Here is a 57671-nt window from a genome sequence, read left to right on the forward strand (position 1 = left end):
AAGGAAATTCGTAACCTTGATAGCTTCCGAAGGACATTCCTTTTCACATTTCTTACAGCCGATACAGCCGACCTCACAGGACACCTTGACCTGCTTACCCTTGTCGTGGGAACGACAGAGGACGTGGACCTTCTCGGATGCCTTTGCAAAGGTAAGGACTCCATTCGGACAGGCCGCGATACAGTTTCCACAGCTCGTACAGAGGTTCTTGTTAACCACCGGGAAGCCGTTTTCTCCCATGGAAAGGGCATCGAACTGGCAGGCCCGGACACAGGTCCCAAGACCCATACAGCCGTAAGTACAGCCCTTTCTGGAATCACAGAGCATAAGGGCAGCCTTGCAGCCTTCCACTCCCTCATAATCATAAAGGGTGGTGCAGCGGTCGTTTCCGCCCTGGCAGAGGACAAAGGGGTACTCCGGTTCGGACTCGGAAACTTCCTGGCCGAGCAGAGCCCCGATTTGCTTTGCGGTTTCAAAACCGCCAACAGGGCAACTATTAATCGGAGCACCACTTTCTACAATGGCTTCGGCGCAGGAAGCACATCCCGCAAACCCACAGCCACCACAGTTTGCTCCGGGCAGGAGTTCGGCAACCTCATCAATCAGAGGATTGGAATCGACCTTGAAGACCTTGGACGCGGTGATAAGCATCACACCCACAGCCAGCCCGAGGCCCGCAAGAACAGCTATCGAGTTTATGAGTACAGCATCAGTCAAGCGGGATCACCCCGAAGAAGTTCACGAAAGACATGGACATGATCGTTGCCACGAATAATGCATACGTGATCCCTCTGCCCACAGCTTTCGGGACTCTCAAGATATTGCTCTTTTCCCTGATTGCAGACATCATGATCATGGCAATGGTGTACCCGAGCCCGGCTGCAATTCCGAAGACAACGCTCTGGATGAAATTGTAATCATTCATCACGTTAATGAGCACCGCCCCAAGCACCGCACAGTTGGTGGTGATCAGAGGCAGGTAAATCCCGAGGGAACGGTAAAGTGCAGGCACATGTTTCCTGAGAATGAATTCCACGAGCTGCACAAGCGCTGCAATCACAACAATAAATACGATTGTTCTCAAGAATTCCAGTTTCAGGGGAACCAGCACGAAGTTATACAGCGCATAGGATGCGGTTGCCGCAAGCGCCATGACGAAAACCACAGCTCCCGACATACCACTTGCGCTTTTCACATCCTTGGTCACACCCACGAAGGAACAGAGCCCCAGGAACTGGATGAGCAGGAAGTTCTTTACAAAAAGACCTTCCAGCAGGATTGTAAATAAGGCTTTTTCGACCATTTTAACCACCCTTTGCGGCTTTCTGCTGTTTGCTATAGTTCACGATAGTCATCAGCACCGCAATTGTAAGGAAGGCTCCGGGGGACATGACCATGTACATCGCCGGGTTCATGTACGCACTTGCGTCGATCACGGTAAATCCGAAGGGATCGATTATGGCGGTTCCGAGGAACTCCCGAATTCCACCGATAAGTATCAGCACAAGCAGGAAACCCGTACCTTCACCAAAAGCGTCGATGATGGAATAAAATACCCCGTTTTTAAGGGCATAGGCCTCAGCCCTTCCGATAACAATACAGTTGACCACAATCAAAGGAATGAACACACCTAACTGGGTGTACAAATCCGGCGTAAACGCTTCCATCGCCATATCAACGATCGTAACGAAAGTCGCAATGACAATGATTTCAATAGGAAGCCGGACTGAAGCCGGGATCTGTTTCCTGATTGCTGATACCATCATGTTTGACCCGACCAGCACGAACAGGGTCCCAAGAGCCATGCCTATCCCGTTTTCCACAGAGGACGTGACAGCAAGGGTTGGACATAACCCAAGCACAAGCCCAAAGGTCGGGTTGTCTTTGGTAATTCCGCGTATAAATTCACTTAATGGATTCATAATCAGGCCTCCTGTGCGGCTACAATGTCCACTGCCCCGTGGAGTGCATCCACCACTGCCTGGGAAGAAATCGTGGCCCCGGTAATGGCATCGACCTGTCCGCCTTTGCTTTTCAGGCTCACATCAGCTACCGGCATGTTCGTGAACTGGCCTTTGAACCATTCTTCCACTATAAGGGCTCCAAGTCCAGGAGTTTCGGAATGTTTCATTACCTGCATTCCGGTAATCGAACTGTAATCCGCCGAAACTCCGGCGAGCAATTCAATTGTGCCCTGGGCTCCGACCTCTTGCTTCTTCACCGCGTATCCCACAGTATTTCCGGAGGCATCCACCCCACGGTAATAGAGGACTATGGGTTCGCCTGCGTCGTCCACTCCGTCGCTTACTTCTTCAAAATCCGAAGCTGCAGGAAGAATCACTTTTAGAGCATCTATCTGCTGCTGGGCCTGTAATTCATGTAACGCATCCTGGGTGGGCCCATAGGTCAGCCCCAGCAGGGCCGCCGCAACCGCAGAAATGACGACCATTTTCACAATAACATCTATTACTTCCTTATTATCACTCATTTACCACACCTCCCAGGGGTTTTGGAAGGGTCTTCATTTCAATGAACGGACCTACCGCATTGGAGAGCAGGATTGCGTAGAGAGTACCCCATACATAGTTCCCTGAGAAGTAACCGTAAAGCACTGTCAGGAGCCCACAGAGGATTCCATAGACAATTCTTCCGTTCTTTGTAACCGGACTGGTGGCAGTCTCGGTGGCGATGAAAAACACTCCGAGGAGGAAAGTTCCCTGCACGATGTAGGACAGCGGGTCTCCAAGGACGAGGCCCAGGACCACCGTTGTCAGGAAATAGCTGAGAGGGATTCTCCATTCAATGTATTTCCTGGCTATCAGCACAAGCCCCGTTAGGATTATAAGAATCGGGGACACGTCCGTCAGGAAACCGGCTCCATTTTCATAGAGCAGGTCTGAAAACCCGCTGGCAATCGGAACAGATCCGGGGAGCATGTCCTGAGTCCAGGCGAGATTGAGGAATACCCAGGCAGCAAGAGTCGGGTGGAAAATATAGGACCCAAGTCCTCCAAAAGCGTGTTTTCCAACCCCTACGGCAAACGCCCCACCGACAAAGATCATCCAGGCAGGAAGGGACGGAGGACAGATCAGGGCAAGTAAAAGCCCGAGATATGCAGCATTTCCGTCTGCGATCGTTAATTTCTGCTTAAGCACCGTCTGAATCACAAATTCAATTCCAACCGCCCCTAAGATGGCCGCGAGAATATTCACAATGGCCAGCGCGCCGAATAAGGTAAGTGATGCAGCACCTACAATGAGAAGGGCTACAATCCTTCCATACATGAGGCTCTTTACCGAAACCTTTGATCTCCTGTGGGGCGGGGGGGATATAGTAAACTGTGTCATTCTATCACCTCCGCATTTTTAGCTTCATTCATCTTCTGAAGCTGGAGTTTCGAATAGCGGATAAGCTGAACAAGATGCCTCTTTGCCGGACAGACCGCGGCACATTGTCCGCATTCAATGCAGCTTAAGGCGTAGTATTCCCCGCATTTTTCGTACATCCCACAGTCCGCCATAACCGCAATCCTGCCGGGTAGCAGGTTTATGGGACAGACGTCCACACAGCGGGCACAGTGGATGCATTCCGTTGCTTCGTCTCTGAGGACCTCGTCTTTGGTCTGGACAACAATACCTGTTGTATTCTTGGCAACAGGCACTTCGTCCGTATAAACGGCCACTCCACCCATGGACCCGTTGATAATGATCTTTCCGGGTTCACCCTTGTAGCCACCGCAGGCCTCGATAACTTCCTTTACAGGAGTCCCGAACCTGACAATGACGCTCTTTGGAGCATTTACAGCTCCGGTTACCGTAACAGCGTTTTCAAGGTAAGGTTTGCCTTCGTTAACGGCGTCATATACGGCTTTTGCTGACTTTACTCCACAAACGGTCAGATGCGCGTCCGCAGGGGTATACCCGAGGGGGATGCGCCTGCCCATAACTTCGGCGGCCAGGAGGTTCATCATTGTGGGCGTGTAGGTCTTTTTGCCTGCAACAAGCACGATGATGTCTTCGTCCGCGTCTTCAAAGTAATAATCCGCGTGGCGTTTTCCTACGAGTGGAGCAACTGTCAGAGGCTTTCCATCAAATTTTGCGCTCTTGAAAGCCTTGATGGATTCCTTGTCATCCGCCCTGAGCACAATGACCCCTTTCGAAATACCTCCTGCCTCCAGCATGAGCCTAAAGCCTTCCAGGACTTTGTCAAGAGAAGGAAGGTAAGCCCTGGTAATCAGGGAGAAGGTAGCATTCAGGATCAGAGTGTCGATTCGGCCCCCGGGTTTTAAGGCAATATATGTCGGTTTTTCGTAATATTCGACAATTCCCGCTTCCCTGATAATTTCTATTAACCTTGAGGGGGGAGCGTTCTTTTCAGGCACGAATTCAACGGATTCCGTGCATTCCGTGGGTGCGAGCACCACACTGAAGACCTTTTTCCCACCGGGTCCTGGCATATCTGCAATGGATGACACTGTCCCGCAATAAGGGGAATGGACGTAGGCGAGGTCGCTTCCCTCGCAGTCCCCTATCTTCTGGCCGATTATGACTTCTTCGCCTTTCTTGACCAGAGGAGCACAGGCAATCCCATCATGTTGTTTTAAGGGTAAAATTACCTTTTCAGGTAGTTTGTCCAGTTTGATTACATCACTCAAGTGAGACACCTCCCTATTATTCCTTATCGACCTCTTCGGGTCTCGGTTTATTCGGGTAGCTCACACCGATGCTCTTCACGGCAGCCGAATCTCCAGCCGGGTCCTCGATATAACCGATGGACCCCCAGTCGATCACGGCTTCACTGCCATGGCAGTCCTTACAGGTCATGGGGTCAGCCATTCCTACGTCACTGCTCACGATGTTGTGGGACACCTGATAGTAGAGTTCAACGGTTCTCAGTACCGCGTTCGGGTAATCAGCTGTTCCGTCTTCGTCGGCATCGTAGGCCTGCATTTCCTCAACCGTGACCTCACCGTTCTCATCAGCGTCCGCGGCTTTCACGTACTGTACGGGAATTGCGTCGCCTGTTGAGGGACTGGTGTTCGGGTTTGCAAGGACAGCAGCATCAGTACCTGCGTCCCACCAGGTCCCGGTAATTTTGTTGAAGGGAGTCAGCATTACGTCGCTGTCATTCCTTGTGTCAACACCCGGAAGGACATCGCCATAGTTACCGTTGGTCCAGGCAAGGGTGGGCTGGAAGTCTTCTTCCCAGTACTCATCTACCCTTTCCCCACTCTGCCAGCTGAAGGCCTTGATGGGCTTTCCACCAGGGAGTTCTCCGCCCGGAAGGACCGGGATATGGCAGGAGGTACAGTCAAGGAATTCCATGTGTGAGTCCGCAAACGGCCCGTGAGAAATTCCTGCGTGACAGGCTTCGTCGTCACAGCTCCTCATGGTATCGTCAAAGTGGCTCTCCGGCATGTCAGGGGTATCGGAGACATTCCCTCTCCCAAACTGGTGGTCCGAGGTTATGAGATAAGCTTCCGTGTGGTGACATTCCGCACATTCCACACCTTCTTCAGCATGGGCATCGTGTTCGGCATAGAACTCTTCTTCACCCCAGGCAACTGCCCTGGTGGACACGTCCTGGATGTGACACTGCTCGGAACAGGAGGTATCACTTGGTACACCGTTTACCGCACCGTGGAAAACGATCAGCAGAGGATAGGGGGTTAAGAAATCGGCATTGTAGATGGAGAGGCGAAGCCCATCTTTCTGAGCAGCTTCAAGTGCATTTTCCATTCCAGCCTTATTTGCGTTTTCGTAATCCCCGCTTGCGATTTTCTCCGCTCTTGCATCGAAATCATAGAGGCCGGAACCTTCATGACACATCATGCAATCGACTTTAACGCCGTATTCATCAAGTGGACCCCCGCCAGGGTGATACTTTCCAAATTCAGCAACCCAGGCGTCCTTTCCGGACGTTTCAAGATCAAAATTCGTGAGGGGAGACCAGCGGTCCATATCAACCTGTACATGATAAGAACTATTCACTCTCTCATAGACACCGTAGTGACAAACTCCGCAGACCTCGTCAGACCATTCCCCCTTTGTCATATAGTGGGTTGAAATAGCATCATTCCCACTATAGCCAAGAGAGGTATATCCGACTGCGGTCATGAGGAGCAGTACCGCGACTCCCGACACCATCAGATTTAACCTATTCATAATGACCACATTCTTTCTTTTTTATTATCCATGTTGCCTGATGGGCAAAAGCTATAATTTTCAACAACTCGTCCGGATTTCAACAAATCACCCGGATTCCAACAAATCACCCGGATTTCAACAAATTACCCGGATTTGAAAAACTTATTCAGATTTTAGTAATATGTAGGCATTGATAATAAATTCATAATATAATTGTTAAGGATGTCAAGGATGTAAAAGACTAATATTATAAGGGGCAGGGCGGGCAAACTACCGTATCATTCCACCTTTTGTAAAAGGCATATCCCGGAGTTAGGAATTAACGGAAAGCTATCGAACAAGGAACTGGCATAACGGCTAGCTCGGCCTTTCTGGCACCCCAGACATTCCTTAGTTTTTTGATCACCAGCTTTTGATTTTCTTGTTTGATACGCTTCATTTGTTTTTAAAAAACAAAGATGAATTCCACTTCAAGGGAAAATGTTTACCCGAGGTAATACTTATTTCTTTCGAAATAAGTTTTAAGGTTATTTTACCTATAATATAATAAAGATGCAAATATAACTTATTAAAATAGATAGGAATAAATAATTTATAAAAAAATATAAAATACTTGATGTAAGAAAATGATATCCAGTATTAATATATATAACTTCCCTATAAAAAATAACATGATTATCCATTATAAATGGAATCGGAGGGCTTTGTAAGAATAGAAGTCCCGGGGAATAACAGAAAAGAAAAAAAAGAAATAAACGGGAGATATGCTGGAAATATTATGAGGAATATTATATAATTATTTATATGTTGAAACCCGGGCATTAAAAGATATAATAATAGAAAGATAAAAAAGAACTCCGAAAAGAATAACGAATAACGAAAGAAGTATGGAAGCCCAAAATAGCAAAAACAGTCAGAGGTCTGGTAAAAAACAGACAAATAAAAAGAGGAAAGAGAAAAACTTAAAAGGGAGCAGAACTCGCAAAATTAAATACGTATAAGCAAAATCTAAAAAAGCATAGAAAGCAATATAAAAATCATGAAAGCCAGATATACAGCATTTTTTGTACTGATAATCACAGTAGCGGTCCTTATCGCAGGCTGCATTCAACCGGAAACTGTGGAAACGACAGACACACCGGAAGGGACAAACCTTAGCCCTGAAGGGACCGAGCTACAGCCTTTCCAGCAGACGCGGAGCATAATGGATACCGAAATCACCGTTAAGGTCTTTGCTCCAAATGAAAGTGAAGGCTTCAGGGTTATCAATGAGGCGTTTGAAGAAGTGGAAAAGATCGATTCTCTTATGAGCCCCTCAAAAGCAGAGAGCCAGCTTAATCTCCTTAACACCGAAGGAATAGGGGAGGAAGCAGACCCTGCTTTTCTTTATGTCCTGGAACGTTCCCGCTATTATTCGGAGCTTAGCGGAGGGGCCTTTGATATCACCGTAAAACCCGTACTTGACCTCTGGGCAGAGAAATACGGCCCCACAGGCCCGCACACCCCCCCCACCCCTGAGGAATTAAACGCAACCCTTGAGCTGGTCAATTATTCTAAAGTAAGAATAGAGGGACGGCAGGTAAGCCTTTCTCCGGGTATGGGAATTGCCCTAGGAGGGATTGCAAAAGGGTACGCCGTTGATAAGGCGCTTGAGTCCCTGCAGGCAAACGGCATTGAAAACGCCTTTGTAAACGCAGGCGGAGACGGGAAGTACATAGGGGAAAAGCCGGATGTATCGGGGGAAAAAGAACTCTGGGTTACCGGCCTCCAGAACCCCGAGAAAGGAGAAGATTTCATAACCCGAATAAATGTCAGAGACGTGGCCGTGGCGACCAGCGGAAATTATGAACGTTATTTTAATGAATCCGCCAGGGGCTCCCATATCTCCGATCCGAGGACCGGCTACCCTTCGGAGGGGCTTATGGGCTGCACCGTGATTGCCCCAAGTGCAATCGATGCCGATGCCCTTGCGACCGCCGCCTTCGTGCTGGGGGAAGAAGAGGGCCTTGAGTTGATCGAAAGCCTCGAAGGCGTAGAGTGCCTGCTCATAACGAATGACCGCCGCCTTGTCTATTCCGGCGGGTTTCAAGAATACGAGCTTGCTTGAGGAATACGAGCTTGCCTGAGGAAAAGGCTCCTTTCTTCATGAGGATTATTTCTTCTACTAAAAGGGGTTGGCTTAGGGTAAGGACCCTTTCCTTCCCCTCTACATCCTTTTTAACTCAACCGAGATAGAACGTGTGCAGGGTCTCATAGATGGGGCCTTCCGGAGTCAGTGTACTTTTTTTGAGCTCGACCCGGTCCACTTTCATGCTCCCTATTTTCACGTCCTTTAACTCATCAAAAACGTCCAGGAAAGCTTTTTTCCGGCCCATTTTAAGGAACTTTATCCTGGCGAGGGTGGCGTGGGGAGCAAATTTCCTCCTGTCCTTTTCAAACCCGAGAGGCTCCAGCAGCCTTTCCACCTGTGTATGGAGGGCCTCAAAATTCCCGACACCTCCAAGCCAGAGAACCCTCGGGTTTCCGGGTTTCGGAAATGCGCCCAAGCCTTCGACTCTGGCCTCAAAAGGCTCACATACGAGGGAATCAAGGGCCGCCAAAATTTCAGGAACGGATGCTTCTTCCACATCTCCTAGAAACTTTAATGTGATGTGGATAAGCTCGGGGTCAACCAGTTTCAAGTTCAGGTCCGCAAACCGGGCCTGAATTTCCGCAATCTGTTCCCTGAAAGCAGGGTCAAATTCCACTGCAATGAATGTGCGTATCAAGAGTTACCACCTGATTTTATGTATGAAGGCGGCCCTCAAAAATATTTCCGTGGAAAAAAAATGCCGGAAGAACAGAAAAGAAAAAATATAAAAAGTACAAAAAGGAAAAAGTAAACGGAAAAAGGGGAAAAAACGGAAAAAATAAATGGACAAAAAGAGATTTGCGGAATATGTATAAGGGACAATCATAATGTATTTATGTATAATATTATAGTGATGGCTGGATAATATTTCGCACAACGTTAAACTCCGGCCTATTAACCCGAAAAAGGACGCGGAGAAGAAGCGAAAAAAACCTGGAATAACCTGAAAAATTCAGAAAGAACCTGGATGACTTCATCCTGATAAAAAACAAGAGGAAAAAGACCTGATGGATAGAGCACGTATCATTGCAGAAAACGCGACCCGAATAGCCGAAGAGTTAGGGGCAAGCGCGATAATGGTAGCAGGGGACCTTAATTTTGAGGGGATCCAGACAGAGGTCCCCATATTTTATACATCCACCCGTCCGAAGAGCCTTATAGACCACCTGGTCTCAGCGGCAAAGGAAGGAAAAGGAAGTGTAAAAGAACTTATGAGCCAGCTCAGTCAGGAGGCCTCCGGAAATGTCGAACATCTGCAAAATGCCACTGCCATTGAATATGTGCTCGGGGAATTTAATTCGGGGGTGGTTGTGGGAATTATCGAGGCAAAAGACTCGAGTTCCATCATCGTGCACTCCCTTGAAGAAAACCCCATGATCAAAGCCATAAAGGAATGTGAAGAAAGGGTCCGGCCCGAGGTCGTAAAAGCAGTTCTGAAAATAGCCTTTGATATCGCAATTGCCGGCAGGGAAGGAAAAAAAGTCGGGTCCGCCTTTGTAATAGGGGATTCCGAAGAGGTCCTAAAACGTTCCCACCAGATGATCCTCAACCCCTATGCGGGCCAGGCCGAAGCCGACCGGAACATCCTGGATAGGAAAAACTGGGAATCAGTAAAGGAGTTTGCCCAACTCGACGGGATTTTCCTGCTGGACGAAGAGGGCATGATCCACGCAGCCGGACGCTATCTGGACGTGGACGCAAAAAGTGTGGAAATCGAAAAAGGCCTTGGAGGAAGGCATGTCTCCGCCGCCGCGATCACAAGGGACACCGTGGCAATCGCAGTTACGGTCTCGGAGTCCGGAGGAGTCCTCAGGGTATATAAGGACGGAAAGGAAAGTATCTGTATAGAGTCTGTCCAGCTCTGTACGAGATACATTTGAGCCAAGCCATGAAAAGGATTTTTTACATCCCCTTTACCTTGAAATTCCTGCTCCTCCTTATAATAGTCCTGACCTTCGGGCTCGGTTCCCTCTTTCTGGGGACCGTCATCTCCACCTTCGTCAACTACCCCTCCCTAAAACTTTCGCCTAACGGCTCAGGTTTTTGAGGAAGGGGCTTGTTTCGGCAAGTCCCTGGTTGACCAGATCGCCAGTAAGGAGCTTTGTAATACTGGCAGCCGATACGAAAGAATATTATAGTTACCCTGGAATGCCGCCTCAGTTTCAGGCTCTAAGGATGCTGGTTAAACAGTCCTGAGAGGTAGGGACAGTGCTTGCATCATACAAACCTTTCAGTATCAGATCGAGAAGAAGCCGGATTTGGTGGGTTGACTCCACAGCCCCCAATATGCATAACTCCAAAAAATGGAGGTGAACTCTATATTAGTTTACGTAAAAAACCAGAACGGAAAACCACTAATGCCCTGTAAACCATCGAAAGCCAGAAAACTTTTGAGGGAAGGTAAGGCAAAGGTTTTGAGAACTACACCATTTACGATTAAACTGCTTTTCGGAAGTAGTGGGTACACTCAGCCCGTGATAGCAGGCATAGACTCAGGCTCGAAAGTTGTTGGCTGTACGGCTATTGCTAACGGAAAGGTAGTTTATCAGTCAGAAGTTCAGTTAAGGCAGGATGTTTCTAAAAAGATGGATCAACGGAGGATGTACCGGAGGACCAGGAGAGCCCGAAAAACAAGGTACAGACCTGCAAGGTTCAATAATAGGGCAGCTTCAAGGAAAGAAGGAAGGCTGGCCCCTTCAATCAGGAGTAAGCTAGAGTCCCATATCAGAGAAAAGAACTTTGTGGAATCCATCTTACCGGTTACAAAGTGGAAGGTCGAAACGGCTTCCTTTGATATTCACAAAATAACGAATCCGGAAGTTTCAGGTATTGAGTATCAGGAAGGTCCACTGAAGGATTTCTACAACGCCAGGGCTTTCGTACTGGACCGGGACGGGTACACATGCCAGCACTGCAAAGGTAAATCAAAGGATAAGCATTTGCAGTGTCACCACATCATTTTCAGATCAGATGGTGGACCCGATACCCCGGAAAACCTGATTACCTTATGCAAAACCTGCCACCAGGCCCTCCATGCCGGAGAGTTTGAGTTAAAGAAAAAGCAATCAAAAACCAAACATGCAACCGACATGGGAATTATCAAAAGCCAGCTTAAAAAGTCAGACTGGGAGTTTGAGGAAACTTTTGGTTTTGAGACCAAGTTCAAAAGAGAACAGTTTTTAAAGCTCCCTAAAACTCACTATAATGATGCTGTTGCCATCTGCTGCGAGGACGGACAAACGGTAAAGCTGGATAATACGGTTTACCATAAAAAACACGTTTCAGCCGGGGACTACAAGCAGACAAAAGGTGCTAGATCAGAAAAGAAGATTCCAACCGGTAAAATATACGGTATTAGAAAATTTGACCATGTAAAAACAGTTAAAAGGGAAGGGTTTGTGAAGGGAAAAAGAGCCACCGGCTTCTTTGCCATTCAAGATATATTTGGCAATGTGATATCAAACAGTGTCAACGTAAAGAAAAACTGTATTCGCCTCTGTGCGAGAACTACAACTTTAATCCAGGCGGTGAATGTTTGAACGCATTCCTCCCCCACCTGCCAGTTCCGGCAAAGCCGGAACTGTCGAGGAAGGGGTCTCCTGCTGAGGTAAGATGAAAAGGATTTTTTACATCCCTTTTACCTTGAAATTCCTGCTCCTCCTTATAATAGTCCTGACCTTCGGGCTCGGTTCCCTCTTTCTGGGGACCGTCATCTCTACCTTTATGAAAATCGGCTTTTCCGCGACAGACGCTCTTTTAATCCTGCTTGCCTCCCTGCTGGGAAGCGGGATGAATATCCCGGTCGCAATCCTCAGGTCCGAAATCCCCGTTGTCAGGGATAGTTACGTGAAAGGTTTTGGAGTATCCTACCGGATCCCAATCCGGAAAGTCATAAAAAACGAAACCCTGCTTGCCGTAAATGTGGGAGGGGCAATAATTCCGGTCCTGATTTCCGTCTACCTCCTCACAAAGTTCCCCCTTTCCCTGCCCATAGCAGCCCTGGGAGTCATTATCGTGTCAGCCGTGACCCATGCGGTCGCAAGACCCATCAAAGGCGTGGGGATAGCAACCCCCGCACTCCTCCCACCCCTCACCGCGGCCCTTTCCGCAATTATCCTGACCTCTCTTTTCGAAATCCCGGCGGGCTGCGGGGCTGAACAGTGCCTCTTTGTCACGGCCTACACCGGAGGGGTGCTCGGGACTCTTATAGGGGCCGACCTCCTGAACCTGCACAAGATCAAAAACCTGGGGGCCCCGATTGCAAGTATAGGAGGGGCCGGGACCTTCGACGGGATTTTCTTAAGCGGGTTTATTGCCCTGCTTTTGATCTAAAGCCGAAGAGGGGTCTATATGAATAGAAAAATGGCTTTTTTGGCCGTATGCTTCCTTTAACCTCTGTTCCACATTTTTCGAGATTTCATGGGCATCCACTATGTTCAACCGGCTGTCCACCACTATATGGACATCCAAGGCCGCGGCGTTTCCGATTTTCCGGGTTTTCAGGGCATGGAAACTCAGCACACCCTGCGTGGACCGTATAAGTTCCCCAATTTTTGCGCAGACCTCGGGGGGCAGGGATGCTTCGAGCAGTTCGTTTACGTTTTTATAGAAGATCTCGGCCGCGACCTTGAGGATAAAGAAGCTCAGGAGGACGGCAGCCAGGGGGTCGAGCACGGCCCACCTGCCCCCGAGCAGGATTGCTCCTCCGGTCCCGAGCATGGTCCCGACTGAAGAAAAAGCGTCCGAACGCTGGTGCCAGGCGTTTGCGGTCAGGGCGTCACTCTCAAGTTCCCGGGCAGTTTTTATGGTGTAGCGGTACATGCCTTCCTTTGCACCCACCGAGAGCACGGCTGCTGCAAAAGCAATCCAGCCCGGGACTGCCAGGACCTGGCCCCCCAAAACCGCAAGCACCTGATATAGCCCTGAGCGAAATATTCCACAGCCGACAACGAAAAGCGTCACCCCCACAAAAACCGCAGCCAGGGTCTCAACTTTCCCGTGCCCGTAATTGTGGGTGCTGTCCTCAGGTTTTTCCGAGACCCGGAAGCCGACAATTACCGCAATGTCGGTCATCAGGTCCGAAAGGGAGTGGACCGCATCGGCAACCATTGCGGAACTGCTGCCCAGGATTCCTGCCGTAAACTTGAAAATAGTCAGAAAAATGTTCACAAGCATTGCCAGCTTTGTTACCCGGACAGCCCGGCTAAACCTGGAATTGTCAACAACGTCTGAAGAATTCGAATCGATAGATACATTCTGAATAACACTTTTCATAATTTCTCAGTAAAAACGCATTTTAATTAATTGATAAAACTTGATTTTGAGGAAGTGAGGCGTAGGCTCACAAGGCATATATGTTTTATCCCGGAGCAGGATTCGCATATCCAAAAAGGTATTGGGAACGAAGGAATGTGTAAAATATATTGAAAGAGAAAAGGAAGAGAAAAGGAAGAAAGGAAAAAATAAGGCACGACAGAAAAATCATTTTCTGCCAGCAAGGACCCCGACAACCAGGAGGCCTAAAACTGCGGTCAGGAGTTCAAAGCCGGGGGCCTTCTTTCCACCCGCAGCTTCGGAGTCTCCGCTTTTTTCCCCGCCTGTTTCCCCCCCTTCAGGACCAGCTTTTGGTTGAGCAGCCAGGATTGCTCCATCACCTTCAGACTCGCTTTCAGAATCGTCCCCCTCAGATTTCAGATATATTACTTCTACCTGCTCGGACTCGTTCTGCAAGCTATCAGTTTCGGAAACCCCGGAATCGGAAGCTGTCTTTTCTTCAATTATCACATCCATTACCGGATAGAGCACATAGCCCTCTTTGGAAGTGCTGCCCTTGCCCTTGTCCGAGGTCTGGAAATACCAGGAGTCCGTAAAGTAGTTTTTCCTGTCCTTGTCAAGATTGAGGGTTATGGAGTTTTTGTTAAAGAGGGTAAGGCCTTCCTTCTCGGCCACATCAACTTCAAAGCCCTGGTACTCATCTCCGGCCTCGATAAGCATCACGTTGTCTTTGTCAATGAGCCAGGTATATTTGAAAACTGCAAAAGAGTCTACAGGCCCCATGAAAACGGAGTCCACGTAAGTGAGGAAGTAGAGCTGATCGTTTCCGTCTCCAAAATCAGCCGTTGCGGTAAAGGTCTGGCCTTCCACCGTCCCGTCCGTCTCAATGATTGCAGACTCGATTTCCTCCCCGTCTTTTTCAAGAGAGAACCAGACCTTGTTCCCTTCAACATCGACCTGCTGCACGGTTATTGAGTAAGCTTTTCCCAGGTCCCAGCTCTCCCCGGCTTTCAGCGTCTTTCTGTCGCTTCCGCTCTGGGAACAGACGACAGCTGTAAGTTGGGTTGCATCATTTTCAACGGCCACATAGGGTTTTCCGAACCAGGGTAGCTTGTAGAAGAAAAGGGAGTCTCCGAGTTCCTCCGGAACGGTGCCGGGGTTCAGGCCCAAACCGGTGACCAGTTCATACTTGCACGGGAATTGCTTCGTGCTGTAGACCAGTTCCTCCTCATCAATAATGTGGTTTCCGGGGTTGTTTTTTCCAAGAGGGTTGTTCCCTTCCTTTTCAACATATTGGAGCCTTTCTCCCCAGCCATCGGAAATAAAGTGAGCATGTTTGTTCACGGGGTAGCAAAAGCCACCGAAATTCATAGCGTCCCAGGAAAATTCGTCGGCTGAGGTCTCGTTCGTGTCGAAGGGACTGCCTCTTAACTTATAGGTACCGGGGTTGTCGAGAACCTTTGCCGGATACAGCACATACCCTTCGGGTAAGCTACTGCCCTTGCCTTCGTCTGAGGTCTGGAAGTACCAGGAATCCGTAAAGTAGTTTTTCCTGTCCTTGTCAAGGTTCAGGGTTATGGAATTTTTGTTAAAGAGAGTCAGGCCTTCCTTCTCGGCCACATCGACTTCAAAGCCCTGATATTCGTCTCCGGCCTCGATAAGCATAACGTTGTCTCTGTCGATAAGCCAGGTATATTTGAAGACCGCAAAAGAGTCTACAGGCCCCATGAAAACAGAGTCCACGTAAGTGAGGAAGTAGAGCTGGTCGTTTCCGTCCCCGAAGTCGGCCGTTGCGGTAAAGGTCTGGCCTTCCACCGTCCCGTCCGTCTCAATGATTGCAGACTCGATTTCCTCCCCGTCTTTTTCAAGAGAGAACCAGACCTTGTTCCCTTCAACATCGACCTGCTGCACGGTAATTGAGTAAGCTTTTCCAAGGTCCCAGCTCTCCCCGGCTTTCAGCGTCTTTCTGTCGCTTCCGCTCTGGGAACAGACGACAGCTGTAAGCTGGGTTGCATCATTTTCAACGGCCACATAGGGTTTTCCGAACCAGGGCAGCTTGTAGTAGAAAAGAGAGTTCCCGAGTTCCTCCGGAACGGTGCCGGGGTTCAGGCCCAGGCCAGTGACCAGTTCATACTTGCACGGGAATTGTACAGTTGTATAAACCAGTTCTTCCTCGTCAATAACGTGGTTTTCGGGGTTGTTTTTTCCAAGAGGATTGTTCCCTTCCTTTTCAACATATTGGAGCCTTTCTCCCCAGCCATCGGAAATAAAGTGAGCATGTTTGTTCACGGGGTAGCAAAAGCCACCGAAATTCATAGCGTCCCAGCAAAACTCCCCGGCTGCGGTCTCGTTCGTGTCGAAGGGATTACCCCTAATGACGGGGGCCGCCAGACTTCCCGGATTAAGGAGTAAAAAAATAGCCAGAGAAGCAAATATCGTATATAAAAATTTTACCAATTTTTGTTTCAAAGAAACCAGCCTCATTTTACTGATAATAATAACAAGTCAGATAATCGGAGGTATTCATGTGAAAGTATGCAATAATAATATTAAATAATTTAAACGTAACACTTGATAGTAAATAAAAGTAAATAAACTTTACTAAATGGCACGAAAAATAAGATTAATCAAAAGAAAGAAATTTATATAAATATTTTTGAAAAGTTGTGTTGTTCTTAATAAATTATATAAATGCGGATGAAAAAAAAGGTGAAGGAAAAAGGGAGAAGGAAAAAAGGAGAAGGAAAAAGGTGAAGGAAAAAAGGAGAAGTAAAAAGGTGAAATAAAAAAGGAGAAGTAAAAAGGTGAAGGAAAAAAGGAGAAGGAAAAAAGGAGAAGGAAAAAGGTGAAGGAAAAAAGTGAAGGAAAAAAGGAAGGGGACCTTCCAAATTAACCCTGCACCCGGAACCTGAGCAGGGCCGCAATTCCCCCGAGTTTGTGGAGCTGCTCTCCGGGTTCGAACTCGGTGCTGAAGACCACGACCTTTCCCTGGGCTTTTTCTACTTCCCGGAGCAGGTGGTCGATATTCCCCTGCTCTCTCCCCTCGCGAAGGGTCTCGTCTGCAATCAGCAAAGTCTCCACGGCCCCGAATTCAAGCGCATTTTTAACGTCCGCAAAGCCGTATGCAACTTTTCCGCCCACAGCGATTTCCTTGAGCAGGGCTTCCATGAGGGTCGCCTCCCGGGCAATCCTGGACTCCTGCATGATCCGGTCCACGGCTCCCCGCTTGAGTACTTCCTGAAATCCGGCCCTCCCGATCATGGAGGTGTCCTCGGTCAGGGCCCTTGAAGCCAGATCAGGCTCCACTTCCCGGAAGTGTTTCATGAAATCGTCCTTGGTAAACCCGGGGCCTGAAACTACGATGGAGGCGTCTTCCGGGACCGCGTGCCTGAGCTGCTCTACGATTTCCTTAAAGAACTCGCCCCTGAGCCCGGTCTCGCGTTTTCCCGAAGACTGCTGGATATGAGAGTAGATCTCGATCCCGTAGTGGTGCACGAAACCAATATCAGCGTCTCCTTCCTCGACTCCCACCAGGACGACCTTCGGCCTTTTTGAACTCGCTTCGGCCTCATTGATCCTTTCGAACTGGTCATTTTTCCACCTGTCCTTGGTCACAGAGAGGTTCGTCCCGATCTCGACGTTGAGGGTATGGAAGGCCCCTGCGTCCATTCCTTGTTCTATCGGACCATGGATTCGCAGGCGGTTGGCGAACTTATGAAACTCCATGTCCTCGACCCTGATCCCCAGGCGGACCGTCTTTTTCTCAACCTTTTCAGGCCGGAGTTTGTCGCTTGACCCTTCGGCCTTTCGTTTGGTAAGGGCAAAGACCAGGTCCCCTTTTTCAACAATGTACTTCAGGTGCCAGAGGTCATCCAGGGTCTCGGCTGTGACTGCGATTTCCCCTGACCTGCCTCTCAGGAAACGCTTTGTGACTCTCATCTGTTTTCTTCTCCTCTTTTCTCCTTTAGGAATGATAAAGATATAACTTCAGATTTTATTTTGGGAATTGCTTCATACTCATACATGTTGTGTTTTTGTGTGAGGAGGTGTTTGGTGTAGGCATTCAAACCACGGAATACACGGAAAACACGGAAGAAAGAATTTTTGCTGATAGCAGTACTCTGTTTAATTTTTGCTGTGCTTTTTGTGTGAGGAGGTGTTTGGTGTAGGCATTCAAACCACGGAATACACGGAAAACACGGAAGAAAGAATGATCGGAAGACGATATTTAAGGTTGTTCTGGCATTTTTTAGTCCTCTTTCAAGAATTCAGGAGCGTTTTTGGATCGATTATATAAAGACCGACTTACTCACCGGCCGAAGGCCGGTTTCCGTGTCCTTCCGTGTGTTCCGTGGTTAAAAGCTCTCTTGCTAGTGATTTTTAATCGAAAACTTCAAAATTCTAATTTTTAAAGCTGGGTGAGTATTTCTTTCATCCCTCTCTTCCTATCCTTATTTTTTGTCAGGTTTTATCACTTAAGATTCTTCTTCCAAGGAAGGTTTTTCCGTTTCTGGCTGTTCTTCCTCAGATTCTTCTTCCTCAGACTCTGCTTCTTCAGATTCTTCTTCCTCAGACTCTGCTTCTGCCGGCTGATTTTTGGCCCATTTTCCGGCCACTACCTGTCTTTCGGACTTCTCGCTCTTAATGTCCGATTCCCCGGGGGGCATCATCATGGCGACCCGGTCCGGTGAAGCTATCTGTTTTACGAAGCGGGGGTCTTTTAGCTCATCCGCATAGACCCGGTAGATTTTTTTGGAAGTATCGTTCAGGTTGAACTTTCCGGGTAAGACCTCAAGGATGTAGTCCCCGTGTTTCCTGATGGCCGATGCCGGCCCCCCGATCACCCGGGTTTCGCCTTTAAGCTCAAGACCGATTGCGATTCCCAGGGGCACGTCCCTGTAGTAATTGCGCTCACCCCGGATTACAAAGGCGCCTTTTTTCAGGTACTCCCCCGATTCCGGGGTCTTTGTGACCTGCTCGGGCTTAATACTGTAGCAGTCCCCGCTGAAGTGCCCGGATTTCCAGAGGCTTGAGTAGGAGACCGCAAACTGGGCGGCTTCCTGCAATGTGTTTTCGGGAACTTCTTTTCCCCCGGTTTTGATGACCGTTAGAGGAGCTCCCGGGGTCTGGGTATGGAAAACAAGGTCCCGCTTTTCCATATACTTTTTGAATATCTCTTCGTTCGTATCCGAGTCCCGGCCACCCACGACAAAGAAGCCGTCCGAGGACACAAACCATCTGAATTTGTCGAACCAGTGCTTTTTCCTGCGGGCCAGGAGTCTTCTCCCCGATTTTGCCTTTGCAGGCAGTTTTTTCTCAAGGGCCTTTTTAGTGACTTCGATTGCTCGGAGGGCCCCGACTTTCTTTTTGCTGAGTTTTTTGACCTTCTCATAGTAGACCTGGGCGTTCTGAGGCACGGTCTTTCTTATATCAAGGTTAGCCGTCAGCCCGTCAAGATCCGCCTGGATGGAGGCAGTTTTAGGGTCAAGGTTCACGATCTTTTTGGCCGCAGGCAGGGTCTTTCTGGCCTGCTTGAGTATTGAACGGATCTCGTCCCAGGAGTAACCCTTATCCCGGGCCCCGTTCAGTATGGTAAAAAGCTCTTCTATCTCCTGATAGTTAGAATAGATGCTTTCCGCAAGGGCCGTGCTTTTCACTATTTCCTTTTCGAATTTTTCGATGGCCTGTTCCTGCTGGAGCAACCTGCGCTCATAGACGTTGAGGGTCTTTTCCTTCTTTACGGCCTGCTTTTCATCCTCGACCTGCTCCAGGCCCTTTTTCCCGAAGAATTCGTCAAGAGCCCTGTTAAAGGAGTCGAAGTATTCCTTTTCAAATTCGGAGTAACGGATAAGGTCAAAGGGCACTACATCGAAGGCCTCGACCTTTCCATTGATCTCTTTTTTGATGTGCTGGGCCCTCAGGCCCGAAACCGGAGCCTGAATCGGAGTTTCAGCTTCAACTGCTTCGACTTCAACCGCTTCGGCTTCAACTGCTTCAACTTCAACTGCTTCGACTTCAATTGCTTCAACTTCAACTGCTTCAGCTTCAACTGCTTCAGCTTCAACTGCTTCAGCTTCAACTGCTTCAGCTTTTTCCCTGGATCTTTCTCTGGCTTCTTCCAGGGCCTTTTCCTTCATTGCCATAAGCGGAGAAAACAGATCCCGCATGGCGGCCGAGAGCAGGACAGCGTCCTCTTCGGTGGCCTCCTTCGCGGGTTTTGCCTTATCGATTCCCGCCCTTGAACAGGTCTCTTCCGCAAGCACCCCTCCGAGGCTGAAACCTGTCGCAATGGTCCTGACAATATCGGCCGTGGACTTTCCCAGAGCCTCCATCAACTCCGGGACCCCGGCGTCCACGGGGCTTAGCTGGGCCTCGGGAAGCTCATAGATTTCCCCGCTCCGAATCCTCCGGCCCTTCAGGGTCACGGGCTTCATGGGGAGGATGATTTTATTATCGGAGTCCACGAGCACTATGTTTCCCCTGGCAAAAAGCTCGATTATGAGTGTGCTCCGAACATCCGCCCGCAAAATCCCAATTTTAACAATCCTGTCAAAGTCGTGCTGCTCAAAAGAGGTGATCCGGCCCCCGAACAGGTATTTCCGGAGGAGCATTGGAAAGGCCTGAGGGAGAGTTGGGCTCGGCTTGAGGTGTTCACTCATGTGAAGACGTTTTCCGGCCTCAATCACCAGGTTGTCCCGGCCTTTTTTGAAGATATATAGGTTGATCCTGATTTCCTCATCGTCGGGCTGGTAAATCTTCCCGATTTTTGAGTCGATGATGGACTTCGGACCGGCCGCAAGTTCCGCAACGACGGCGGCAACGTCGGCACTTGACATATCCTGTTTCATAAGGAGCAGTATAAGATATGACTCCTGTATAAGGCTTATGTACCCCCCGAGTTCACTGGCCCCGTGTAAAGGAGTGATGAAAAGAGAATTGAAAAATCGGGCCGCCGGAAATGGTGTATTTTCTGGCTGTCTTGCCCCGCAGCTGCGCTTCCCGAATTGCGCTTCGGGATCACAGGAAATCGAAGATTTCCTGGGAGTTGCGATGAAATCGCAATATCACGCGGTCCGTTTCGCTCGCTTCGCAAGCTCAAGCGGACTATTAGGTTGCTTTGGATATTTGGAACGTGAACCTATCAGACTGCTTGTGATTCTCTGGAAATTTCAGGAAATTATTCCGGAGCCGGAAAGGAGTGATGAAAAGAAAATTGAAAAAACGGGCCGCCGGAAATGGCGTATTTTCTGGCTGTTTTGTCCCGCAGCTGCGCTGCGGCCTTTTCGTGACATGAGCACAAAATACTAGATGAAAAAAACACCGGCAACCTGAGTGAAATATGGTTTTTAGAACCGCTACCACCTTTGAAGTGTTTCGAAGCATTTACAAAAACAACGGCTTGAAGCTTGAACCTGCTTGACTTCCAGGAACAAATATGATTTCAGAAAATCTTTAACCCACACAACCTATTTTCAACTATGGAAGAGACCTACAAGTTTTCAGCCGTGATTCACAAAGAAGGAAAATGGTACGTCTCCTAGTGTCCGGAACTTGACGTGGCAAGCCAGAGGGAAACCATCGAGGAAGCCCTTATATTCAATAGCAAAAACTTCATTTCTTAAAAATCAAATTGATTTATGAAAACATCATTGAGTAAAATAGAGATGAGGCGATACTTTGAGATCTGTCATTCATATATTGTTTTGTTTAGCTAATAACGAAACAATATATGCGATGCAGATTACAATCATGGTCGTATCGCTTATAGTTATACCTCCGCATTTTGTAATAGGTCTATGCCTTTTTAATAACCCACAAGGGATTACCCCTCAATGGTTGGATTAGATCTCTATCAATACATTCTATCTCAAGGATAGAACGCTGATATTAGACATGGCATATGTCCTACTATGCAGATATACCTTAAAGCAAAGCCTCATCTCATAAAAATAATACAGTATTCATAATATAAATCAGTAATCATCGAGAACCTAAAAGAGGCTGCGGAACTCTACCTCGAAGATGAGGACGTTCAGATTCCGGCTGCAAGCTCCATCCTGATCACGACAATTGAGGTTTCTCATGCCAGAACTTCCCATCCCCTCAGCAAGTGAAGTTGTAGAGAAATATCACTATTATATTGATTGGCTTTGAGAAAACATCAAACTTCCTGCAAAAATATTATTGAATACACTCTTTTTAGAAAAAAAATCCATATGTTGTAAACCGCTACCGCCTTCGAAACTTCAGCATTCATTGGCATTTAGCCCTACCAGAGGCAGCGGTTCCGGATTGTCTTCGTCCGGTAAACACCGGCACAGGACTGCGGTCTGGTCACCATCGACGCACGGGTGCAGCTTCTGGCATGACGGTGAACTCAGCAAGCGAAAGCCAACGAAGTTGTAGCGGATGCAGGGGGCGTGCCCGCTGCGGATTGCCGACCGGCTGTCCTTGGCGTTATCGTTCCAGCTACCTCCCCGAAGAACACGGTCAGAGCTACTACCATTTTCCCAAGCACTACCATCAGAAGGAGCACCATTATAATCAAAATGCCATTTGTCCTGAACCCATTCCCAGACATTACCATGCATGTCGTAAAGATCCCAAGGATTATGCTTCTTATGACCAAGTGGATGAGTCTGACCACCGGAATTGTCTGCATACCAAGCATAATCTCCAAGTTTCGACTCGTCATCACCAAAATAAAATCTAGTGGTTGCACCAACCCTGCAGGCATATTCCCACTCAGCTTCAGAGGGAAGACGATATTTATCATTCTTCTCCTTCTCATTCAACTTTTTAATAAATTCTAGAGCGTCGTCCCATGATGTCTGTTCAACAGGCAGATCATCACCTTTGAAATTGGAAGGATTGTCGCCCATTACTGCCACCCATTGTTTTTGAGTAACTGGATACTTGCCCATGTAGAAAGGATTCTTAAATTGTACATTATGGGCCGGACTTTCATCGTCATACCTGCCCTTTTCATCAAGAGGAGAACCCATCTCAAACTCGCCTGCCGGGATTAATATAAATTCCATCCCAGTGGAAGGGCTGATGAAAATTTTAGGAACTTCTTGTTCCCGATACTTTTCCAGAACATATGATTTTTCAATATCCTCATTTTCTAAGTAGCATCGAACAGTATGAATATATGTCCTAACACTCATTCTGTCAGCCAGAAGATCCTCCAGAGAACTCCTTATTTCTTCGTCATTTTCTGTTAATTCTTTTGGTCTTTCATAGGCATCAACAAGAGCATTCATAGATTTATCATATACACCAATAGGGAGTTCTCTTCTGATTTTTTTAACCAATTTGTTCTTCTTCCGAATGAACTCCTTCTCTTTAGCCTTCAAGGGGTTCTTCCCAATAATGATCTTGCCTTCACCTTCCACTTTTAGATAAGGAATTTGGGAGTGGCTAGCTGTAGTTTTTTCATGAGCATAAGTGTACAAATCGACAAGATCTATGTCCCCGTTCATATCGCCTGCAACTGCCCCACTCCTCAGTCCTTCGACCAGATAATGTGTAAAAACACCATGTTCGAGTTTTTCATCCTCTTTGGCTACATCAAATTCACTGGATGCAGATAGTATAACCGTACCTGAACCTGAAGGCTTGGCAAAGATTTCTTGTAACTATTCAGCCATACTTTGAACAAAGGCAATTTTTCCTCGTTTCGAGGAAAAATTGCATATAAAATAACTCTATCTCTTCAGTATCATGCTTACACGTGAAGAGATTCTTGAAATCTATGAAGAAGGCCCTGAAGCAGTCGTTGCTGTAATTCAGAGACTTGAGACTATCATAGAGAAACAGGCTTCTCAAATTGCTGAACTTGAGGAACGTGTAAGGGTTTTAGAGGCTCGTCTAAATCAAAACAGCCAAAACAGCAGTAAACCTCCTTCTACTGACGTTTTTGTGAATGAAAAACCTAAACCTAAGAGTAGCCGCACAAGAAGTGGGAAAAAACCTGGTGGTCAAAAAGGTCATTCTGGAAGTACTTTCGAAATGGTTGGGGATCCTGACCATATAATATTTCATTCCCCTCACTGCTGTGAAAATTGTGGTCATGATCTTGAAGATACTGAAGTTCGGGACTGTGAACGCAGGCAAGAAGCTGATATTCCTCCTGTGAACATCATATTTACCGAACATCGTGCTGAGTCCAAGAAATGCCCTCACTGTGGGAAAATAAACAAAGGTACTTTTCCAGACTCTATAAAATTCCCTATTCAATATGGACCTCGCCTTTTATCCTCTCTTGTATATTTAAGGAACTTTCAATTGATTCCTTATAAACGGATTTGTGATTTGTCAGAGGACTTTTATGGAATACGTATCAGCCCTGCTACCATAAAAAGAGCTGAAAAGGAATTATTCCAGAAATTGGAACCTTTCGAAAAAGCTGTTTTCGAACATCTACGGGTAGCCTATTCTGTACATTGTGATGAAACAGGAATGAGGGTTTTAGGGACAAAATGGTGGCTCCATGTTGTTTCAAACAGTCTGTGGACATACTATTTTGTACATCCAAAAAGAGGATCAGAGGCAATGAATGCTTTGGGTTTTCTTCCAGAATACAAGGGGGTAGTAGTTCATGATGGTTGGGCATCATACAACAAATATGGATGTGAACATGCTCTCTGCAATGCTCATCTTAAGAGGGACCTCACTGGAGTTGAAGAGAATTTTGAGCAGCAATGGGCTAAAAAAGTAAATGAACTTCTGAGTGAAGTAAAAAAATATACCGACGAATGCAGAGAAATGGAAATTCCAATAGATCCAATAAAAGTCAGGGCATTCGAGGAAATATACGATAAAATAATTAAAGAGGGAATTGAAGAAAATCCACCTCCTGACCTCTCAAAACAGGTTAAAAAAAGAGGAAGACCAGCACAAACAAAAGCAAAGAATCTCCTTGATAGGTTCATAAAATACAAGGATAGGATTCTGAAATTCCTCAATGACCTGAGAGTTCCATTTGATAATAATCAAGCAGAGCGAGACATCAGAATGATGAAGCTACAACAGAAGATTTCGGGAACTTTCCGAAGCATCGAAGGAGCGGTAGCTTTCTGCAGAATTCGGGGATACATATCCACTATTAGAAAGAATAGCTTGAATGTCATGGATGCTATTCGAGCGGCGCTCAATGGAGCGCCGCTATTATCCGATAGTTGCAACATTAGCTGAAACTATGCTTTTTTTATCAGTAGGCTGAATAGTTACGATTTCTTTTAAATTATTACCTTTTATGCCTGCAGCCCCGCTGTAACAGCAATCAAGAATTACAATAATAGTCTCGCATTTTGAAGCATCGATACATTTCCTGATCATTGAGTAGTTTAACGAAGTAGCAAGCAGCCGATCTATTCTAGTGTTGTTAAACAACAAACAGAGATCATGCTGCGAGTCAGGCTCACCATGCCCTGAAAAATAAATAAGGAGTGAATCATCGTACTTCGCTTTTTTAAACAATCCCTCAATTTCACAAAAAGTCTGCGTGCTGGTTTTGTCTATGGATCCCACAATTTCATCAAATTCACAGATATCAGAGTCAAGAAGAATATTTTTAATTTCTTTTGCATCTTTTTCTGCAAAACGTAAATTGGGAATTTTGCTGTCAGAATACTCATTTGTACCTATGACAATCCCAAGTTTTCTTCCGGCCATAATGCTTACTCATTGAGTCTTTGCTGATGGTTTTTTATCAATTCAAAAGCTTCAGACTTTGGCAGATCTGTTATTTCAAGTGTACTTCCATCTTCGTATTTCAGGATAACTTTTGCTGAATTTCGATATTTCAACCAGACTTTTGTCACATCAAACATTCTATCGAATGCTTTCAACGTTATACCGCTGGCTACAAGAATATTAAATAAGGTATCTATGCCTGATTTATCTCCCACCTTACACTCACAGGTGAGTGGCTCTATCGAACCTTCAAATACATTTTTGTGAAGTTGTTTATAGAGTAAGAAATACTGTTTTTGCCAGTAGTCAGGAGATTTTTCAAATTCCTCGGATTCCAAAACTATTTGGAAGTCGAATATATCAAAGGATTCTTGCATTTTGCCACCAACTATTCCACAATCAATACCTTAAATTTTCTTTGACTGGTATATAGTTTACTATTTAAATTCCGGCCGGTTGATCTGCAAAGTCAGATACGTTTAAACTATTCAGTTTTAGATTCATTTAGGATTTCAAAAACAACATGGCAACAAAAAGGACACACTGGAGGAGCGGGGACGGGACAGACTAAAGACGCTATTTCCACCCCCCAGATCCGGACCATCGACACCCGCTCGAAAGGGTCCAGCCTGTAGAAAAGTATAATATAATACATACCCTCTTCAAAAAGCCGGGCTACAATCAAAAACTACCGGACTATTTTTCAGAAATTATCAAATAGCCAAAAGTAAAATATCATCTGCACTATTATAAGAAACTCCTGGAATCAAAAAGCCCCAAAAAACCCAACCGACTAAAAAACCATGAACGACCGAACCATACGCTTTATAAAATCCCGTTTTCAGGATTATTATAAAACCGCCCCCATAGCCCTTCCGGACCACCTCCCGCACCGGGAATGGGCCTTTATTCTCTATGATGATATGCCAGAGAAGTTTATGCGGAGGCACAAGTCCTTCGGCTCTCCGGGTGAAGCCCTCGATTACCTGAGGGCAATGGCCCCAGCTCACGTTTATAACTCGACGGCTTACTACGAGTACCCCAGCGCTAGGAAGATGATAGATAAAAACTGGCTCGGGGCCGAGCTTATTTTTGACCTGGACGCAGACCACCTGCCGGGGGCCCCCAATAGTTATGCCGATATGCTCGAGCATGTCAGGAAGGAGACACTCAAGCTGCTCGACTTTTTGCTTGACGACTTCGGGTTTTCGGAGGACGAGCTCGAACTTGTGTTTTCGGGGGGGAGAGGTTACCACTTCCATGTCCGGAGCCCGAAGGTCCTGGGGCTGGACAGTTCGGAGCGGAGAGAGATTGTAAACTACATCAGCGGGCGAGACCTGGATTTCAGGTACTTTTTCAAAGACGTTGCCATGGACGGGGACTTCGGGTCCGGGTCGAAGAGTTATATGGGGCAAAAGAACGTGCCTCTGAAGTGTACGCTTGTGGGGTACGAAGCGGGCTGGGGGAAGAGGATTGCCCGGTATCTTACGGACTATATGAGAGGGGAAACTGAGAAGAGATACAAAAAAGACATGTTCCCCGAACTCCGGAAAAACGAGGATATAGGGGAGAGCAAGGTCAAGAAAATAATCAAGATCGCACAGAACGAAGGGGCCCTTGAAGACATCCTGGAGCAGGGCAGGCTGGACTTTGACGTGCGAAACTTTAAGGAAATTGCGGAATATTTTATGCAGGAATCAAAGGAAGATTTTAGGACCAGTTTCGGGGCAAGCGTTGATGAACCCGTAACCGGAGACATTAAACGCCTGATAAGAGTGCCCGGGTCCCTGCATGGGGGATCGGGGATGCAGGTGAAAAAACTTGAGCTGTCAGAGCTTGAAGGGTTCCGGCCCCTGGAAGATGCCGTTGTGTTTGGAGGGGAAGCTGTGAAGGTTACGGTTTCAAAGCCATTTACCGTGCAGTTGAAGGGCGAGGATTTAAGAGTGGAAGAAGGAATACAGGAAGTTCCGGAGTATGCAGCCGTGTATCTGATGTGCCGAGGTGTGGCCGAATATGGACAGTGACGATATCAGCAAAATTCTAGCCAGGGAAAACAGCCAGAGTCTTAACTCTATCCCGGCGGATTTTTACCAGGATGCTGCAAATTATGTCCGGAAACTCGAAGCAGAAATCCTGGAAATCAACAACCGCCGTTCCCCCGAATCAAAATTGCTTGAAGACGAGACCGAAAGAGCGGTTTCCGACCTGGAGACTCTCTTCATGAATCGGATCAAAAAGGTCATCACCCGGGCAAAGAACCAGGGTCAGGCCCGTTCGGAAAGGCCGATTGCAAAGGACCTGGAAAAAATGCTCCCCGTGGAAAAGCGGCTCTATGACCTGGTGCTTGAGGGAATCGCGGCCGCGAAACACGAGATGCTCGGGCCTGTCCTGAACCCTGAAAACGCAGGGAAGCCGGTTTCCTGGCCTCAGTCTGCGGGAGATGGGAAAGAAACCGGAGCGGGGCGAAAACAAAGTCAGAGCCCTTCCCGGAATCCGGAGCTGTTTCAGGGTAAGAATATATTCAAGAATCAGGACATCTCCCAGAATAAGACCCGGAGCCCACAACCTGTGAAGACAGGGACCAGAGGAGCCGGAAGAAAGGAAGAAGCTGGAAAAACCAACGGAGCTGGAAAAACCAACGGAGCCGGAAAAACCGGAAGAGCGACGGAAGCAACAGGAACCGGAAGACCCAGAACTATAAAGGCCGGAAATAAAGCAGGGGCCGAATCTGGCAAAAATGATATAAACAAAGACTTCGTACTCGTTCGAATATTGAAAGACCTGCCCACCTTCACGGGAGCAGACGGTCGGAATTACACGGTAAAAACCGAAGACGTTATAGCCCTGCCGCAGATGAACGCTAACGTACTCCTGAAGCGAAAAGCGGCAAAATTAATATCCGGATCCGGGCAGGCCTGAAAACCAGTCATAAAGACTGCCGGAAGGCTGTCCGAAAGCTCCGGGCCTGCGGGCGGACAGGGGTTTCGCAATATATTAGTTATATATATGGGTAGCTCTATCTGTGTAGCTGAATCAGCGTATCCGCTTATTCCGGAGATTGCCACTGCCGGAGAACGGATTTTCGACGGAAAGGTTCGAAATATACTAATCAGATTCATCAAATTAAGGGCTTCCCTATCAGGTCTTCCCAGGATTTTAAGAAAGCTGTAGATTCGCCATCTATTAGCGTATTAATAACAGAATAGAATTAGTATATAATAACAGTATATAATAAAATTATACTGGATATCGAAGGCTTTGCCTGAAGATATCGGGGCCAGAAACCGAGCCTGCGGGATGCGGAACCTGTGGGGTGTCGGCCAGGCACATTCACAATCAAAAAGATAATAAAAGGTGTAGAATATGAAGATTCCAAAAAAATTCAGGACTTATTGCCCCTTCTGCAAGACCCACACCGAGCATGTGGCAGAAAGGGTTAAGAAAGGCAAAGCTTCCTCCCTGACTCGCATTGCAAGACAGAAGAAGAGACAGTCCGGTATAGGGAACAGCGGAAAATTCTCCAAGGTACCTGGTGGAGACAAGCCTACGAAGCGTGTCGCACTCAGATACCGCTGCACCGTATGCAAGAAAGCACATCAGAGACCCTGTTTCCGGGCAAAGAAATTCGAATTCAAGGAGTGATAAAACGTGAACAAGTATATCCAGAGACCAAAGAGCAGGTTCCTGCGCGTAAAGTGCAACGACTGTGAAAACGAGCAGATCATCTTCGGAAGCGCAAGCCGCAAGGTCACCTGTGTCGTGTGCGGAAGAACCCTTGCAGAGTCTACCGGCGGAAAATCTACGATTACCACCCACATTCTTGAAGTACTTGAATAAGTACTTCCTGCAAAGTGGAACGGACTTATAAACATCAGAAAGAGGAAGTGGTACGAATGGGAAACGATTACTGGCCCGAAATCGGGGAATTCGTAGTATGCTCGGTAAAGAACGTAACTGATTTCGGAGCCTACGTCGAGCTTGAAGAGTTCGGAGCAAAGGAAGGTTTCATCCACATCTCCGAAATCAAAGCAGGCTGGGTGAAATACGTCAGGGACTATGTAAGGGAGGGACAGAAAGTCGTCTGTAAGGTCCTGAACGTGGACATCTCCCGCGGCCACATAGATATTTCCTTAAAAGACGTAAACGAGCACCAGCGACGCGCCAAAATCCAGGAATGGAAGAACGAACAGAAAGCCGACAAATGGCTCCAGTTCGTGGCTGAAGAAACCGGAACTGACAACGATACCATGGTGGCCCTCCGGGACAGGCTCTATGACGAGTTCGGGAGTGGTTTCGCAGCTTTTGAAGAAGCCGCAATCGAAGGGGAAAGGGCCTTTAAGGCTCTGGAAATCAACGCGGATGTAATCGAGAGCATCATAAAGATTGCGACCGTGAACATCAAGCTGCCCTTCGTGGACATCGCAGGCTACGTGGACCTGACAAGCAGCCTGCCTAACGGCATCGAGACCATAAAGGAAGCCCTGACCGCCGCAGACAGCATTGAGGACGTTGACGGAAAGGACGTCAGGCTCGAGGTAAGCTACACCGGAGCCCCGAGGTACCGGATAAAGGTTATTGCCCCGGATTACAAGAAGGCAGAAGCCGTACTCAGGAAATCCGCCCAGGCGGCAATTGACACCATATCGGCTCTTGGAGGAGACGGGATCTTCAAGAGGCACATCGAATCCGAAAAGGCGTGATGCCCTTTGGGATTTAAAATCCAAAGATGCAAGGAATGCGGCAGTTATACCCTCAAGGAAATTTGTCCAGCCTGTGGGGGAACAATTATTCCTGCCCACCCCGCTCGTTTTTCCCCTGCTGACCCATACGGCAGGTATCGCAGACTGGCAAAAAAAGGGAAGGCAAATAAAACTTAATAGTCTGAAAGTGCAATGTGTACTTCCATTTACATGAAAGTGCAATGCATACTTCCATTTTTTTTGCCCATTATTCAAAGAATATCATACTCATTTTTGCAGGGAATTTCCAAGCAGGGGAGAACCATGCAGAGAAAAGGAAAAAGGGATACTGATGCAGGAAAGTACGCTTATCCGTATGAAAGAAGAAGTCGAACTTGAAAATCCGATCATGATTGTCGGGCTTCCAGGTGTGGGCCTCGTAGGTAAACTGGTGACGGAACATCTGGTAGATGAACTGGGTGCTGAAAAGATTTTTGAAATATATTCACCTCATTTCCCGCCCCAGGTCCTGGTAAACGAGGACTGTACGGTCAGGCCGGTCAGCAATTCCATTTACCTGGGAAAAGCAAACGAAAATGACGTGCTTTTCCTTGTGGGGGACCATCAAAGTACGACCTCTCAGGGCCATTACGAACTCTGCACCCTTTACCTTAAACTCGCAGCCGACCTCAAGGTCTCCAGGATCTATACCCTCGGCGGTTACCCGACCGGCAAACTGGTCCATGAGGAAGTTGTTCTCGGTGTGGCCAATAGCCTTGACCTGATCGAAGAGATGAAGAACTACGGCGTCGAGTTCCGGGAATCCGAGCCAAGCGGCGGGATTGTAGGGGCATCAGGCCTGCTTGTGGCCTTCAGCCGTTTTAATGATATCGACGCAGCCTGTTTGATGGGCATGACTCCAGGCTACTTGATGGACCCAAAAAGCGCCCAAAACCTCCTGAAATTGGTCTGCCGGATCCTTGAGATCAATGTTGACACGACCTCCCTTGAGAAAAAGGTAGAAGAGATGGAAAGCATCATGGAAAAGTTGAAGGAAAAGGAAGAGATGCAAAAGCCAACAGTCGAAATTCCTTCGGAAGAAGACCTGCGTTACATTGGCTGAAACAGGATTTTCTGAAAAATACTTTCTGAGAATAATTCATAAAAATACTTTCTGAGAATAATTCATAAAAATACTTTCTGAGAATACATCCTGAAAATGACCAGGGATAATAACTTCGGATAACATCCTGAAAAAAGCTCCTGGAAACAGTTCCTGAAAAAGGGCCCAGCTCGTCAACTACCCCCACCTAAAACCTTCGCCTAACGGCTCAGGTTTTTGAGGACGGGGCTTGTTTCGGCAAGTCCCTGGTTGACCAGATCGCCAGTAAGGAGCTTTGTAATACTGGCAGCCGATACGAAATAATATTATAGTTACCCTGGAATGCCGCCTCAGTTTCAGGCTCTAAGGATGCTGGTTAAACAGTCCTGAGAGGTAGGGACAGTGCTTGCATCATACAAACCTTTCAGTATCAGATCGAGAGGAAGTCGGATGTGGTGGGTTGACTCCACAGCCCCCAATACGCATAACTCCAAAAAATGGAGGTAAACTCTATGTTAGTTTACATAAAAAACCAGAACGGAAAACCACTAATGCCCTGTAAACCTTCAAAAGCCAGAAAGCTTTTGAGGGAAGGCAAGGCCAAGGTTTTGAGAACTACACCCTTTACTAAAAACTGCTTTTCGGAAGCAGTGGGTACACTCAGCCCGTGATAGCAGGCATAGACTCAGGCTCGAAAGTTGTTGGCTGTGCTGCTATTGCTAACGGAAAGGTAGTTTATCAGTCAGAAATTCAATTAAGGCAAGATGTTTCTAAAAAGATGGATCAACGGAGGATGTACCGAAGAAACCGGAGAGGCCGGAAAACAAGGTACAGGCCTGCAAGGTTCAATAATAGGGCAGCTTCGAGGAAAGAAGGAAGGCTAGCCCCTTCAATCAGGAGTAAGTTGGAATCTCACATCAGAGAAAAGAACTTTGTGGAATCCATCTTACCGGTTACGAAGTGGAAGGTCGAAACGGCTTCCTTTGACATTCACAAAATAACGAATCCGGAAGTTTCAGGTATTGAGTATCAGGAAGGTCCACTGAAGGATGCCTACAACGCCAGGGCTTTCGTACTGGACCGGGATGGGTAACACATGCCAGCACTGCAAAGGTAAATCAAAGGATAAGCATTTGCAGTGTCACCACATCATTTTCAGATCTGATGGAGGCCCCGATACTCCAGAGAACCTTATTACTTTATGCCGAACCTGCCATCAGGCCCTCCATGCCGGAGAGTTTGAGTTAAAGAAAAAGCAATCAAAAACCAAACATGCAACTGACATGGGAATTATCAAAAGCCAGCTTAAAAAGTCAGATTGGGAGTTTGAGGAAAATTTTGGTTTTGAGACCAAGTTCAAAAGAGAACAGTTTTTAAAGCTCTCTAAAACTCACTATAATGATGCTGTTGCCATCTGCTGCGAGGACGGACAAACGGTAAAGCTGGATAATACGGTTTACCATAAAAAACACGTTTCTGCCGGGGACTTCCAGCAGACAAAAGGTGCTAGATCAGAAAAGAAGATTCCAACCGGTAAAATATACGGAATTCGAAAATTTGATCGTGTAAAAACAGTTAAATGCACTGGATTTGTGAAGAGAAAAAGAGCCACAGGCTTCTTTGCCATTCAAGATATATTTGGCAATGTGATATCAAACAGTGTCAACGTAAAGAAAAACTGTATTCGCCTCTGTGCGAGAACTACAACTTTAATCCAAGCGGTGAATGTTTGAACGCATTCCTCTCCCACCTGCCAGTTCCGGCAAAGCCGGAACTGTCGAGGAAGGGGTATCCTGCTGAGGTAAGATGAAAGTCAATACAGATCTCCACCTCCACTCAAAGTATTCCATGGCCTGTTCCGATAAAATGGAACTTCCCACCATTGCCCGGGAAGCCGCGAAAAAAGGAATTGGCCTGGTAGGCACCGGAGACTGCGTCCACCCAAAGTGGCTTGCCAATATAAAGGCGGCCTCCCAATCCGATGAAGAAATCCAGATCGGGAACACTTTTTTTATACCCACCACGGAAATAGAGGACAGGAAACGTGTCCACCACCTCCTGATTCTCCCTTCGATTTCAAAAGCCGAGGAGCTGGCCGAGCGCCTGGACAGATTCGGAGACCTGGCCGCCGACGGCCGCCCTACCGTGGCACTTGACGGCTGTGAACTTGCGGAAATCGCAAAGGATCTCGGAGCTTTGATCGGCCCCTGCCACGCTTTTACCCCCTGGACGGCCCTTTACGCCTATCACAATTCTCTTAAAAGCTGCTACGGGGACATGACTGATTATATCTCTTTTCTGGAACTCGGCCTGAGTGCTGACAGCGATTACGCTGACCGCATAGGGGAACTCCACCGCCTGACTTTTTTATCCAACTCCGACGCCCATTCCCCCTGGACCAACAAACTGGCCCGGGAGTTTACCTGCTTCGAGCTGCCGGAAATCAGTTTCGAGGGCCTTGAAAAGGCCATCCTCCGGAAAGAGGGATTTGGCCCGACCCTGAATGTCGGTTTTTTCCCGCAGGAGGGAAAGTACAACAAATCGGCCTGTATCAAGTGTTTTGCCCATTATACCCAGAAGGAAGCAGAGGGCCACCGCTGGCGCTGTCCGGAATGCAGGGGCCTGATTAAGAAAGGGGTGGCTGATCGGGTGGCCGAACTTGCGGATTTTGAGGAGCCCAGGCATCCGGAATACCGGCCCCCCTATCTGCACCTGATCCCTCTGGCGGAAATCATCCAGATGGCCCTCGGACACGCAAGCATCCGAACAAAGGGGGTGCAGACGGCCTGGAACACTCTTGCCGAGCATTTCGGAAACGAGGTCGAGGCCCTGGTTTACGCTGAACCTGAAAAACTCGAAATCGTGGACGAGCGGATTGTCCAAGCGGTTCTGGCCTTCCGGGTAGGGGACGTCAATATACACGCCGGCGGAGGCGGACAGTACGGCCGGGTCGAACTGCCGGAACACCTGAAACCGGGGCCTGAAAAAGCGAAGAAAGGAAACGGGCCGAAAAAGGGTGCAAAGAAAGAAAAAACCGGGGCCGAAAATGCCGGGAAGCCCACGGACCAGAAGTCCCTGTTTGATTTCTGACTTTTTTTGACTTTTGATTTTCGGGGGGCGGTTTTTGATTTCCGGTTTTTGGAATCCGGGGCCGGACTTTCGAGAATAAGCTATATAAAAGATTAAGTTTATTCAATCAATCCAGTTTCGGAATGATTTATTTTCGGATAGAGGGCATTGTAAGACATTCGCATATTCCGGGCCCAGATAGCCGAGCGGTAAGGCGGTGGTCTCGAAAACCACTTCTTCCTGGAAGAGCGCAGGTTCAAATCCTGCTCTGGGCGCTTTTTACCTTTTTTAGTTATGTTTTTGCAGAGGCTGAGCTTTGCTTTTGGTATTTCAGCGCAGTTAAGTTGATTCCTGAAATTTCGAATGGGACCGAGTTTTCTGAAATATCGTTTTTAATCTGGTGTTTATTCAGAGAAATAAGAGGTATGAAATTTACTGTAAAGTGCCATAAAAGGGATTATTTTACAGTAAATGGGAAATGGGGATTTACTGTAAAATAATTCCCTTTACAGTATTTTACAGTAAATCCACACTTACTGGTTTTAACGGATCCGAGCTTTTGAAAAAAGGAAAGTATTTTTAGGCCCCCGGCATATGAAATACAACTTATACGAAATTAACCCGGCCCAGAATCTCGGAACTAAAAAAGAACATGGAGGGAAACAACCATTGGTATCCAGAAAAGACCAAATATTGCTAAAATACTTTGACCGCAGCGGGAAAGGTGATATAAAAACATCCGATTTCGTGATCCGATTGCTTGGCTTTATCTCCTTCACAGTTGCAATTCTTGCAATTCTCGTATTCATTTACTTCCGGCTTTTTATCTGATTTTAGGAAAAAGAACCTCAAGCAGCCTCAATCCCCATTTAGTACATTCATCGACCCTGTTTTTCAAAACAGGAAACCTTACAAAAAACCGGTTGTCCGGCAAAGAAAAAGGATTGAAGAAACACATACCCATATTTTATGGGGCCAGGAAGCAAAAAATCATGCGTTAACTACTCCTTCCAACACCCCCTTCGAATAGAAGAAGAGATCCCCTTTCTTCCGAAGATAGATACATATTTCATTCAGAATGATTAATTACATTAAATAGATCTCATTCTAAATAAGGTATTTATTAAACAATATCTCATTCTAAATGAGATATTTTCTGAAAGAATCCGGAAGAATATATTTTCAGAGAAAAGGGGCCCTCGATAAAATGGATGCACAGCAGTTAAAAGAAATACTTGACGAGCAAAAAGCCGATTTTGAAGCTTTCCGGCCTGAAAAGATTGTGGAGCGGGATATCCTCGCAAAGGTTTCAGAACTGTTGAAACTTCCCCATGCCCTCGTAATCTCGGGTATGAGACGCTCTGGAAAGAGCACTCTTTTGAGGCAAATCCGCATGGAATTTTACAGGGATGAGCCTATTTATTACCTCAATTTTGAAGATGAGCGCCTGATTGATTTTGAGGTAGGGGACTTTAACTTTCTTTATGAGACTTTTATATCCCTTTTCGGGAAGAGTAGGGTCTTCTTTTTTGATGAAATTCAGAACGTTGAGGGCTGGGAGCGCTTCGTCCGGCGGATGTATGACAGGGGTTTCAAGTTCATCATTACAGGCTCAAATTCCTCTCTCCTGAGCCGGGAACTTGGTACCAGACTGACCGGCCGCTACGTCGGCCTGGAACTGTTTCCATTTTCATTCCGGGAGTTTCTGGAATTTAAAGATATGGAGATTCCGGAAGACCCGGAAGAAACTCTAACTGAGGCCAGGGGACTTATAAAGGGGGCCTTCAATGAATTTATGGAAAAGGGAGGCATCCCTGAGTACCTGCGTTTTGAAAATGCGGACATACTAAAAACCCTCTATGACAACATCCTCTACAGAGACATCCTGGTCCGCTACGGGCTCGGGGAAGAAAAGGCCCTCAGAGAACTTTCGCTCTATATTTTTTCCAATTACACTTCCAAAATAAGCTACAGTAAGCTGCAAAAAATGCTGGGACTGGGAAGCGCAAATACGGTCAAAAATTATATCGGATACCTTGAAAACTCCTATATGGTCTTCACCATCCCAAAATATGCCTATTCCCTGAAAAAGCAGATATATTCCCCAAAAAAAGTGTATGTAATCGATTCGGCCTTCATAAAGCTTATCTCCTTCAGCTTTTCCCGGAACCGGGGAAAACTCCTGGAAAACCTGGTATTTCTCGAACTTATGAGGAGAAACCTGGAAATTTATTACCACCGAGATAAGCAGGAATGTGATTTCATAGTTTGTGAGAATAAAAGACCAATAGAAGCAATCCAAGTAACCGTTACCCTGCATAACACGAAGGAAAGAGAGTATGGTGGCCTCCTTGAAGCTCTCGAAGCTTACGGCCTGGAATCCGGCCTGATTCTCACGGAAAACGATGAATTCGAAGAAACTGTCCGGGGAAAAAAGATAAAAGTCAGGCCTGTCTGGAAGTGGCTTTTAAAAAAATAATTTTTGGAAGGGCCTTTTCATACCATTTTTTCGCACTCTTATTCCTTTTCGTCTCCCACACAGCCGCAGGAAATGTTGCCTTTGAGGATTTCCCGCCAGTCCCCGATCACGTCATGGGTCCAGCAGTCGTCAGCACCTGCGGCTTCCCGCATGACAAGGGCGAAGATATAAGAAAGTTCCTTAACCGTGGCCCCGGCTTCGAGAGCTCCTTTGAAATGCTTCAGGACGCAGGGTTTTGACCTGCCCTTGATCGAAAGGGCAAAGCAGATGAACTGATAGGTCTTTTCATCTTACCTCAGCAGGGGGGTCCCCATCCTCGACAGTTCCGGCTTTGGCGGAACTGGCAGGTGGGGGAGGAATGCGTTCAAACATTCACTGCCTGGATTAAAGTTGTAGTTCTCGCACATAGGCGAGTACAGTTTTTCTTTACATTGACACTGTTTGATATTACATTACCAAATATATCTTGAATCGCAAAGAAGCCGCTTGCTCGTTTGCCTTTTACAAATCCTTCCACCTTAACTGTTTTTACATGATCAAATTTTCGAATCCCGTATATTTTACCGGTTGGAATCTTCTTTTCTGATCTTGCACCATTTGTCTGCTTGTAGTCTCCAGCTGAAACGTGTTTTTTGTAGTAAACCGTATTATCCAACTTTACCGTTTGCCCGTCCTCGCAGCAGATAGCAACAGCATCATTATAGTGGGTTTTTGGAAGTTTTAAAAACTGTTCTCTCTTAAACTTGGTCTCAAAACCAAAATATTCCTCAAACTCCCAATCTGACTTTTTAAGCTGGCTTTTGATAATACCCATGTGGGTTGCATGTTTGGTTTTCGATCTTCTTTTCTTTAACTCAAACTCTCCTGCATGGAGGGCCTGGTGACAGGTTTTGCATAAAGTAATAAGGTTCTCTGGAGTATCGGGGCCTCCATTTGTCCTGAAAATTATGTGGTGACACTGCAAATGCTTATCCTTTGATTTACCTTTGCAGTGCTGGCATGTGTACCCGTCCCGATCCAGTACGAAAGCCCTGGCGTTGTAGGCATCCTTCAGTGGACCTTCCTGATACTCAATACCTGAAACTTCCGGATTCGTTATTTTGTGAATGTCAAAGGAAGCCGTTTCGACCTTCCACTTTGTAACCGGTAAGATGGATTCCACAAAGTTTTTTTCTCTTATATGGGACTCCAGCTTACTCCTGATTGAAGGGGCTAGCCTTCCTTCTTTCCTCGAAGCTGCCCTATTATTGAACCTTGCGGGCCTGTACCTTGTTTTCCGGCCTCTCCGGTTTCTTCGGTACATCCTCCGTTGATCCATCTTTTTAGAAACATCCTGTCTTAACTGAACTTCTGACTGATAGAGCACTTTTCCGTTAGCAATAGCAGCACAGCCAACAACTTTCGAGCCTGAGTCTATGCCTGCTATTACGGGTTGAGTGTACCCACTGCTTCCGAAAAGCAGTTTAATAGTAAAGGGGATGGTTCTCAAAACCCTTGCCTTGCCTTCGCTCAAAAGTTTTCTTGCCTTTGAGGGTTTACAGGGCATTAGTGGTTTTCCGGTATGGTTTTTGACGTAAACTAGCATAGAGTTTACCTCCTTTTTTGGAGTTATGCGTATTGGGGGCTGTGGAGTCAACCCACCAAATCCGGCTTCCTCTCGATCTGATACTGAAAGGTTTGTATGATGCAAGCACTGTCCCTACCTCTCAGGATTGTTTAACCAGCATCTTTAGAGCCTGAAACTGAGGCGGCATTCCAGGGTAACTATAATATTCTTTCGTATCGGCTGCCAGTATTACAAAGCTCCTTACTGGCGATCTGGTCAACCAGGGACTTGCCGAAACAAGCCCCTTCCTCTAAAACCTGAGCCGTTAGGCGAAGGTTTTAGGTGGGGGTAGTTGACCGATTGTTCGCTTTTCGGCATAGAGCTGGTCGATTTCGTCCAGCTTTTCGGTGAACTCAGGGAAAAATCCTTCAAGCATTCTCATGTTGCCCATTCCTTTTTATATACTTTTATTTTGAGTGTTAATGGGGTTAACCTGTATGATATTATAGGGATTTTTTGGTATATAAAAATAGTTCAAATTATTTTGAAATAGCTTCCGGATATTTGTGGGGCTCCGGTTTAAATCTGAAAAGATGAGTGTAGTTATCCATCTTAGAAAAGGGAACCAAATGCTTTTTTCAAAGAGTGAAAAAGGATAAAAAGCGACACATAGTTCAGTATATTAAGACCCCAATCAAATATATAATAACCATTCAATAGATGGTTGAATTAAGCCGGGCCCCAAAACCCGGAAAGGGGAAAAAGGAGGTGGAAAGCTTATGGTAAAGTGCGGAATTTGCGGGGGAGAAGCTCCCAAGCAGCCCAGCATCACCGAAGACGGAAAATGCGACCTCTGCGGCAAAAAAGTAAAGCTTGCAGAAGAAGAAGAGAAAAAAAAAAAAAAAATTTCAGGGTAAAATAAGTATCGAAAAGCAGGAGGAAGTCTCTCTGCTTTTCCCGCTTTTTCTTTATATCTGTGAACGGTTGTTTCCCGTTTCCTTGAAACGGAAAACGCTATGAGAGACGAAATTAAAAATAACTCGACATCTTGATTTTGAACTTTTTTACATTAAATCATTTAGATTTTTTACCCCCTGTGTGCTTCAAGACTGAACGACCCATGTTCTTAATCCAATTTTGAAACTCAGGGAACTATATAAATAATAAAGCATTCATGCAATCATCAAGTTTCAAATCTTTAAAGGTGGACCTGCTGGCTTTCCCCAGGGAGGTCACCTTCTATCAATGGTGCCAGCAATGGTGCTGGCTTCTAATTTCTATAATTATACATTCTCCTTAGTGCAGCTACCTTTCCGCAGTGGAGCTGCCTTTTCATAACAGCGTTTTCTTCTAAATGGTGATTACCAATGTCACAGGTTAAAGATCTAAGATGGAAAAATGGAATACGTGTTTCCGAACTTGTCGATTTTTACGAACATATCGGGTTTCAGAGCGTCGAACTTCAAAGGGCCTCTGAAGTTATCGTGAAGATGAAAAAGGATTCTGCAAAGGTTTTTTTGACCTTTACCTCTAATATGGTCACATCAGGCCTCAGGGGTTTTTTCGCCCAGCTCATTGAGCTCGGGGTTGCCGACATCATCGTAACGACCGTTGGAGGGCTTGAGGAAGACATCATGAAGGCTACCGGGGAGGTCTTCCAGATCGGGAACTTCCAGGCAGACGATGTCGAACTGCACGAGCAGGGCATCAACCGAGTCGGAAACCTGCTCATCAGAAACGAGAGCTACATGAACTTCGAAGACCTCATGTCCGACATCCTGAAGAAGCTCTATGAAAAGAAGCCCCGCTGGGCCGTCTCGGACCTCCTGCGGGAAATCGGATTCATGCTAAACGACCCGGCCTCCATCCTCTACCAGGCCGCAAGAAACAACGTGCCCATCTTCTGTCCCGCAATAACAGACGGGGCCTTTGGCTTTCACCTCTACCTCTTCCAGCAGGACCACCCCGACTTTGTCGTTGATGTCGTAAAGGACTTCGGAAACATCCTCCTTGTAACCAGCCAGGACGACAGGAAAGGCGTAATCGCCCTTGGGGGCTCCATCTCAAAGCACCACGCCATCCTTGCAACCCTCCTCAACGGAGGTGCGGAATACGCCGTCTACATGACAACCGCCCATCGGACCTCAGGGAGCATGTCCGGCGCAAACACAAACGAGGCAAAGTCCTGGGGCAAGGTAAAGGACGAAAGCGACGTTGCAACCGTAATCGGAGACGTAACCATAACCTTCCCGCTTGCCATGATGCGGGCCCTGGATGAACTTCAGGAAGAAGGACTTCTTAAACCGACCACGGATCAATAAAGATCAAAAATCAAAGCTAAGATCAAAGCTGAAGATCAAAAGGCCAGCGCGGCAAAGCTCAATCACGGAGGTCATCAATATGAGTATCCCATCCCCTAAATTCACCTTATCGAAAAAAGTCTTAATCGATCAATACCGGCAGGCCGCAGAGCTTGCGGATGTCGTATCCTACAGTTCCAAGACAAACCCGACAGTAACCCCAATCCTCGAAGAGCATACCGATGCTCTTTTCAGCGTCCACATGCCAAACGAACTCAAACACATCCGGGACAAATCCCGGGTCGTTTTCCTGGCTCAGGGCTGGAGCGAAGCGCAGATTGCCGAACTTTACGGACAGGGAATCCGGCATTTTGTCGTGGACAATGAGTTTGATCTGGACATTTTACTCTCGGCCCTGAAAAACAAACCCTGGAAAATAACCCTATCCCTCCGGCTCAAACTCAAGGAAAACTCCATCCGTACCGAACGCTACTTCGTCTTCGGTATGCCCTCCGAAATAATCAACCGGCGGATTGCAGAACTTAAAGGGCACCCCTCCCTCAAAAAACTCGGAGTACACTTCCATAGAAAGACCCAGAACGTCAGTGAATGGAAACTCCAGCGGGACATCGAAGCCGTGCTCACCCCGGAAACCCTTGAAACCATTGACCTCCTGAACATCGGTGGAGGCCTCCCGGCCCGCTACGCCAACAGCAACGCCGACGTGCTCGACGGTATCTTCAAGCGCATAACGGAATTCCGGGAATGGCTGCATGCCCAGGGAATCGAGCTCATGGTCGAGCCCGGCAGGTTCATCGCAGCCCCCGCAGGCAAACTCATCACCTACGTGACAGGGGTATACGAAAACAACATCATGGTCAACGCCTCGGTCTACAATTCCGATATGGACGCAATCCTGGTACCCGCCAAACTGCTCATAGAAAACGAGCTGGAAGACAAAAGCGGCAAACCCTACGTAATCAAGGGCTACACCCCCTGTTCCATGGACCTCTTCAGGTACCGGGTCTACTTTGAAAAAGAACCGAAAATCGGAGACCAGATCACCTTTATCAACGCCGGGGCCTACAACTTCTCCTCCAACTTCTGCGACCTCGAAGAAATTCCTACGGAAATTATTGAATGAGGAATATCAAGGATATTAAAGCAAAAGAAAAGAACGAAGGGAATACGCCATTAAGGTTAGTATGGTTTTTTTAGCCAGTTTCTTCGAAATAAAGTTTAATTCTCCAAAATAAGGTTTATAGTCCGCTTGAGCTCGCGCAGCGAGCGAAACGGACACCGTGCTCCCGAAGCGGAACTCGGGAAGTGCAACTCGGGAAGCGCAACTCGGGGAGGTAAGGAATAAGTACCGGCAGGACAAAGTGATTAAAAAAGAGGGGTAAAAGAAGGGGGGACAGGGCCGAAATGAAAACAAAAACTATTACTTTTTTGCTTATACTTTCTCTGCTTGCAAATGTCTATCTTATCCAGCAAGAGCCACCTGCCGGAGAAGCAGCCCCGGAAGAAAAGTTCCAGGAGATACAGGCCCGCATCAATTCCCTGGAAAAGGCTAACGAGGGTCTGGAGACAAAAGTCCTGCAGGATTCTCTTTCCCTGCAATCTTACGCAGCCCAGCTCGATTACTACCGGGACCGGGTCTTTGAACTCGAATCCGGGATAGACAGCTGCCCTGTGGGCCGAGAGGGGATTGCAGCCCTCCAGGCCCCGGCGGTATTCCAGACGATAGAGACCGAAAGTGTCGGTCCCTTTGTGCGGGAAAAAATCCTGGAAGAAGGGGCCCTGATCAACATCTCGGCCGAGGTCAGGCCCGGGAAGGGGAGAGTGCTTGTGCAGACGACTCCACTTATGGGGGTGGTCTTCCAGGATGCGGCAAATACGGCTGTTTTCGTTGCCGAGTCCCGGGCAGGGACGAGCCTCATCGGGAGCGACACCATTTTCAGCATCACGGCAAAAGACGAAGTACCGGCCGTAGACGGAGCAAGTGCGGGAGCCCTCATGACCCTACTCGTGCTTGCCGCCCTTAACGAGACGGAACTCAACGAAAGTGTGACCCTGACCGGCACCATCGACAGCGAGGGAAACGTCGGGCCCATTGGGGGCGTGGTTGAAAAAGCGCAGGCCGCAAAGGAAGGAGGTAAAAAGCTCCTGCTCCTGCCTGCGGAAAACAACCAGATCGTGCGCTACAGGCTCATCAGCAGGGACTTTAACGGCTTTACCATAACCGAGAGAAAGCCCGAGGTCCTTGATACCAAGGAGTTTATCGAGGAAAACGTGGGCATCAAGGTCGAATACGTGACCTCGATAGAGGATATCCTGCTTTATGCGGCCTGAGAATACCTCTTTTCCTCTTCTCTTCTTCTCCTCTCGTCCTCCCCAATATATCACTGAATTTTTTTTACCTGTGCCCCCTCTTTCATGTCCTGAACGGTGTAGCCCAGCTCTTTTATCCGGTCCCTCAAGCTGTCTGCTTTTCCCCAGTCTTTATCTTTCCGGGCAGTTTCCCTTTCCTCGACCAGATTCAGGACCTCAGCCGGGACTTTTTCACACCGATCCTTCTTTTCAAAAAGCCCGAGCACAGCTGCAAAGGCCCGGTAAAGCTCCAGGATTTTTTCAAGGACTTCCCGGTTTTTCCCGGTTTCCAGGTATTTGTTGGCGCTTCTGGAAAGTTCCCGAAAGACCTGCAGGGCCTTTGGGGTATCGAGATCGTCTTCAAGGGCGGCCCTGAATTCTGCTTCGAGTTTCGGGAGCATTTCAAGGGTTTCGAGGGTTTCGTGGTCTCCGGAATCGGCTCCGGAATCGGTTCCGGAATCGGCTGAAGGAAGCAGGAACTCCAGGTTATCGAGGGTTTCCCTGAGCCGCTGGTAGTTGTTTTTCGCATTTTCGGCAAAGGCCTTCGTATAGTCAAGTTTTTTCCGATAGTGTACCGAGAGGAAAATGAACCGGACGACCTCGCCTCCGTATTCTTCCACGATTTCGGGCAGGGTGAAGAAATTGCCCTTTGACTTACTCATCTTCTACCCTCCCACGATAAGGTGCTCTCCGTGGACCCAGTAGCGGACAAAAGGCAGGCCTGTGGCCCCTTCGGACTGGGCGATCTCATTTTCGTGGTGCGGGAAAATGAGGTCCACGCCTCCCGTGTGGATGTCCAGGGTCGGGCCGAAGGCTTTTGTGGCCATGACGGAACACTCGGTATGCCAGCCAGGCCTGATTTTCCCCCAGGGGCTTTTGTAATAGACTCCCCGCAAAACTTCTTCGGAAGAGGAGGCTTTCAGGAGGGCAAAATCCCGGGGGTTGTCTTTTTCGTACTCGTCCACGTCCACCGAGGCCCCGATCTTTATGCGGTCGAGGTCGATTTTCGAGAGTTTCCCGTAGGCCGGAAAGGCCGAGATCCTGAAGTAGACCGAGCCGTCCTTTTCGTAGGCAAGCCCTTTTTCCATAAGTTTTCGGGAAAGCTCAATCATCCCGTCCACGTTTTCCGTGGCCCTTGGATATTCGGAGGCCTTTCTGATGTTCAGCAGGTCAAGCCCCCGGAAAAATTCTTCCGTGTATTTCTCCGTAAAATCCTTGAGGGACATCCCAGCCTTTTCCGAGTCCCGGATGGTCTTGTCGTCGATATCCGTGATGTTCATGACAAGTTTCACGGTGTAGCCCAGGTACTCCAGGGTCCGGACGAGGTTGTCCGTCATGAAAAAAGTCCTGTAGTTTCCTATGTGGGGCAGGTTGTAAACCGTGGGCCCGCAGGCGTAGATCGAGACTCTTCCGGGCTCAAGGGGGACGAAAGCTTCTTTTTTCCGGCTCAGGGTGTTGTAGACCTGTAACATAAAGGGTAGTTTTTGGACTGTAGGGTATTTAGTTTTGCTGTCCCCTGGTTTTTTGGAACTTCTTTTTGCAGGGAGGATTTTACTGATTTTCCCGACATTCCCTGGAAAGAGATTTATTTAGACCCCCAATATTTTTATATTACAGTCACTTTATATAAATAATGTTAATTCCATATCCCTATAATAGCATTCTCACCAAAAAAGAAGAAGGCCCGTATATGTTCGAAAAAATAATCCCAAAGCAGCGAAAGATGTCCACCCAGGTCGGAGGGTTTTTGATTCTTGTGAGTGAGACCATGTTTCTTTTTTCCATTCTGAACTTCCTCATGATCAGTCGCCTCCAGTACTATAGTTCCAGCGACTCCTATATCCGGGTCCTCTTTCCGCACTATATGATCTTTCTGGGGGCCATGGGTTTCGTAGGCCTGACCGCGATGTTTCTAATTTATACGTATATCCTGCCGAGCAAGCAGCGCTTTTCCCAAGAGCAGGCCGTGAAGGACTCCCGGAGCCCGACCTACAACAAACTGACCGAGGTACAGGCCGAACTTGCCGAGACTCGAAACCTGCTGGTGAAACTCTCGGAAAAGGTCGAAGAACTTTCGAAGGATGAGCAGTAAGGCCTGAGTATCTGTGAAATCGTTTCATCGGGGACCCCCCCTGGCCACAACTCTACAGAATACAGTCATTCAAAAATTACTTATGTGTATTGTTCGTTATAACGAACATATGTTTTCTATGACGAACATATGTTCAAAAGCTGCTCTTCCCATCCTGCGGTTTCTGGGCAGAAACCAGCATGAGGATTTCTTTGTAAGGGAAATTGCCCGAAACCTCCGGCTTGGAGCAGGAAATGCAAGTGAGTCTCTCAGGCAGTTATGTGAAGCAGGGCTTTTAATCCGAAAAGAAAGAGGAAAAATAGTAATTTATCAGGCTGACATGAAAAGCCCCCTTCTCCGTGAGTTAAAGGTCTGTTTTACACTTATGGAACTGAATCCCCTCGTCCTCCGGCTTAGAGGCGTTTCATCCCGCATGGTCCTTTTCGGGAGCTGTGCAAGAGGGGAAGATACTAAAGACAGCGATATCGACCTGCTCATTGAAACGGATGATCCGCGTAAAGCATTCAACCTTGTTGCGTCAGCTCAGAAAGATCTCGACCGTGATCTGTCTCCCATTATCCTTGGTGAGGACGAGTTCATGGCTCTGAAACGGAAAGATCGGCCTCTTTATGAAAGAATTATGAACGGCAAAATATTAGTTGACGAACGTGTCGGGGAATATTATGAGATACCAGTTTGACCAGTGTTTAAAGAAAGGGAAAATAGTCCGAATCTCAGTAGACAATGAGCTTGTCCACAAAGAAATCAATGAGGCAGAACAGGATCTTGCAAGCGCTCAACGTTCTTTTGAAGATGAAGATGCAAAGTGGGCGATAGTTCAGGGTTATTATGCCCAGTTCCATGCCCTACGAGCCCTTTTATTCGGAAAAGGTTACCGTGAAAAAAGCCATACATGTCTCCGTTATGCTATTGAAGCCCTTTTTGTTGACGAAGGAGTCCTGAGTCCTGAAATCCTGGAAAATTTCCTTTATGCCATGCATACAAGGGAAGGAGCCGACTATGGAGCAGTTTATTCAGATGTTTCGGCGGAAGAAGTGCTTATGGCTGCAAGGGAAACTGTCGAACTTGTGCTCGAAATGCTTTGAAGTATATTCATCTGCGTTTTTTTCGATCCTCGAAAGGACGAGATGATCAAACTTCAGGAAACTGAAAAAAAGGCGGGCCGGTTTCAAAAGAGGATTCGGCGGGTTTACCGGAATGCCAGTATTGTAAACTCGTAGGGAAGAAAGGCTGTTATTGCATTGGCGAGTCGAGGAGTCGGGCCTGAAACGGCCTTAAGGGTTATTGAGAAGATGAGGGTTGACGAGGAAGCTTTTTATCGGGTATTCTGAAGGCCGAGCGGAATTATGTTAAGACTAAGAAGTTTTGGTAACTTGAGGAATAATTCTTCAAAAAATTCTACGGTACTTATTGTATATTTTAAAATTTATTGAGTGAATTTATTTATGATGACATTCATTTTATTTTGATGAGATATCCAGATTTAGATATTAGAGATATTTTTAGGTATTTACCAATAATAATAGTATTTGCAGTTCCTTGCCTATATTTGTTATTCAATATTCTTGTCAAACTTGCTCTTGCTTTCATATTTCTTTCCTTAATTGGTATAGGAATAGGTATCATCGGAAACAACGAACAAATTATTATTACTTCATCAATAGGATTTGCACTTGGAATTATATTTATGGTTATTGGGAATTCAGGAATCGGTTTTTTTGAGTGTAACCCAATAGGAAAAAATTTATTAAACACAGCTAACGTTATTGTAAATTCAACGAGGGAGATTGCTCAATCTAAGCAACTACTTTAATTTAATAAGTTTGAATAATTGATTCGTGGGTATGAGTTACTGAAAACGTAAGAATAAGAATCTCTCTGCATACTTCCCAAACACACGGAATATAAATCATTTCGTCTTTATAATTTATAATATATAGTCACATTTGATATGCGAAATCATTTCAGGACACGACAGGTGAGCTCAAAAGGTAAGTCCTATATAGAGAATAAGGTCATCTAGACACTCAAATTCTTTCTCTGTTAGTAGGTAACTGTCTCTTTTTTTATAGGTATTGAATTCTTTCCATGTATTGCTTAATATTTTGAAGACGTTCGGTCTCTTCGGATTCTCAGTATCACGAATCATTACTTTGGTCATATAATCCACATATTCTAATCTTTTCTTTTTTGGAGGATGAATATTTTTTGGTGGGTTGATTCCTGCTTTTTGTCTTAAAATAATGAAGATGTTTGGTTTTTTCTGATTACCCATATTGAGATATTCTAATTTACGGAGTGCGCTCTTCATTCCTTCAGGCTTTTGAGTTCTTGCTACAGATTCAATGTCTGATCTTATTTCATGTATAGTAAACACCCACTTATAAATCTCGCTCCACTCGCTCCAAGAAGAATTCAACCAAAAAAAAAGAAAAAAGAATATAATCAAATTAATAGGAAATGCAAAAATTATAGATAATGCAAAAATTATAAATAATGCAAAAATTAAAAAAAGAACGCAAAATAGTTTTTCGATTATAAAGTCGAATATAGCGTCCCTATTGAAAATATGGCTGAATTCATGAGCAATAATCGCTTCCATCTCATCTTTTGTCATCTCATCAAGCATTTCATGCGTGACACGCAGCCTGTCACAGTAGGTGGGTATCAGCTTCTTGAGGGAAATGGTCCATCCAGCACCTGCATAAATACGTTTCCCTTTGATAGATCCTTTCTTGACTTCAACGCAGATAGCATCCATGTCAAATGCTTTCATAACGTTCTCTGTACACTCATAGAGCAAAGGATATTCACTTTTTTTTATTCCTTTGATTATTAATGACTTGTTCTTTCTTTCCGATTTCATTTTCAGTCTCTACCTAGGCCGATTCTTCAGATTGTTCCATATCATACTAAAAACATACTTACAAATATTTAATAGTTGGCATCCTGATCTTATCCCAAAACCCATTTTTTCTTAATAATATAATTTCTCAGGGTTGCGTTCATAACCAGAATCTCGGTTGATATTTCTAAATACGAGATCTGTTGAGTAGATCAAATAAGAATTTGTAGTTCATTGGTTCTGATGAATAATGGATTTTTGCTGCGTTGAGCTTTCGAAAGGTTGAGGAGTATTCTAGCGTCCCGTTTTTCGACTTGCTGATTTGAGAGTGGGCGGTTTGGTGGCTAAAAAATATTATAATAAATATAATATGATCCATCAGAAGACCCCCTTCATCAAATAGATTTACCAAGCCCCTATTTTTTGGCTCAGCATTCCTTTAAACCATAACAAACAAAATCTACTCACATGGAAAATGCGGGCCAGCACAAAGATCTATTCAAAAAAATCTCTGCGTTCCTCCGAAAGGAAGGAGTAATAAAAGTAGCCGTTTTCGGCTCCTATGCCAGGGGCGAGGAAAAACCGGGAAGTGATATTGACCTTCTCGTGGAATTTTCCGAAACAAAAGGCCTGCTAACCCTTGTCCGGATTGAGAGAGAAATATCAGAATTCCTCGGGGTAAAAGTGGATCTGCTCACTGAAGAGTCGATAAGCCCGTATCTCATTGAGGGGATTAAAAAAGAAGCGAAAGTAATTTCAGCATGATTTGAGGGCGGCCGGTTGAGAAGAAATATAATAAAGAAGTTATACCCGGTTATTTAAACGTCCCGAGATACCCGCTTTTGGCGTCAACTTTGTGGAGAAATTTAAATGGTGACATTTCAAAAAGAATTTCAAACACTTTAGAGGCCCAATTCCTTCTTTACTTCTGAGAGGGACATCAACTTCCCTTCTTTTTGGTGCTCGTAGCTCTCTTTTAAGAGTTTTCTTTCTTCATCGGTGAGGATGCAGTCTATGTCTACCATGTTCTCTCTCATTTCGATAAGTTGTTTTTTGATAAAATCAAGTTCCTTGAATACTTTATCGTAACTATTCAGCCATACTTTGAACAAAGGCAATTTTTCCTCGTTTCGAGGAAAAATTGCATATAAAATAACTCTATCTCTTCAGTATCATGCTTACACGTGAAGAGATTCTTGAAATCTATGAAGAAGGCCCTGAAGCAGTCGTTGCTGTAATTCAGAGACTTGAGACTATCATAGAGAAACAGGCTTCTCAAATTGCTGAACTTGAGGAACGTGTAAGGGTTTTAGAGGCTCGTCTAAATCAAAACAGCCAAAACAGCAGTAAACCTCCTTCTACTGACGTTTTTGTGAATGAAAAACCTAAACCTAAGAGTAGCCGCACAAGAAGTGGGAAAAAACCTGGTGGTCAAAAAGGTCATTCTGGAAGTACTTTCGAAATGGTTGGGGATCCTGACCATATAATATTTCATTCCCCTCACTGCTGTGAAAATTGTGGTCATGATCTTGAAGATACTGAAGTTCGGGACTGTGAACGCAGGCAAGAAGCTGATATTCCTCCTGTGAACATCATATTTACCGAACATCGTGCTGAGTCCAAGAAATGCCCTCACTGTGGGAAAATAAACAAAGGTACTTTTCCAGACTCTATAAAATTCCCTATTCAATATGGACCTCGCCTTTTATCCTCTCTTGTATATTTAAGGAACTTTCAATTGATTCCTTATAAACGGATTTGTGATTTGTCAGAGGACTTTTATGGAATACGTATCAGCCCTGCTACCATAAAAAGAGCTGAAAAGGAATTATTCCAGAAATTGGAACCTTTCGAAAAAGCTGTTTTCGAACATCTACGGGTAGCCTATTCTGTACATTGTGATGAAACAGGAATGAGGGTTTTAGGGACAAAATGGTGGCTCCATGTTGTTTCAAACAGTCTGTGGACATACTATTTTGTACATCCAAAAAGAGGATCAGAGGCAATGAATGCTTTGGGTTTTCTTCCAGAATACAAGGGGGTAGTAGTTCATGATGGTTGGGCATCATACAACAAATATGGATGTGAACATGCTCTCTGCAATGCTCATCTTAAGAGGGACCTCACTGGAGTTGAAGAGAATTTTGAGCAGCAATGGGCTAAAAAAGTAAATGAACTTCTGAGTGAAGTAAAAAAATATACCGACGAATGCAGAGAAATGGAAATTCCAATAGATCCAATAAAAGTCAGGGCATTCGAGGAAATATACGATAAAATAATTAAAGAGGGAATTGAAGAAAATCCACCTCCTGACCTCTCAAAACAGGTTAAAAAAAGAGGAAGACCAGCACAAACAAAAGCAAAGAATCTCCTTGATAGGTTCATAAAATACAAGGATAGGATTCTGAAATTCCTCAATGACCTGAGAGTTCCATTTGATAATAATCAAGCAGAGCGAGACATCAGAATGATGAAGCTACAACAGAAGATTTCGGGAACTTTCCGAAGCATCGAAGGAGCGGTAGCTTTCTGCAGAATTCGGGGATACATATCCACTATTAGAAAGAATAGCTTGAATGTCATGGATGCTATTCGAGCGGCGCTCAATGGAGCGCCGCTATTATCCGATAGTTGCAACATTAGCTGAAACTATGCTTTTTTTATCAGTAGGCTGAATAGTTACACTTTATCTTCAAAATCAGCCTGAACCATAAAAGAAGGTTAATATGAATATTATTTATACGTATGGTTCTCCGGTCGATTTGTTTCTTTCACGTATTCATAGAACCTGGGTCTGAAAAGAAGGTAGCACAAAGATAGTTGACACGCCCAACACAATTAATTATTAAAAACAGTCATCAGTGCAAAAAAAGTCAAGAATTATTTGTTAAAATTTGATGTCAGTGAACCCCGGCTACTAATACGGAGGAAAAATAAAATATTTAGAAGGCCCGTTCGTAGCGCGAATTTGTTTAACTAACTTTCTATTGACTGAAAATCCGGGAACAACTTTTCGTTTTGAGGGGTTAATTTTAGATGGTTGAATTATCGAATATATTCGGGCCCACTTTAAACAGCCTTTGTTCCCTTTATAAAAACCGTTTTTCCGTTTTTGAGGTGTATAGTTCAGAAGTGGAATAAAACCACTTCTTATTATATATCTTTAGTAATGATAGGATATATAATTTATCCCGTATAATCATTATAGATATAAAGTCAACCCCAAAGAGTCCAACTTCAGTAAAAAATAAATTTCAAAGATTTGAACAGAGGGAATACTCAAAAAATCGAAAAACTGTTTTATTCACATATTTTTATACTATCGAGCTCAATGTATATATTCATAAAAGCCCTCAATGAAGCGCTTTTACAAATAACTGTTCTATAGCTGCCTGAAATCCATTTTGAGCATAGCCTTTGGTGTAACCATGGATGAAATAACCCTGAAAGAAAGATTTGAAAAAGCCCTGAAACGAGAAGCCGTGGATAAGGCGCCTGTCTGTGCCGCAACCCAGACCGGAATCCTCGAACTTATGGAGCTGACGGGAGCCTCCTGGCCCGAGGCCAATTACGAAGCTGAAAAAATGGCGGCCCTTGCACTTGCGGGGCATGAGCTTGCCGGCTTTGAAAACGTCCGGGCCCCTTTCTGCTGCACCGTGCTTGCGGAAACCCTGGGCTGTACGGTTGCGGAAGGGGCCGTGGATATGCAGCCTTATGTGATGGATTTTCCCTGCCAGAAAAAAGCCGACGTAAAGGACCTGACAGTCCCCGAAAACCTGCTTGAGAGCAAACGGACGGCCACGGTCCTGGACGCGGTCGAGCTTATTCGAGAAAAAGTTGGAGAAGACGTCCCCGTACTTGCGGGAGTCATGGGGCCCGCAGGTCTTTCCTGTATGCTCGCCGGGATGAGGAACTATCTTATGTGGTTTGTTGCCAGCCCCGAAAGCGTGGAAACTCTGCTCGAAACCTGCACAGAGGCCTGCATAGAATACGCAAACGCCCTCCTCGACCGGGGAGCCGACGCGGTTGTGCTCATAGATTCGGAAGCAGGGCCGGATATCATCGCCCCCGAAATGTTTGAGGCCTCGGTTTTGCCCCTGTACGGAAAAATCTGCCGGGAGATCAAAGGCACAAAAATCCTCCACATGTGCGGGGACGCAAGCGCGGTTCTGAGGCCTCTGGCAGAGGTCGGCTTTGAAGGGATCAGCATTGAAGAAAAGGTAAGTGTCGGGTATGCCAGGGAAATAGTGGGAGACCGGGTGGCCCTTATAGGCAACGTCTCCCCATCCGACACCCTCCTTACGAAAAGTCCGGACATCATCAAAAAAGAAGCAAAGGCCTGCCTTGAAGATGGGATCGACATCCTGGCCCCGGGCTGCGGGCTTGCACCCATGACCCCCTTGAAAAACGTAAGGGCATTTGTGGAGGCCAGAGACGAGTATTATCTGGAATGAGCTGTCCACCTACAACCCTTTTTTCAAGTCCTTTTTTCAAGTCCTTTTTTCAAGTCCTTTTTTCAAATCCCTTTTTTCAAATCCCTTTTTTCAAGTCCCTTTTTTCAGGGCAAGAAAACCCGCGAGACCCAGGGAAAGCAGGCCCGGAAACAGGCCGAGCGGACTTTTCTTTGCTTCATCCCCTTCCGTGGCTGCCTGGGACTCAGCTTCCGGTTCTGCGGCCTCTTCGGAAGCCTCCAGGGTAAAGAGGTAGATATCCATTGTCCCTGTTTTTTTGTCCTGCCAGACTATCCTGTCTCCTGAAATTGCGGGATTACTCTGATACTCGGAGGATGAGGATACGACTGCTTCTTCCCCGATGGTCGTATCATAACTGTAGATAATGGTGCCTCCAGCCCTCGAATCTGCCCAGACTATTCTGCCTTCCGAAATAGCAGGGGTCTTCTGGGCAGCCGGATCTGTGCTTACCGCACTTTCTTCTCCGGAGGAGAGGTCATACATATAGAGATCCAGGTTCCCGTTTCTCCTGTCCTCCCAGACTATAAGGTCCCCTTCGATGGCGGGGTTTGCCTGAGAAGCCGGGTCCGTGACAATCGCGGTCTCTTTCCCGGTTTCAATATCGTACATGTAGATGTCCTCATTTCCATTTCGGGAATCTTTCCAGACAATCCTCTTTCCCGAGATTGCGGGCTGTGACTGCTCCGAAAGGTCAAGAGAAAGCGGGCTTTCCTTTCCGCCTGAAAGGTCGTACATGTAAATGTCCTTGTTCTGGTTCCTCTCATCGGTCCAGACAATGTAGTCTCCGGAAATTACAGGTTCCCGCTGATCTTTGGGGTCTGTGGTGATTTGCGTCTCTTTTTTCGTGGTGAGATCGTACATGTAGATGTTGTAGTTCCTGCCCCTGTCATCCGCTATAACAATCCGATTTCCCGAGATCGCGGGTTCCACCTCGTCCCTGGCTCCCGTGTAGAGAGGAACTTCCGTCCTTCCGACAGAAAGGTCATACATATAAATGTCAAAATTACCTTCACGTTCGTCCTGCCAGACAATGTAGTCTCCGGAAATTACCGGACTTATCTGGTCCCCAAAAGCCTTGGTTATAACCGATTCTGTTCCTTGTAACTGTTCGGCCGACGCAGACGTTACAAATGCAGTGGATAAAAGAAGAAAAACCGCAGACGCGGCAAAAACGGTGGATAATCTAACGTGCCTCAAGATCTAATACCTCCTGATCTCAAATAAGAATTTCAAAATAAATTTCAGAATGAATTCCAGAATAATATCTGTGTGTTATACTTTATAATTGAGCCTGTTAGGATCGGACAAACTTTAATACGGGATATTCAGAGTCAGAGTCAGGGTCAGAGTCCAGATCCAGAGGTCCAGATCCGGACACGTTAGAGTTTTGACACGCCTGAAGTGTCCGGCATTTCCACTGCAGCCCGAATCAACTCCGGCTCATCCGTCTGATTTCCGGAATCCCTGAAGCTGATGAGCACAGCCGAGCCCATGATAAGAGCACACCCGGCCAGGGTCCCGGAGGAAAGGGCCACGCCAAGCACCACCACATCGAAAAAAACGCCGCTAACAGGCTCAATCAAAGCAAGCAGACTTCCTGTCTGGGCCTTGAGCCGCGAAAATCCGATGATAGTGAAGATTTCTCCGAAGCCTATGGAGACAATCCCGAAGGCCATGAGCACTTTTAAATTATCCAGGAGGACGGAAAAGGACACGTCGAAGGCAAATGGACTGAGCAGTACAAAGCTGATTGTCATGGGCCAGAAGACCATCGCAAGTTCGGGGTATTCGTCCTTCAGAATTCTCACGTTTATGAGCATACCCGCAAAGACAATCCCCGAAAGAAGCCCCGCTATCATGCCGAGCATATAATTGCCCGTAAGCTCAATTTCCGAAAAACCCCCTTCAGGCCTTACTATCAGGACGACTCCCGCGATTGCAATGCAAAGGGCGGCGATACTTTCTTTTCCAATTTTTTCGTGCAGGATAAAAGGCGAGGCCAGCATCACGTATATGGGGGCCGTGTACTGAAGCAGGATAGCAATGGAGACGCAGGTGTATTTAAGACAGATAAAGTAAAGCAACATGCACGAGACCACCAGCAAGCCCTGAAGCAGGAGATTCCCCTTTTTTTTCTTAATCCGCAGGTCGGAGCTTTTTCCCCTGAGGCTTATGTAGGCAGAGAGGAAGAGCAGGCCGAAGAGAAGCCTGTAAAAGATAACGGAAAAAATGGTCATGTCGTGGACCCAGGCAATGAAAAGCCCGTTCATGCTGTAAAACACACAGCCTATAATTACCGCTATGTGTGCCTTTTTACTCTCAAAAAACATTCCCGACTGTCAATCCCGTGCTTACTTATATATCTATTGTATTTATTGATGGATTTTTATCTGTTGAATTTTTATCTATTGGATTTGGATCTGTTAAAAATTTATCTGTTGAATTTTTGCTGAAAAGGCCCTGCCCCTTCCAGAAACTTTTGAATAAGATTCCCCCTGATAAAAATTATGATTTTATGAGTCCGGTTTAGGGAATTCTACAGTAACCCTGTTTTTCGTCAGATCCACCAGTTTTTTGATAAATTCCTCTTCAAACCCTTTTTTAAGCTCCACTGTGAACTCGACCGCATCCGAGTATTCTTCCCCGGAGACGCTGCCGCAGTTTTCAACGAGCTGCTTCACTTTCTGGATTTCGGGATATCCGAAGCGGATTTTCAGGGACACAGTCTCGAAAACCTCTATAACCCCTGCAGCCTCAACGGCAGCTACAGCCGTTTCCCGGTAAGCCCTCAAAAGTCCCCCATAACCCAGTTTGACCCCTCCGAAATAGCGGGTAACGACCACGGCGACGTTTTTGAGTTCTTTAAGCTCCAGGACCCTGAAAACCGGTTTTCCGGAACTGCCCGCAGGTTCCCCATCATCATCATACTTCAGGGCAAAACTGTTTTCATCCTTTACAAGATATGCCGAGACGTTGTGGTTCGCGTCCGGGTGGACCTCCTTTACTTTTTTTACGAAGGCCTTTGCCTCGGCTTCGTTTTTCACAGGAATTGCATAGCCCAGGAACCCAGAATTTTTAAATTCTTTTCGGGACGTACCCGGGCCTTTCAGGGTCTTGTAACTCTCCAAACTTCAGTCCTCAGCAAGTTTTTTTCGGTTTTAGGTTTTCGGTTTTAAGTTTTAGGTCTTAGGTCTTAGATCTTAAGTTTTTGGTTTTTTAGTTTTCGGTCTCGAATCCGGGGACCCCCTTTCCTCTCCTCCTTCTATGGTCCACCACAAAATACCCCTTTCAGAAATCAGGCTTTCTGGATTTTTTCATATATGAAGGGCTATATTTCCACGAAATGAAAAACTATTAATGTAATCATAGTCATGCATAAATAAGACTCAATTTTATTATAATGAATCATATAAAATAACTATGAAGGAAGAGACTTTTCAGAGGTTGGATTATGAAAAACATTATGAAGATCACAGCACTGATTCTGCTTATAACGACCCTCGTCTTTGCGGCCGGCTGTGCCGAAAAGACTGATGAGGGAGCTGAGGAAGAAATCCCGACATACATCGTAGGAACGGAAGCTCAGTTCCCTCCCTTCGAGACCGTTGACGCTAAAGGAAATGTCGTCGGGTTTGACGTTGACCTCATGAACGCCATCGCAGAGGACCAGGGTTTCAAGGTTGAATACCTTGACCAGGACTTCACAGGTCTTATCCCTGCCCTTCAGACAGGAAACATTGACATCATCGCTTCAGGCATGACAATTAAGGAAGACCGTGAAAAAGAGGTTGACTTCAGTGAACCTTACATCAACGCAGGCCTTGCCCTTGCTGTCGGCATTAACAACGAAGAAATCACAGGTGTGGAAGACCTTCAGGGCAAAATCGTTGCTGTCCAGACCGGGTCCACCGGGTACTTCAAAGCAGAAGAACTTAAGGAAGCCGGAATTGTAAAATATATCAAGGACTTCCCCCACGTCAATGAAGCAATCTCAGAGATAAATATCGGGGGCGCAGATGCCATGATCAACGACCTGCCCGTAACAAACGCCTTCATAGCAGCAAAGCCGGGCATAATCAAGATTGTGGGCGAACCCCTTAACAGTGAAGACTACGGATTTGCCGTACGCCAGGGCAACACCGAACTCCTTGAAAAGATCAACACAGGTCTCAAAAACATCCGGGAAAGCGGAAAGTACGACGAACTCCTGGTTGACCTCCCCATGTACATGGAAGAGGAAGAAACCACTGAAGAAGTTGTTGAAGAAAATATGACTGAAGAAGTCACTGAAGAAAATGTGACTGAAGAAGTTGCTGAAGAAGTAACAGAAGAAAACGTGACTGAGTAAATCCTGCCGAAGCATAACACTCTGTTATGCTTTCTTTTTTAATTTTTATATAACCGATTTATTTCAATTATTTTTTATATATAATTGTTGTATTAATATAGTTGAAGAATAAAATGATTCCCAAATATTTCTGTAAAACAGGATTTTTGAGATAATATTCCTTTAACAGATGCATTATTTATATTAAGTATTATCTTTATTTATCAAATTAAATATTTAGAGGTCTGATTTTGTCTCTTTTAGCGTCCTATTTTGAACACGCTGTCATCGTATTCCCCAGTCTGTTACGGGGTGCGGTAATCACTGTCGAGGTCACAACTTTTTCAATATTCTTCGGGCTCATACTCGGAACAATCGCAGCTTTCGGGAAACTTTCCAAGAAGTCCATTTTAAGAATCCCCAGCTCCCTGTATGTGGATTTTATCCGGGGGACCCCCCTCTTCGTGCAGATCCTGCTCTTCTACTATGGAATCCCTGGCCTTGTCACGGGTCTTACGGGAGAGATTTTCAGGATTGACCCGATCATTGCTGGAATCGTTGTGTGCAGTATCAATAGCGGGGCCTACAACGCCGAAATTGTCCGGGCTGGCATAAAGTCCGTGGACAGGGGCCAGATGGAAGCCGCCCGTTCTCTCGGGATGACCGAGCACCAGGCAATGAAGGAAGTCATCATGCCCCAGGCCGTAAAACTCATTATCCCCCCGCTTGGAAACGAATTCATAGCACTCCTGAAAGACTCTTCCCTGCTCTCTATCATAAGCGTGCACGAGCTTTCAAAAAACGGGATGCTCTACGTATCAAAAACTTTTGCGGCATTTCCCACATTCATCTCGGTGGCCATCGTTTACCTGGCCCTGACCATGGGAATTTCCCGCCTGCTTGCATACATTGAGAGGAGGCTTGGCGTAAGTGATAGAAGTGAATAATCTCTACAAGAACTTCGGGAAGCTTAAGGTCCTTAAAGGGATCACCGAACATGTGGACGAAAGCGAGGTAGTCTGCGTAATCGGCCCCTCGGGTTCCGGAAAAAGCACCTTCCTCCGTTGCATGAACCTCCTGGAGACCCCGACCTCGGGAGAAATCCGGATAGCAGGAGACCTGGTTACCGACCCGAAGGT

Annotated in this window: 55 protein-coding genes, 1 tRNA gene and 2 pseudogenes (2 of these 58 cut by a window edge); 35 read left to right on the top strand and 23 right to left on the bottom strand. The window is 46.4% G+C overall.

Features of this window, described 5'->3' with window-relative positions; translation table 11 throughout:
* The 7 genes in view from ACZ5QV_RS04230 to mmcA are tightly spaced (at most 7 nt apart) and all read right to left on the bottom strand, a layout consistent with a single transcriptional unit that may run on beyond the window.
* Positions 1-717, bottom strand: the 5' portion of a protein-coding gene (locus tag ACZ5QV_RS04230; RefSeq protein WP_464601367.1) for a Fe-S cluster domain-containing protein. 84 nt of this gene lie to the left of the window's left edge; only the first 717 of its 801 coding nucleotides appear in the window; the start codon lies at positions 715-717; its stop codon lies off the left edge, out of view.
* Positions 710-1303 (bottom strand): Rnf electron transport complex subunit RnfA, encoded by a 594-nt coding sequence (gene rnfA, locus ACZ5QV_RS04235; protein WP_464601368.1) that lies wholly within the window; start codon positions 1301-1303, stop codon positions 710-712. The genes ACZ5QV_RS04230 and rnfA overlap by 8 nt, the downstream gene beginning before the upstream one ends.
* Position 1304: 1 nt before the next feature.
* Positions 1305-1922, bottom strand: coding sequence for an RnfABCDGE type electron transport complex subunit E (locus ACZ5QV_RS04240; protein ID WP_464601369.1), 618 nt, complete (start codon positions 1920-1922; stop codon positions 1305-1307).
* Between the two features lie 2 nt (positions 1923-1924).
* Positions 1925-2488, bottom strand: a complete 564-nt coding sequence (gene rnfG, locus ACZ5QV_RS04245) for an Rnf electron transport complex subunit RnfG (protein ID WP_464601370.1) — start codon at positions 2486-2488, stop codon at positions 1925-1927.
* Entirely contained in the window at positions 2481-3347 is an 867-nt protein-coding gene (gene rnfD, locus ACZ5QV_RS04250) for an Rnf electron transport complex subunit RnfD (protein ID WP_464601371.1), read from the bottom strand. The genes rnfG and rnfD overlap by 8 nt, the downstream gene beginning before the upstream one ends.
* The gene (gene rnfC, locus ACZ5QV_RS04255) at positions 3344-4663 is read right to left on the bottom strand and encodes an Rnf electron transport complex subunit RnfC (RefSeq protein ID WP_464601372.1); all 1320 of its coding nucleotides are present in this window, start codon (positions 4661-4663) and stop codon (positions 3344-3346) included. The genes rnfD and rnfC overlap by 4 nt, the downstream gene beginning before the upstream one ends.
* Before the next feature lie 7 nt (positions 4664-4670).
* A complete protein-coding gene (mmcA, locus tag ACZ5QV_RS04260) occupies positions 4671-6164 on the bottom strand; it encodes a methanogenesis multiheme c-type cytochrome (protein WP_464601373.1) in 1494 nt (497 codons plus the stop codon).
* 1021 nt (positions 6165-7185) lie between these two features.
* On the opposite strand from mmcA, the gene ACZ5QV_RS04265 reads away from it, so the two are divergent.
* Positions 7186-8253, top strand: a complete 1068-nt coding sequence (locus ACZ5QV_RS04265; protein WP_464601374.1) for an FAD:protein FMN transferase — start codon at positions 7186-7188, stop codon at positions 8251-8253.
* Between the two features lie 115 nt (positions 8254-8368).
* On the opposite strand, the gene thpR is transcribed toward ACZ5QV_RS04265, so the two are convergent.
* Positions 8369-8914 carry an RNA 2',3'-cyclic phosphodiesterase gene (thpR, locus tag ACZ5QV_RS04270; RefSeq protein WP_464601375.1) on the bottom strand — a complete coding sequence of 182 codons (546 nt, stop codon included), beginning with the start codon at positions 8912-8914 and terminating at the stop codon, positions 8369-8371.
* A gap of 370 nt (positions 8915-9284) precedes the next feature.
* On the opposite strand from thpR, the gene ACZ5QV_RS04275 reads away from it, so the two are divergent.
* The 4 genes from ACZ5QV_RS04275 (at position 9285) to ACZ5QV_RS04290 (ending at position 12609) form a co-directional block, all read left to right on the top strand.
* Positions 9285-10157, top strand: a complete 873-nt coding sequence (locus tag ACZ5QV_RS04275) for a DNA integrity scanning protein DisA nucleotide-binding domain protein (RefSeq protein ID WP_464601376.1) — start codon at positions 9285-9287, stop codon at positions 10155-10157.
* A gap of 8 nt (positions 10158-10165) precedes the next feature.
* A complete protein-coding gene (locus ACZ5QV_RS04280; protein ID WP_464601377.1) occupies positions 10166-10324 on the top strand; it encodes a hypothetical protein in 159 nt (52 codons plus the stop codon).
* 256 nt (positions 10325-10580) lie between these two features.
* Positions 10581-11816 carry an RNA-guided endonuclease IscB gene (gene iscB / locus ACZ5QV_RS04285; RefSeq protein WP_464601378.1) on the top strand — a complete coding sequence of 412 codons (1236 nt, stop codon included), beginning with the start codon at positions 10581-10583 and terminating at the stop codon, positions 11814-11816.
* Between the two features lie 73 nt (positions 11817-11889).
* Positions 11890-12609 carry a DUF1614 domain-containing protein gene (locus ACZ5QV_RS04290; protein WP_464601379.1) on the top strand — a complete coding sequence of 240 codons (720 nt, stop codon included), beginning with the start codon at positions 11890-11892 and terminating at the stop codon, positions 12607-12609.
* Here the strand turns inward: ACZ5QV_RS04290 and ACZ5QV_RS04295 are convergent.
* From ACZ5QV_RS04295 to rqcH, 4 genes are all read right to left on the bottom strand, one after another.
* Positions 12577-13551, bottom strand: a complete 975-nt coding sequence (locus ACZ5QV_RS04295) for a cation diffusion facilitator family transporter (RefSeq protein ID WP_464601380.1) — start codon at positions 13549-13551, stop codon at positions 12577-12579. The two genes, ACZ5QV_RS04290 and ACZ5QV_RS04295, sit on opposite strands and share 33 nt — an antisense overlap.
* A gap of 207 nt (positions 13552-13758) precedes the next feature.
* The gene (locus ACZ5QV_RS04300) at positions 13759-16020 is read right to left on the bottom strand and encodes an S-layer protein domain-containing protein (protein ID WP_464601381.1); all 2262 of its coding nucleotides are present in this window, start codon (positions 16018-16020) and stop codon (positions 13759-13761) included.
* Between the two features lie 420 nt (positions 16021-16440).
* Entirely contained in the window at positions 16441-17490 is a 1050-nt protein-coding gene (locus ACZ5QV_RS04305; protein WP_464601382.1) for an mRNA surveillance protein pelota, read from the bottom strand.
* Between the two features lie 536 nt (positions 17491-18026).
* The gene (gene rqcH, locus ACZ5QV_RS04310; RefSeq protein ID WP_464601383.1) at positions 18027-20387 is read right to left on the bottom strand and encodes a ribosome rescue protein RqcH; all 2361 of its coding nucleotides are present in this window, start codon (positions 20385-20387) and stop codon (positions 18027-18029) included.
* Between the two features lie 88 nt (positions 20388-20475).
* On the opposite strand from rqcH, the gene ACZ5QV_RS04315 reads away from it, so the two are divergent.
* The gene (locus ACZ5QV_RS04315) at positions 20476-20859 is read left to right on the top strand and encodes a hypothetical protein (RefSeq protein ID WP_464601384.1); all 384 of its coding nucleotides are present in this window, start codon (positions 20476-20478) and stop codon (positions 20857-20859) included.
* Positions 20860-21797: 938 nt separating this feature from the next.
* Here the strand turns inward: ACZ5QV_RS04315 and ACZ5QV_RS04320 are convergent.
* Positions 21798-23036, bottom strand: coding sequence for a formylglycine-generating enzyme family protein (locus tag ACZ5QV_RS04320; protein ID WP_464601385.1), 1239 nt, complete (start codon positions 23034-23036; stop codon positions 21798-21800).
* A gap of 241 nt (positions 23037-23277) precedes the next feature.
* On the opposite strand from ACZ5QV_RS04320, the gene tnpC (ACZ5QV_RS04325) reads away from it, so the two are divergent.
* Positions 23278-24750 carry an IS66 family transposase gene (gene tnpC, locus ACZ5QV_RS04325; protein WP_464599339.1) on the top strand — a complete coding sequence of 491 codons (1473 nt, stop codon included), beginning with the start codon at positions 23278-23280 and terminating at the stop codon, positions 24748-24750.
* Here the strand turns inward: tnpC (ACZ5QV_RS04325) and ACZ5QV_RS04330 are convergent.
* Both ACZ5QV_RS04330 and ACZ5QV_RS04335 read right to left on the bottom strand, forming a co-directional pair.
* Complete coding sequence (locus tag ACZ5QV_RS04330; protein WP_464601386.1) at positions 24724-25230, bottom strand: caspase family protein; 507 nt, start codon at positions 25228-25230, stop codon at positions 24724-24726. The two genes, tnpC (ACZ5QV_RS04325) and ACZ5QV_RS04330, sit on opposite strands and share 27 nt — an antisense overlap.
* A gap of 5 nt (positions 25231-25235) precedes the next feature.
* Positions 25236-25628 carry a hypothetical protein gene (locus tag ACZ5QV_RS04335; protein WP_464601387.1) on the bottom strand — a complete coding sequence of 131 codons (393 nt, stop codon included), beginning with the start codon at positions 25626-25628 and terminating at the stop codon, positions 25236-25238.
* A gap of 426 nt (positions 25629-26054) precedes the next feature.
* On the opposite strand from ACZ5QV_RS04335, the gene priS reads away from it, so the two are divergent.
* From priS to ACZ5QV_RS04400, 13 genes are all read left to right on the top strand, one after another.
* On the top strand, positions 26055-27275 hold the full coding sequence (gene priS / locus ACZ5QV_RS04340) for a DNA primase catalytic subunit PriS (protein WP_464601388.1): 1221 nt from the start codon (positions 26055-26057) through the stop codon (positions 27273-27275).
* Entirely contained in the window at positions 27265-28170 is a 906-nt protein-coding gene (locus tag ACZ5QV_RS04345) for a DNA replication complex subunit Gins51 (RefSeq protein WP_464601389.1), read from the top strand. The genes priS and ACZ5QV_RS04345 overlap by 11 nt, the downstream gene beginning before the upstream one ends.
* A 444-nt stretch (positions 28171-28614) precedes the next feature.
* Positions 28615-28893 (top strand): 50S ribosomal protein L44e, encoded by a 279-nt coding sequence (locus ACZ5QV_RS04350; protein ID WP_464601390.1) that lies wholly within the window; start codon positions 28615-28617, stop codon positions 28891-28893.
* A 6-nt stretch (positions 28894-28899) separates the two neighbouring features.
* Positions 28900-29088 carry a 30S ribosomal protein S27e gene (locus ACZ5QV_RS04355; RefSeq protein ID WP_464601391.1) on the top strand — a complete coding sequence of 63 codons (189 nt, stop codon included), beginning with the start codon at positions 28900-28902 and terminating at the stop codon, positions 29086-29088.
* Between the two features lie 56 nt (positions 29089-29144).
* A complete protein-coding gene (locus tag ACZ5QV_RS04360; RefSeq protein WP_464601392.1) occupies positions 29145-29951 on the top strand; it encodes a translation initiation factor IF-2 subunit alpha in 807 nt (268 codons plus the stop codon).
* 6 nt (positions 29952-29957) lie between these two features.
* Positions 29958-30128: an RNA-protein complex protein Nop10 gene (locus ACZ5QV_RS04365; RefSeq protein ID WP_464601393.1), complete on the top strand. Its 171-nt coding sequence runs from the start codon at positions 29958-29960 to the stop codon at positions 30126-30128.
* A gap of 154 nt (positions 30129-30282) precedes the next feature.
* Positions 30283-31053: a proteasome assembly chaperone family protein gene (locus ACZ5QV_RS04370; RefSeq protein WP_464601394.1), complete on the top strand. Its 771-nt coding sequence runs from the start codon at positions 30283-30285 to the stop codon at positions 31051-31053.
* Between the two features lie 491 nt (positions 31054-31544).
* The gene (locus tag ACZ5QV_RS04375) at positions 31545-31703 is read left to right on the top strand and encodes an RRXRR domain-containing protein (RefSeq protein ID WP_464601395.1); all 159 of its coding nucleotides are present in this window, start codon (positions 31545-31547) and stop codon (positions 31701-31703) included.
* Positions 31700-32125 (top strand): RNA-guided endonuclease IscB, encoded by a 426-nt coding sequence (gene iscB / locus ACZ5QV_RS04380; protein WP_464601396.1) that lies wholly within the window; start codon positions 31700-31702, stop codon positions 32123-32125. Before ACZ5QV_RS04375 ends, iscB (ACZ5QV_RS04380) begins: the two co-directional genes overlap by 4 nt.
* Positions 32082-32765, top strand: a complete 684-nt coding sequence (locus tag ACZ5QV_RS04385; protein WP_464601397.1) for an HNH endonuclease — start codon at positions 32082-32084, stop codon at positions 32763-32765. Before iscB (ACZ5QV_RS04380) ends, ACZ5QV_RS04385 begins: the two co-directional genes overlap by 44 nt.
* A gap of 73 nt (positions 32766-32838) precedes the next feature.
* The gene (locus tag ACZ5QV_RS04390) at positions 32839-34122 is read left to right on the top strand and encodes an endonuclease Q family protein (RefSeq protein ID WP_464601398.1); all 1284 of its coding nucleotides are present in this window, start codon (positions 32839-32841) and stop codon (positions 34120-34122) included.
* Between the two features lie 171 nt (positions 34123-34293).
* Positions 34294-34376, top strand: a tRNA-Ser gene (locus ACZ5QV_RS04395).
* A 932-nt stretch (positions 34377-35308) separates the two neighbouring features.
* Positions 35309-36580 carry an ATP-binding protein gene (locus tag ACZ5QV_RS04400; RefSeq protein WP_464601399.1) on the top strand — a complete coding sequence of 424 codons (1272 nt, stop codon included), beginning with the start codon at positions 35309-35311 and terminating at the stop codon, positions 36578-36580.
* A 364-nt stretch (positions 36581-36944) separates the two neighbouring features.
* Here the strand turns inward: ACZ5QV_RS04400 and iscB (ACZ5QV_RS04405) are convergent, their stop codons facing one another.
* Together iscB (ACZ5QV_RS04405) and ACZ5QV_RS04410 are read right to left on the bottom strand one after the other, a co-directional pair.
* Positions 36945-38165 carry an RNA-guided endonuclease IscB gene (gene iscB, locus ACZ5QV_RS04405; RefSeq protein WP_464601400.1) on the bottom strand — a complete coding sequence of 407 codons (1221 nt, stop codon included), beginning with the start codon at positions 38163-38165 and terminating at the stop codon, positions 36945-36947.
* A 286-nt stretch (positions 38166-38451) separates the two neighbouring features.
* Positions 38452-38577 (bottom strand): hypothetical protein, encoded by a 126-nt coding sequence (locus ACZ5QV_RS04410; RefSeq protein ID WP_464601401.1) that lies wholly within the window; start codon positions 38575-38577, stop codon positions 38452-38454.
* A 328-nt stretch (positions 38578-38905) separates the two neighbouring features.
* Here ACZ5QV_RS04410 and ACZ5QV_RS04415 point away from each other — a divergent pair, with 328 nt between their 5' ends.
* The 4 genes from ACZ5QV_RS04415 (at position 38906) to ACZ5QV_RS04430 (ending at position 42778) form a co-directional block, all read left to right on the top strand.
* Entirely contained in the window at positions 38906-39043 is a 138-nt protein-coding gene (locus ACZ5QV_RS04415) for a hypothetical protein (protein ID WP_464601402.1), read from the top strand.
* Positions 39044-39493: 450 nt separating this feature from the next.
* Positions 39494-40447, top strand: coding sequence for a deoxyhypusine synthase family protein (locus ACZ5QV_RS04420; RefSeq protein ID WP_464601403.1), 954 nt, complete (start codon positions 39494-39496; stop codon positions 40445-40447).
* A 79-nt stretch (positions 40448-40526) separates the two neighbouring features.
* The gene (locus tag ACZ5QV_RS04425) at positions 40527-41570 is read left to right on the top strand and encodes a decarboxylase (protein WP_464601404.1); all 1044 of its coding nucleotides are present in this window, start codon (positions 40527-40529) and stop codon (positions 41568-41570) included.
* A gap of 281 nt (positions 41571-41851) precedes the next feature.
* Positions 41852-42778: a S16 family serine protease gene (locus ACZ5QV_RS04430; RefSeq protein ID WP_464601405.1), complete on the top strand. Its 927-nt coding sequence runs from the start codon at positions 41852-41854 to the stop codon at positions 42776-42778.
* A gap of 50 nt (positions 42779-42828) precedes the next feature.
* Here ACZ5QV_RS04430 and cysS read toward each other — a convergent pair.
* A pseudogene (cysS, locus tag ACZ5QV_RS04435) lies at positions 42829-44268 on the bottom strand (cysteine--tRNA ligase).
* Between the two features lie 218 nt (positions 44269-44486).
* On the opposite strand from cysS, the gene ACZ5QV_RS04440 reads away from it, so the two are divergent.
* The 5 genes and pseudogenes from ACZ5QV_RS04440 (at position 44487) to ACZ5QV_RS04460 (ending at position 46701) form a co-directional block, all read left to right on the top strand.
* Positions 44487-44888: a hypothetical protein gene (locus tag ACZ5QV_RS04440; protein ID WP_464601406.1), complete on the top strand. Its 402-nt coding sequence runs from the start codon at positions 44487-44489 to the stop codon at positions 44886-44888.
* A gap of 118 nt (positions 44889-45006) precedes the next feature.
* Positions 45007-45567, top strand: a complete 561-nt coding sequence (locus tag ACZ5QV_RS04445; RefSeq protein WP_464601407.1) for a nucleotidyltransferase domain-containing protein — start codon at positions 45007-45009, stop codon at positions 45565-45567.
* Positions 45551-45973: a HEPN domain-containing protein gene (locus ACZ5QV_RS04450; protein WP_464601408.1), complete on the top strand. Its 423-nt coding sequence runs from the start codon at positions 45551-45553 to the stop codon at positions 45971-45973. The genes ACZ5QV_RS04445 and ACZ5QV_RS04450 overlap by 17 nt, the downstream gene beginning before the upstream one ends.
* Positions 45974-46000: 27 nt before the next feature.
* Positions 46001-46260 (top strand): annotated as a pseudogene (locus ACZ5QV_RS04455) (hypothetical protein); the annotation flags it as partial.
* A gap of 96 nt (positions 46261-46356) precedes the next feature.
* Positions 46357-46701, top strand: a complete 345-nt coding sequence (locus ACZ5QV_RS04460) for a hypothetical protein (RefSeq protein WP_464601409.1) — start codon at positions 46357-46359, stop codon at positions 46699-46701.
* Between the two features lie 171 nt (positions 46702-46872).
* On the opposite strand, the gene ACZ5QV_RS04465 is transcribed toward ACZ5QV_RS04460, so the two are convergent.
* Positions 46873-47754, bottom strand: a complete 882-nt coding sequence (locus ACZ5QV_RS04465) for a M48 family metallopeptidase (protein ID WP_464601410.1) — start codon at positions 47752-47754, stop codon at positions 46873-46875.
* 447 nt (positions 47755-48201) lie between these two features.
* Here ACZ5QV_RS04465 and ACZ5QV_RS04470 point away from each other — a divergent pair, with 447 nt between their 5' ends.
* Positions 48202-48498: a nucleotidyltransferase family protein gene (locus ACZ5QV_RS04470; RefSeq protein WP_464601411.1), complete on the top strand. Its 297-nt coding sequence runs from the start codon at positions 48202-48204 to the stop codon at positions 48496-48498.
* 137 nt (positions 48499-48635) lie between these two features.
* On the opposite strand, the gene ACZ5QV_RS04475 is transcribed toward ACZ5QV_RS04470, so the two are convergent.
* Positions 48636-48845, bottom strand: coding sequence for a hypothetical protein (locus ACZ5QV_RS04475; RefSeq protein ID WP_464601412.1), 210 nt, complete (start codon positions 48843-48845; stop codon positions 48636-48638).
* 62 nt (positions 48846-48907) lie between these two features.
* Here ACZ5QV_RS04475 and tnpC (ACZ5QV_RS04480) point away from each other — a divergent pair, with 62 nt between their 5' ends.
* Positions 48908-50380: an IS66 family transposase gene (gene tnpC / locus ACZ5QV_RS04480; RefSeq protein ID WP_464599339.1), complete on the top strand. Its 1473-nt coding sequence runs from the start codon at positions 48908-48910 to the stop codon at positions 50378-50380.
* Positions 50381-51161: 781 nt separating this feature from the next.
* Positions 51162-52187, top strand: a complete 1026-nt coding sequence (mtaA, locus tag ACZ5QV_RS04485; protein WP_464601413.1) for a methylcobamide:CoM methyltransferase MtaA — start codon at positions 51162-51164, stop codon at positions 52185-52187.
* A gap of 90 nt (positions 52188-52277) precedes the next feature.
* Here the strand turns inward: mtaA and ACZ5QV_RS04490 are convergent, their stop codons facing one another.
* From ACZ5QV_RS04490 to ACZ5QV_RS04500, 3 genes are all read right to left on the bottom strand, one after another.
* Positions 52278-53402 (bottom strand): DUF5050 domain-containing protein, encoded by a 1125-nt coding sequence (locus ACZ5QV_RS04490; protein ID WP_464601414.1) that lies wholly within the window; start codon positions 53400-53402, stop codon positions 52278-52280.
* A gap of 182 nt (positions 53403-53584) precedes the next feature.
* Positions 53585-54535, bottom strand: coding sequence for a DMT family transporter (locus ACZ5QV_RS04495; protein WP_464601415.1), 951 nt, complete (start codon positions 54533-54535; stop codon positions 53585-53587).
* A gap of 183 nt (positions 54536-54718) precedes the next feature.
* The gene (locus ACZ5QV_RS04500; protein ID WP_464601416.1) at positions 54719-55333 is read right to left on the bottom strand and encodes an IMPACT family protein; all 615 of its coding nucleotides are present in this window, start codon (positions 55331-55333) and stop codon (positions 54719-54721) included.
* Positions 55334-55656: 323 nt separating this feature from the next.
* Here ACZ5QV_RS04500 and ACZ5QV_RS04505 point away from each other — a divergent pair, with 323 nt between their 5' ends.
* The 3 genes from ACZ5QV_RS04505 to ACZ5QV_RS04515 all read left to right on the top strand — a co-directional run.
* A complete protein-coding gene (locus ACZ5QV_RS04505; RefSeq protein WP_464601417.1) occupies positions 55657-56553 on the top strand; it encodes a basic amino acid ABC transporter substrate-binding protein in 897 nt (298 codons plus the stop codon).
* 230 nt (positions 56554-56783) lie between these two features.
* On the top strand, positions 56784-57479 hold the full coding sequence (locus tag ACZ5QV_RS04510; protein WP_464601418.1) for an amino acid ABC transporter permease: 696 nt from the start codon (positions 56784-56786) through the stop codon (positions 57477-57479).
* Positions 57463-57671 carry the start of an amino acid ABC transporter ATP-binding protein gene (locus ACZ5QV_RS04515; RefSeq protein WP_464601419.1) on the top strand. Its footprint extends 514 nt past the window's final position, so 209 of the gene's 723 nt are visible here — the first part of the coding sequence; the start codon lies at positions 57463-57465; its stop codon lies off the right edge, out of view. Before ACZ5QV_RS04510 ends, ACZ5QV_RS04515 begins: the two co-directional genes overlap by 17 nt.

The sequence above is a fragment of the Methanosarcina baltica genome (assembly GCF_055394095.1).

Excerpts from the sequence above, each read along its gene's own strand:
- rnfA (WP_464601368.1), bottom strand. The coding sequence starts at position 1,303 with ATGGTCGAAAAAGCCTTATTTACAATCCTGCTGGAAGGTCTTTTTGTA.
- ACZ5QV_RS04240 (WP_464601369.1), bottom strand. The coding sequence starts at position 1,922 with ATGAATCCATTAAGTGAATTTATACGCGGAATTACCAAAGACAACCCG.
- rnfG (WP_464601370.1), bottom strand. The coding sequence starts at position 2,488 with ATGAGTGATAATAAGGAAGTAATAGATGTTATTGTGAAAATGGTCGTC.
- rnfD (WP_464601371.1), bottom strand. The coding sequence starts at position 3,347 with ATGACACAGTTTACTATATCCCCCCCGCCCCACAGGAGATCAAAGGTT.
- mmcA (WP_464601373.1), bottom strand. The coding sequence starts at position 6,164 with ATGAATAGGTTAAATCTGATGGTGTCGGGAGTCGCGGTACTGCTCCTC.
- ACZ5QV_RS04265 (WP_464601374.1), top strand. The coding sequence starts at position 7,186 with ATGAAAGCCAGATATACAGCATTTTTTGTACTGATAATCACAGTAGCG.
- ACZ5QV_RS04275 (WP_464601376.1), top strand. The coding sequence starts at position 9,285 with ATGGATAGAGCACGTATCATTGCAGAAAACGCGACCCGAATAGCCGAA.
- ACZ5QV_RS04280 (WP_464601377.1), top strand. The coding sequence starts at position 10,166 with ATGAAAAGGATTTTTTACATCCCCTTTACCTTGAAATTCCTGCTCCTC.
- iscB (WP_464601378.1), top strand. The coding sequence starts at position 10,581 with ATGGAGGTGAACTCTATATTAGTTTACGTAAAAAACCAGAACGGAAAA.
- ACZ5QV_RS04290 (WP_464601379.1), top strand. The coding sequence starts at position 11,890 with ATGAAAAGGATTTTTTACATCCCTTTTACCTTGAAATTCCTGCTCCTC.
- ACZ5QV_RS04295 (WP_464601380.1), bottom strand. The coding sequence starts at position 13,551 with ATGAAAAGTGTTATTCAGAATGTATCTATCGATTCGAATTCTTCAGAC.
- ACZ5QV_RS04305 (WP_464601382.1), bottom strand. The coding sequence starts at position 17,490 with ATGAGAGTCACAAAGCGTTTCCTGAGAGGCAGGTCAGGGGAAATCGCA.
- rqcH (WP_464601383.1), bottom strand. The coding sequence starts at position 20,387 with ATGTCAAGTGCCGACGTTGCCGCCGTCGTTGCGGAACTTGCGGCCGGT.
- ACZ5QV_RS04315 (WP_464601384.1), top strand. The coding sequence starts at position 20,476 with ATGAAAAGAGAATTGAAAAATCGGGCCGCCGGAAATGGTGTATTTTCT.
- ACZ5QV_RS04320 (WP_464601385.1), bottom strand. The coding sequence starts at position 23,036 with ATGAACGGGGACATAGATCTTGTCGATTTGTACACTTATGCTCATGAA.
- tnpC (WP_464599339.1), top strand. The coding sequence starts at position 23,278 with ATGCTTACACGTGAAGAGATTCTTGAAATCTATGAAGAAGGCCCTGAA.
- ACZ5QV_RS04330 (WP_464601386.1), bottom strand. The coding sequence starts at position 25,230 with ATGGCCGGAAGAAAACTTGGGATTGTCATAGGTACAAATGAGTATTCT.
- ACZ5QV_RS04335 (WP_464601387.1), bottom strand. The coding sequence starts at position 25,628 with ATGCAAGAATCCTTTGATATATTCGACTTCCAAATAGTTTTGGAATCC.
- priS (WP_464601388.1), top strand. The coding sequence starts at position 26,055 with ATGAACGACCGAACCATACGCTTTATAAAATCCCGTTTTCAGGATTAT.
- ACZ5QV_RS04345 (WP_464601389.1), top strand. The coding sequence starts at position 27,265 with ATGGACAGTGACGATATCAGCAAAATTCTAGCCAGGGAAAACAGCCAG.
- ACZ5QV_RS04350 (WP_464601390.1), top strand. The coding sequence starts at position 28,615 with ATGAAGATTCCAAAAAAATTCAGGACTTATTGCCCCTTCTGCAAGACC.
- ACZ5QV_RS04360 (WP_464601392.1), top strand. The coding sequence starts at position 29,145 with ATGGGAAACGATTACTGGCCCGAAATCGGGGAATTCGTAGTATGCTCG.
- ACZ5QV_RS04370 (WP_464601394.1), top strand. The coding sequence starts at position 30,283 with ATGCAGGAAAGTACGCTTATCCGTATGAAAGAAGAAGTCGAACTTGAA.
- ACZ5QV_RS04375 (WP_464601395.1), top strand. The coding sequence starts at position 31,545 with ATGTTAGTTTACATAAAAAACCAGAACGGAAAACCACTAATGCCCTGT.
- ACZ5QV_RS04385 (WP_464601397.1), top strand. The coding sequence starts at position 32,082 with ATGCCTACAACGCCAGGGCTTTCGTACTGGACCGGGATGGGTAACACA.
- ACZ5QV_RS04390 (WP_464601398.1), top strand. The coding sequence starts at position 32,839 with ATGAAAGTCAATACAGATCTCCACCTCCACTCAAAGTATTCCATGGCC.
- ACZ5QV_RS04400 (WP_464601399.1), top strand. The coding sequence starts at position 35,309 with ATGGATGCACAGCAGTTAAAAGAAATACTTGACGAGCAAAAAGCCGAT.
- iscB (WP_464601400.1), bottom strand. The coding sequence starts at position 38,165 with ATGCTAGTTTACGTCAAAAACCATACCGGAAAACCACTAATGCCCTGT.
- ACZ5QV_RS04410 (WP_464601401.1), bottom strand. The coding sequence starts at position 38,577 with ATGGGCAACATGAGAATGCTTGAAGGATTTTTCCCTGAGTTCACCGAA.
- ACZ5QV_RS04415 (WP_464601402.1), top strand. The coding sequence starts at position 38,906 with ATGGTAAAGTGCGGAATTTGCGGGGGAGAAGCTCCCAAGCAGCCCAGC.
- ACZ5QV_RS04420 (WP_464601403.1), top strand. The coding sequence starts at position 39,494 with ATGTCACAGGTTAAAGATCTAAGATGGAAAAATGGAATACGTGTTTCC.
- ACZ5QV_RS04425 (WP_464601404.1), top strand. The coding sequence starts at position 40,527 with ATGAGTATCCCATCCCCTAAATTCACCTTATCGAAAAAAGTCTTAATC.
- ACZ5QV_RS04430 (WP_464601405.1), top strand. The coding sequence starts at position 41,852 with ATGAAAACAAAAACTATTACTTTTTTGCTTATACTTTCTCTGCTTGCA.
- ACZ5QV_RS04440 (WP_464601406.1), top strand. The coding sequence starts at position 44,487 with ATGTTCGAAAAAATAATCCCAAAGCAGCGAAAGATGTCCACCCAGGTC.
- ACZ5QV_RS04445 (WP_464601407.1), top strand. The coding sequence starts at position 45,007 with ATGACGAACATATGTTCAAAAGCTGCTCTTCCCATCCTGCGGTTTCTG.
- ACZ5QV_RS04450 (WP_464601408.1), top strand. The coding sequence starts at position 45,551 with ATGAGATACCAGTTTGACCAGTGTTTAAAGAAAGGGAAAATAGTCCGA.
- ACZ5QV_RS04460 (WP_464601409.1), top strand. The coding sequence starts at position 46,357 with ATGAGATATCCAGATTTAGATATTAGAGATATTTTTAGGTATTTACCA.
- ACZ5QV_RS04465 (WP_464601410.1), bottom strand. The coding sequence starts at position 47,754 with ATGAAATCGGAAAGAAAGAACAAGTCATTAATAATCAAAGGAATAAAA.
- ACZ5QV_RS04470 (WP_464601411.1), top strand. The coding sequence starts at position 48,202 with ATGGAAAATGCGGGCCAGCACAAAGATCTATTCAAAAAAATCTCTGCG.
- tnpC (WP_464599339.1), top strand. The coding sequence starts at position 48,908 with ATGCTTACACGTGAAGAGATTCTTGAAATCTATGAAGAAGGCCCTGAA.
- mtaA (WP_464601413.1), top strand. The coding sequence starts at position 51,162 with ATGGATGAAATAACCCTGAAAGAAAGATTTGAAAAAGCCCTGAAACGA.
- ACZ5QV_RS04495 (WP_464601415.1), bottom strand. The coding sequence starts at position 54,535 with ATGTTTTTTGAGAGTAAAAAGGCACACATAGCGGTAATTATAGGCTGT.
- ACZ5QV_RS04505 (WP_464601417.1), top strand. The coding sequence starts at position 55,657 with ATGAAAAACATTATGAAGATCACAGCACTGATTCTGCTTATAACGACC.